Annotated in this window: 52 protein-coding genes (1 of these 52 only partly in view); 29 read left to right on the top strand and 23 right to left on the bottom strand. The window is 72.5% G+C overall.

Annotated features, from left to right (window positions below):
* Both ftsH and folE read left to right on the top strand, forming a co-directional pair.
* On the top strand, window positions 1-1,788 hold the 3' portion of the coding sequence (ftsH, locus tag ACFW22_RS23365) for an ATP-dependent zinc metalloprotease FtsH (protein ID WP_386407917.1). The gene continues 231 nt to the left of window position 1, outside the view; only the last 1,788 of its 2,019 coding nucleotides appear in the window; the start codon falls outside the window, past its left edge; it ends in the stop codon at window positions 1,786-1,788.
* Between the two features lie 97 nt (window positions 1,789-1,885).
* Complete coding sequence (folE, locus tag ACFW22_RS23360) at window positions 1,886-2,491, top strand: GTP cyclohydrolase I FolE (protein WP_366036849.1); 606 nt, start codon at window positions 1,886-1,888, stop codon at window positions 2,489-2,491.
* Window positions 2,492-2,634: 143 nt separating this feature from the next.
* Here folE and ACFW22_RS23355 read toward each other — a convergent pair whose 3' ends face one another.
* From ACFW22_RS23355 to ACFW22_RS23330, 6 genes are all read right to left on the bottom strand, one after another.
* A complete protein-coding gene (locus tag ACFW22_RS23355) occupies window positions 2,635-3,114 on the bottom strand; it encodes a DUF3180 domain-containing protein (protein WP_386407915.1) in 480 nt (159 codons plus the stop codon).
* Window positions 3,115-3,163: 49 nt separating this feature from the next.
* Window positions 3,164-3,763, bottom strand: coding sequence for a 2-amino-4-hydroxy-6-hydroxymethyldihydropteridine diphosphokinase (folK, locus tag ACFW22_RS23350; protein WP_384871635.1), 600 nt, complete (start codon window positions 3,761-3,763; stop codon window positions 3,164-3,166).
* Complete coding sequence (gene folB / locus ACFW22_RS23345) at window positions 3,760-4,119, bottom strand: dihydroneopterin aldolase (RefSeq protein ID WP_351177449.1); 360 nt, start codon at window positions 4,117-4,119, stop codon at window positions 3,760-3,762. The genes folK and folB overlap by 4 nt, the downstream gene beginning before the upstream one ends.
* Before the next feature lie 122 nt (window positions 4,120-4,241).
* The gene (locus ACFW22_RS23340) at window positions 4,242-4,745 is read right to left on the bottom strand and encodes a nuclear transport factor 2 family protein (RefSeq protein ID WP_386407912.1); all 504 of its coding nucleotides are present in this window, start codon (window positions 4,743-4,745) and stop codon (window positions 4,242-4,244) included.
* Window positions 4,742-5,602 (bottom strand): dihydropteroate synthase, encoded by an 861-nt coding sequence (gene folP, locus ACFW22_RS23335; protein WP_386407910.1) that lies wholly within the window; start codon window positions 5,600-5,602, stop codon window positions 4,742-4,744. Before folP ends, ACFW22_RS23340 begins: the two co-directional genes overlap by 4 nt.
* Window positions 5,603-5,697: 95 nt before the next feature.
* Window positions 5,698-7,533 (bottom strand): phosphatidylglycerol lysyltransferase domain-containing protein, encoded by a 1,836-nt coding sequence (locus ACFW22_RS23330; protein ID WP_386407908.1) that lies wholly within the window; start codon window positions 7,531-7,533, stop codon window positions 5,698-5,700.
* A 163-nt stretch (window positions 7,534-7,696) separates the two neighbouring features.
* On the opposite strand from ACFW22_RS23330, the gene ACFW22_RS23325 reads away from it, so the two are divergent.
* A complete protein-coding gene (locus ACFW22_RS23325) occupies window positions 7,697-8,809 on the top strand; it encodes an alpha/beta hydrolase (RefSeq protein WP_386407906.1) in 1,113 nt (370 codons plus the stop codon).
* Between the two features lie 21 nt (window positions 8,810-8,830).
* On the opposite strand, the gene ACFW22_RS23320 is transcribed toward ACFW22_RS23325, so the two are convergent.
* Window positions 8,831-9,793, bottom strand: coding sequence for an ABC transporter ATP-binding protein (locus tag ACFW22_RS23320; RefSeq protein ID WP_386407904.1), 963 nt, complete (start codon window positions 9,791-9,793; stop codon window positions 8,831-8,833).
* Window positions 9,794-9,937: 144 nt separating this feature from the next.
* Between ACFW22_RS23320 and ACFW22_RS23315 the strand changes: the two genes are divergently transcribed.
* From ACFW22_RS23315 to ACFW22_RS23300, 4 genes are all read left to right on the top strand, one after another.
* Entirely contained in the window at window positions 9,938-10,618 is a 681-nt protein-coding gene (locus tag ACFW22_RS23315) for an ABC transporter permease (RefSeq protein ID WP_386407902.1), read from the top strand.
* 1 nt (window position 10,619) lies between these two features.
* Window positions 10,620-11,294, top strand: a complete 675-nt coding sequence (locus ACFW22_RS23310) for an ABC transporter permease (RefSeq protein ID WP_386407900.1) — start codon at window positions 10,620-10,622, stop codon at window positions 11,292-11,294.
* A 6-nt stretch (window positions 11,295-11,300) separates the two neighbouring features.
* Window positions 11,301-12,290 carry an ABC transporter substrate-binding protein gene (locus ACFW22_RS23305; protein ID WP_386407898.1) on the top strand — a complete coding sequence of 330 codons (990 nt, stop codon included), beginning with the start codon at window positions 11,301-11,303 and terminating at the stop codon, window positions 12,288-12,290.
* A 130-nt stretch (window positions 12,291-12,420) separates the two neighbouring features.
* Entirely contained in the window at window positions 12,421-13,506 is a 1,086-nt protein-coding gene (locus ACFW22_RS23300; RefSeq protein WP_386407896.1) for a hypothetical protein, read from the top strand.
* Between the two features lie 286 nt (window positions 13,507-13,792).
* Here the strand turns inward: ACFW22_RS23300 and ACFW22_RS23295 are convergent, their stop codons facing one another.
* Window positions 13,793-14,935: an NADH-quinone oxidoreductase subunit D gene (locus ACFW22_RS23295; RefSeq protein WP_386407894.1), complete on the bottom strand. Its 1,143-nt coding sequence runs from the start codon at window positions 14,933-14,935 to the stop codon at window positions 13,793-13,795.
* 80 nt (window positions 14,936-15,015) lie between these two features.
* The gene (locus ACFW22_RS23290; protein ID WP_386407954.1) at window positions 15,016-16,086 is read right to left on the bottom strand and encodes an SAM-dependent methyltransferase; all 1,071 of its coding nucleotides are present in this window, start codon (window positions 16,084-16,086) and stop codon (window positions 15,016-15,018) included.
* A 100-nt stretch (window positions 16,087-16,186) separates the two neighbouring features.
* Here ACFW22_RS23290 and ACFW22_RS23285 point away from each other — a divergent pair, with 100 nt between their 5' ends.
* Both ACFW22_RS23285 and ACFW22_RS23280 read left to right on the top strand, forming a co-directional pair.
* The gene (locus tag ACFW22_RS23285; RefSeq protein WP_386407892.1) at window positions 16,187-17,389 is read left to right on the top strand and encodes a sensor histidine kinase; all 1,203 of its coding nucleotides are present in this window, start codon (window positions 16,187-16,189) and stop codon (window positions 17,387-17,389) included.
* Window positions 17,390-17,408: 19 nt separating this feature from the next.
* Entirely contained in the window at window positions 17,409-18,089 is a 681-nt protein-coding gene (locus ACFW22_RS23280) for a response regulator (RefSeq protein ID WP_386407890.1), read from the top strand.
* 112 nt (window positions 18,090-18,201) lie between these two features.
* Here ACFW22_RS23280 and ACFW22_RS23275 read toward each other — a convergent pair whose 3' ends face one another.
* Complete coding sequence (locus tag ACFW22_RS23275; RefSeq protein WP_386407888.1) at window positions 18,202-19,290, bottom strand: DUF5937 family protein; 1,089 nt, start codon at window positions 19,288-19,290, stop codon at window positions 18,202-18,204.
* Between the two features lie 99 nt (window positions 19,291-19,389).
* Between ACFW22_RS23275 and ACFW22_RS23270 the strand changes: the two genes are divergently transcribed.
* Window positions 19,390-19,596 carry a hypothetical protein gene (locus ACFW22_RS23270; protein ID WP_386407886.1) on the top strand — a complete coding sequence of 69 codons (207 nt, stop codon included), beginning with the start codon at window positions 19,390-19,392 and terminating at the stop codon, window positions 19,594-19,596.
* A gap of 113 nt (window positions 19,597-19,709) precedes the next feature.
* Here the strand turns inward: ACFW22_RS23270 and ACFW22_RS23265 are convergent, their stop codons facing one another.
* Window positions 19,710-20,894, bottom strand: coding sequence for a threonine aldolase family protein (locus ACFW22_RS23265; protein WP_386407884.1), 1,185 nt, complete (start codon window positions 20,892-20,894; stop codon window positions 19,710-19,712).
* Window positions 20,895-21,020: 126 nt separating this feature from the next.
* Here ACFW22_RS23265 and ACFW22_RS23260 point away from each other — a divergent pair, with 126 nt between their 5' ends.
* From ACFW22_RS23260 to ACFW22_RS23215, 10 genes are all read left to right on the top strand, one after another.
* A complete protein-coding gene (locus ACFW22_RS23260; protein ID WP_384871680.1) occupies window positions 21,021-21,986 on the top strand; it encodes a Rossmann-like and DUF2520 domain-containing protein in 966 nt (321 codons plus the stop codon).
* Window positions 21,983-23,101, top strand: a complete 1,119-nt coding sequence (gene panC / locus ACFW22_RS23255) for a pantoate--beta-alanine ligase (protein WP_386407881.1) — start codon at window positions 21,983-21,985, stop codon at window positions 23,099-23,101. The genes ACFW22_RS23260 and panC overlap by 4 nt, the downstream gene beginning before the upstream one ends.
* Window positions 23,098-24,789 (top strand): L-aspartate oxidase, encoded by a 1,692-nt coding sequence (locus ACFW22_RS23250; protein ID WP_386407879.1) that lies wholly within the window; start codon window positions 23,098-23,100, stop codon window positions 24,787-24,789. The genes panC and ACFW22_RS23250 overlap by 4 nt, the downstream gene beginning before the upstream one ends.
* Window positions 24,790-25,806 (top strand): carboxylating nicotinate-nucleotide diphosphorylase, encoded by a 1,017-nt coding sequence (gene nadC / locus ACFW22_RS23245; protein WP_386407877.1) that lies wholly within the window; start codon window positions 24,790-24,792, stop codon window positions 25,804-25,806. It begins immediately after the preceding gene.
* On the top strand, window positions 25,806-26,612 hold the full coding sequence (locus ACFW22_RS23240; RefSeq protein ID WP_384871691.1) for a type III pantothenate kinase: 807 nt from the start codon (window positions 25,806-25,808) through the stop codon (window positions 26,610-26,612). The genes nadC and ACFW22_RS23240 overlap by 1 nt, the downstream gene beginning before the upstream one ends.
* Window positions 26,613-26,735: 123 nt before the next feature.
* Complete coding sequence (locus ACFW22_RS23235; RefSeq protein WP_386407952.1) at window positions 26,736-27,317, top strand: hypothetical protein; 582 nt, start codon at window positions 26,736-26,738, stop codon at window positions 27,315-27,317.
* A 14-nt stretch (window positions 27,318-27,331) separates the two neighbouring features.
* Entirely contained in the window at window positions 27,332-27,511 is a 180-nt protein-coding gene (locus ACFW22_RS23230; RefSeq protein WP_386407875.1) for a hypothetical protein, read from the top strand.
* Window positions 27,512-27,626: 115 nt separating this feature from the next.
* Window positions 27,627-28,046: a BlaI/MecI/CopY family transcriptional regulator gene (locus tag ACFW22_RS23225; RefSeq protein WP_386407873.1), complete on the top strand. Its 420-nt coding sequence runs from the start codon at window positions 27,627-27,629 to the stop codon at window positions 28,044-28,046.
* A 9-nt stretch (window positions 28,047-28,055) separates the two neighbouring features.
* Window positions 28,056-28,601 (top strand): amino-acid N-acetyltransferase, encoded by a 546-nt coding sequence (locus tag ACFW22_RS23220; protein WP_386407871.1) that lies wholly within the window; start codon window positions 28,056-28,058, stop codon window positions 28,599-28,601.
* 165 nt (window positions 28,602-28,766) lie between these two features.
* Window positions 28,767-29,102 (top strand): Lsr2 family protein, encoded by a 336-nt coding sequence (locus ACFW22_RS23215; protein WP_386407869.1) that lies wholly within the window; start codon window positions 28,767-28,769, stop codon window positions 29,100-29,102.
* Here ACFW22_RS23215 and ACFW22_RS23210 read toward each other — a convergent pair.
* On the bottom strand, window positions 29,081-29,677 hold the full coding sequence (locus tag ACFW22_RS23210; RefSeq protein ID WP_386407867.1) for an SCO3374 family protein: 597 nt from the start codon (window positions 29,675-29,677) through the stop codon (window positions 29,081-29,083). The genes ACFW22_RS23215 and ACFW22_RS23210 overlap by 22 nt on opposite strands.
* Before the next feature lie 485 nt (window positions 29,678-30,162).
* Here ACFW22_RS23210 and ACFW22_RS23205 point away from each other — a divergent pair, with 485 nt between their 5' ends.
* Entirely contained in the window at window positions 30,163-32,685 is a 2,523-nt protein-coding gene (locus tag ACFW22_RS23205) for an ATP-dependent Clp protease ATP-binding subunit (RefSeq protein ID WP_386407865.1), read from the top strand.
* A 76-nt stretch (window positions 32,686-32,761) separates the two neighbouring features.
* On the opposite strand, the gene ACFW22_RS23200 is transcribed toward ACFW22_RS23205, so the two are convergent.
* A complete protein-coding gene (locus ACFW22_RS23200; protein WP_386407863.1) occupies window positions 32,762-35,779 on the bottom strand; it encodes an NACHT domain-containing protein in 3,018 nt (1,005 codons plus the stop codon).
* A gap of 474 nt (window positions 35,780-36,253) precedes the next feature.
* On the opposite strand from ACFW22_RS23200, the gene ACFW22_RS23195 reads away from it, so the two are divergent.
* Window positions 36,254-36,949 carry a M23 family metallopeptidase gene (locus ACFW22_RS23195; protein WP_386407861.1) on the top strand — a complete coding sequence of 232 codons (696 nt, stop codon included), beginning with the start codon at window positions 36,254-36,256 and terminating at the stop codon, window positions 36,947-36,949.
* Window positions 36,950-36,960: 11 nt separating this feature from the next.
* Here the strand turns inward: ACFW22_RS23195 and ACFW22_RS23190 are convergent, their stop codons facing one another.
* Window positions 36,961-37,518 (bottom strand): TetR/AcrR family transcriptional regulator, encoded by a 558-nt coding sequence (locus ACFW22_RS23190; protein WP_386407859.1) that lies wholly within the window; start codon window positions 37,516-37,518, stop codon window positions 36,961-36,963.
* 101 nt (window positions 37,519-37,619) lie between these two features.
* Between ACFW22_RS23190 and ACFW22_RS23185 the strand changes: the two genes are divergently transcribed.
* Window positions 37,620-39,203, top strand: coding sequence for an MDR family MFS transporter (locus tag ACFW22_RS23185; RefSeq protein WP_386407857.1), 1,584 nt, complete (start codon window positions 37,620-37,622; stop codon window positions 39,201-39,203).
* Window positions 39,204-39,279: 76 nt separating this feature from the next.
* Here the strand turns inward: ACFW22_RS23185 and cseC are convergent, their stop codons facing one another.
* From cseC to ACFW22_RS23155, 6 genes are all read right to left on the bottom strand, one after another.
* Entirely contained in the window at window positions 39,280-40,596 is a 1,317-nt protein-coding gene (gene cseC, locus ACFW22_RS23180) for a two-component system sensor histidine kinase CseC (RefSeq protein WP_386407855.1), read from the bottom strand.
* A 44-nt stretch (window positions 40,597-40,640) separates the two neighbouring features.
* The gene (cseB, locus tag ACFW22_RS23175) at window positions 40,641-41,339 is read right to left on the bottom strand and encodes a two-component system response regulator CseB (RefSeq protein WP_386407853.1); all 699 of its coding nucleotides are present in this window, start codon (window positions 41,337-41,339) and stop codon (window positions 40,641-40,643) included.
* A gap of 58 nt (window positions 41,340-41,397) precedes the next feature.
* Window positions 41,398-42,195, bottom strand: a complete 798-nt coding sequence (locus ACFW22_RS23170) for a hypothetical protein (RefSeq protein WP_386407851.1) — start codon at window positions 42,193-42,195, stop codon at window positions 41,398-41,400.
* Window positions 42,183-42,755, bottom strand: coding sequence for a SigE family RNA polymerase sigma factor (locus ACFW22_RS23165; protein ID WP_386407849.1), 573 nt, complete (start codon window positions 42,753-42,755; stop codon window positions 42,183-42,185). The genes ACFW22_RS23170 and ACFW22_RS23165 overlap by 13 nt, the downstream gene beginning before the upstream one ends.
* A 158-nt stretch (window positions 42,756-42,913) precedes the next feature.
* A complete protein-coding gene (locus ACFW22_RS23160; RefSeq protein ID WP_386407847.1) occupies window positions 42,914-43,840 on the bottom strand; it encodes an A/G-specific adenine glycosylase in 927 nt (308 codons plus the stop codon).
* Window positions 43,841-43,873: 33 nt separating this feature from the next.
* A complete protein-coding gene (locus ACFW22_RS23155) occupies window positions 43,874-44,557 on the bottom strand; it encodes a phosphatase PAP2 family protein (protein WP_386407845.1) in 684 nt (227 codons plus the stop codon).
* Between the two features lie 224 nt (window positions 44,558-44,781).
* Between ACFW22_RS23155 and ACFW22_RS23150 the strand changes: the two genes are divergently transcribed.
* Window positions 44,782-45,630, top strand: a complete 849-nt coding sequence (locus ACFW22_RS23150) for a hypothetical protein (RefSeq protein WP_386407843.1) — start codon at window positions 44,782-44,784, stop codon at window positions 45,628-45,630.
* 15 nt (window positions 45,631-45,645) lie between these two features.
* Here the strand turns inward: ACFW22_RS23150 and disA are convergent, their stop codons facing one another.
* Together disA and radA are read right to left on the bottom strand one after the other, a co-directional pair.
* Entirely contained in the window at window positions 45,646-46,797 is a 1,152-nt protein-coding gene (disA, locus tag ACFW22_RS23145; protein ID WP_386407841.1) for a DNA integrity scanning diadenylate cyclase DisA, read from the bottom strand.
* Window positions 46,798-46,980: 183 nt separating this feature from the next.
* Entirely contained in the window at window positions 46,981-48,387 is a 1,407-nt protein-coding gene (radA, locus tag ACFW22_RS23140) for a DNA repair protein RadA (protein ID WP_386407839.1), read from the bottom strand.
* Window positions 48,388-48,561: 174 nt separating this feature from the next.
* Between radA and ACFW22_RS23135 the strand changes: the two genes are divergently transcribed.
* On the top strand, window positions 48,562-50,343 hold the full coding sequence (locus ACFW22_RS23135; RefSeq protein ID WP_386407837.1) for a hypothetical protein: 1,782 nt from the start codon (window positions 48,562-48,564) through the stop codon (window positions 50,341-50,343).
* Window positions 50,344-50,493: 150 nt separating this feature from the next.
* On the opposite strand, the gene ACFW22_RS23130 is transcribed toward ACFW22_RS23135, so the two are convergent.
* Window positions 50,494-51,375: a hypothetical protein gene (locus ACFW22_RS23130; protein ID WP_386407835.1), complete on the bottom strand. Its 882-nt coding sequence runs from the start codon at window positions 51,373-51,375 to the stop codon at window positions 50,494-50,496.
* Window positions 51,376-51,609: 234 nt separating this feature from the next.
* Between ACFW22_RS23130 and ACFW22_RS23125 the strand changes: the two genes are divergently transcribed.
* The 4 genes from ACFW22_RS23125 (at window position 51,610) to ilvD (ending at window position 56,124) form a co-directional block, all read left to right on the top strand.
* Window positions 51,610-52,542, top strand: a complete 933-nt coding sequence (locus tag ACFW22_RS23125) for a Ppx/GppA family phosphatase (RefSeq protein WP_386407833.1) — start codon at window positions 51,610-51,612, stop codon at window positions 52,540-52,542.
* 140 nt (window positions 52,543-52,682) lie between these two features.
* A complete protein-coding gene (locus ACFW22_RS23120) occupies window positions 52,683-53,558 on the top strand; it encodes a sugar phosphate isomerase/epimerase family protein (protein ID WP_386407831.1) in 876 nt (291 codons plus the stop codon).
* Window positions 53,555-54,166 (top strand): TetR family transcriptional regulator, encoded by a 612-nt coding sequence (locus ACFW22_RS23115; RefSeq protein WP_384880420.1) that lies wholly within the window; start codon window positions 53,555-53,557, stop codon window positions 54,164-54,166. The genes ACFW22_RS23120 and ACFW22_RS23115 overlap by 4 nt, the downstream gene beginning before the upstream one ends.
* Window positions 54,167-54,270: 104 nt before the next feature.
* Window positions 54,271-56,124 carry a dihydroxy-acid dehydratase gene (gene ilvD, locus ACFW22_RS23110; protein ID WP_386407828.1) on the top strand — a complete coding sequence of 618 codons (1,854 nt, stop codon included), beginning with the start codon at window positions 54,271-54,273 and terminating at the stop codon, window positions 56,122-56,124.
* The last annotated feature ends 72 nt before the right edge of the window (window positions 56,125-56,196 follow it).

The following is a 56,196-nucleotide window of genomic DNA, read 5'->3' as shown; positions in this document are numbered from 1 at the left end:
AGCAAGGTCCAGGCCAGCTACATCGGCACGCAGGGCGCCGACCTGGCCGACAAGCTGCAGGACAAGTTCGAGGCCGGACAGATCGAGGGCGGTTACACCGTCTCCCCCAAGGAGCAGTCGCCGCTCCTCTCGATCCTGTTCTCCCTCCTGCCCATCGTCCTCATCGTGCTCGTCTTCCTCTTCCTGATGAACCAGATGCAGGGCGGCGGCTCCCGCGTCATGCAGTTCGGCAAGTCCAAGGCGAAGCTCATCACCAAGGACACGCCGAAGACGACCTTCGCCGACGTGGCCGGCTCCGACGAGGCCGTCGAGGAGCTCCACGAGATCAAGGAATTCCTCCAGGAGCCCGCGAAGTTCCAGGCCGTCGGCGCCAAGATCCCCAAGGGCGTCCTGCTCTACGGTCCGCCCGGAACCGGCAAGACGCTCCTCGCGCGTGCCGTGGCCGGCGAAGCCGGCGTGCCGTTCTACTCGATCTCCGGCTCCGACTTCGTCGAGATGTTCGTCGGTGTCGGCGCCTCCCGTGTCCGCGACCTCTTCGAGCAGGCCAAGGCCAATGCTCCGGCGATCGTCTTCGTCGACGAGATCGACGCCGTCGGACGCCACCGCGGCGCCGGCCTCGGCGGCGGCCACGACGAGCGCGAGCAGACGCTCAACCAGCTCCTCGTCGAGATGGACGGCTTCGACGTCAAGGGTGGGGTCATCCTCATCGCGGCCACGAACCGTCCGGACATCCTCGACCCCGCCCTCCTGCGGCCCGGCCGCTTCGACCGGCAGATCGCCGTCGACCGCCCGGACATGCAGGGCCGTCTGGAGATCCTCAAGGTCCACCAGAAGGGCAAGCCGGTCGCCCCGGACGTCGACCTCGGCGCCGTCGCCCGTCGCACCCCCGGCTTCACCGGCGCGGACCTCTCCAACGTCCTCAACGAGGCGGCGCTCCTCACCGCCCGCAGCGACCAGAAGCTGATCGACAACAAGGCGCTGGACGAGGCGATCGACCGCGTGGTCGCGGGCCCGCAGAAGCGGACCCGGATCATGTCGGACAAGGAGAAGAAGATCACCGCGTACCACGAGGGCGGCCACGCCCTGGTCGCGGCGGCCTCGCCGAACTCCGACCCCGTCCACAAGATCACCATCCTGTCCCGCGGTCGTGCGCTGGGCTACACGATGGTCCTGCCGGACGAGGACAAGTACTCCACCACCCGCAACGAGATGCTCGACCAGCTGGCCTACATGCTGGGCGGCCGGGCGGCCGAGGAGCTCGTCTTCCACGACCCGACCACGGGCGCGGCGAACGACATCGAGAAGGCCACGGCCACCGCTCGCGCGATGGTCACCCAGTACGGCATGACCGAGCGTCTCGGTGCCATCAAGTTCGGCGGCGACAACACCGAGCCCTTCCTCGGCCGTGAGATGGCCCACCAGCGCGACTACTCGGAAGAGGTCGCGGCGCTGGTCGACGAAGAGGTCAAGAAGCTCATCGAGACCGCGCACAACGAGGCCTGGGAGATCCTGGTCGAGAACCGCGACCTCCTCGACAACCTGGTCCTCGCCCTGCTGGAGAAGGAGACGCTGGGCAAGGAGGAGATCGCCGAGATCTTCGCCCCCATCGTCAAGCGCCCGGCCCGACCCGCCTGGACCGGTTCGGCGCGTCGCACCCCGTCCACGCGTCCGCCGGTGCTCTCCCCCAAGGAGCTCGCCCTGACGAACAGCGCGAACGGCACGGCGGCCCCGACGGTGGACACCACCAAGGGCATCGACATCGCCCCGGTGGACACCCCGGAGGACTGACCCCCGGCACCCCCGGAATGGAAGCCGCGCCCCCATAGGTTCTAGCCTGTGGGGGCGCGGCTCTTCGCGCACCGAGTGCAGACGGAACGAGGCAGAGATGACCGACCCGGTGACGCTGGACGGCGAGGGCACGATCGGCGACTTCGACGAGAAGCGCGCCGAGAACGCCGTACGGGAGCTCCTCATCGCGGTCGGCGAGGACCCTGACCGTGAGGGCCTGCAGCAGACGCCCGCACGCGTTGCGCGTGCCTACAGGGAGTTGCTGGCGGGCATGCGCCAGGAGCCCGAGGACGTCCTGACCACTACTTTCGATCTTGGTCACGATGAGATGGTCCTCGTGAAGGACATCGAACTCGTCAGCTTCTGCGAGCACCATTTGCTTCCGTTCCACGGGGTGGCCCACGTGGGCTACATCCCTGCGGAAAGCGGCAAGATCACGGGGCTCTCGAAGCTGGCCCGTCTGGTCGACGTCTTCGCCCGGCGCCCGCAGGTCCAGGAGCGCCTGACGACCCAGATCGCCGATTCGCTGATGAAGATCCTGGAGGCCCGTGGTGCGATCGTCGTGATCGAGGCCGAGCACATGTGCATGTCGCTCCGCGGCATCCGCAAGCCGGGCGCGAAGACGACGACCTCGGCGGTGCGCGGCCAGCTTCGGGACGCCACGACGCGCGCCGAGGCCATGTCCCTGATACTGGCCCGCTAGGGCGCGTGGCGAAGGTCCCGTCCGCCCCGCGGGGCGGACGGCGCCGCTTTCGCCCCACGCACCAGGACCCCACGGGAAGCTGCCGCCCCGGGGCCGACAGGACCGGTCCACCGGGGGCGGCCCTGCTCGGGGTCTGACGGGCCTCAGGCGGCCGGGGACCGGTTCCCGTCGTTGTCCTCCGGGAGCTTGCAGACCCGCTCCAGGAAGAGGGCGGCGGCGATGACGGCGATGCCCGCCGCGACCGAGAGGGCCGCATAGACGGCCTGGTCGCGACGGGCCGGAACCTCCAGGGAACCGAGGAGGAAGACGCCGGTGCCGCCGTACATGCCGGCGACGAGGGCGGCGACCAGCGCGCTCGCCTGGCCGAAGACCACCGCACGGGCGGCCATCAGCGGTTCGACGCCCTTGGCGTCGGGGCGGCGCTCCCGCTGGGCCTTGAGACGGGCCCGGATCGACAGGGCGGTTGCGGTCAGGATGACGGCGATCACGGTCAGGACGATGGGCGCCGCGACCGGCACGCCCGGAAGAGTGCCGACCGCGTTCCACAGCTGGGCGCCGCCCCAGGAGAGGACGCCCGCCCCGAGGAACAGTCCGGCGAGCACTTTCAGCCGCAGTTGTTTCACCGGGTGTCCTTCGTGTGGTCGCGGAGGCGGTCTGCCACGAGCGTAACGACTACTCGGGCAGACGGAGTTCCAGGTCGGCACGGGGAGTGACGCCCTCCCGGCCGACGGCGGCCAGCAGGTCGACCACCGGGCCGAGGCCGGGGAGCTGGGCGTCGGGGTCCACGTCGTGCCAGGGGGCGAGGACGAAGGCGCGCTGGTGCGCACGCGGGTGCGGGAGGGTGAGGACCGGGTCCTCGGATACCAGGTCCGCGTACGCGACGATGTCGACGTCGATGGTGCGCGCGCCCCAGCGCTGCTCGCGGACGCGGTGGAAGGCCTCCTCGACGGCGTGGGCCCGCTCCAGCAGGGAGGAGGGGGGCAGCGTCGTCTTCACGAGGGCGACGGCGTTGAAGTACGAGGGCTGGCTGCCGGGCTCGACGCCCCAGGGCTCCGTCTCGTAGACGGGGGAGACGGCCTTCACCCGGAGGCCGGGGGTGTCGCCGAGGGCGTCGATGGCGCCCTGGAGGGTCTCCAGGCGGTTGCCGAGGTTGGCGCCGAGGGCCAGGACGGCCCAGCGCGGGTTGGAGAGCGTCGTGTCCGCCGCGTCGACGGTCGCGACGACGGAGGCGGGTACGGGCTGGACGGTGGGGTCGCTCTGGGTCGGCTTCATCGTCGGCTCCGGGTGATCGTGATGGTCACGTCGTCGAAGGGCACGGTGATGGGCGCGTCCGGCTTGTGGACGACGACCTCCACTTCTTGTACCCCGGCGTGGCTGAGGCACTGCTGGGCGATGCGCTCGGCGAGGGTCTCGATCAGGTCGACGGGCTCGCCCTGGACGACGTCGACGACCTCTTCGGCGACGATGCCGTAGTGCACGGTCTTCGAAAGGTCGTCCTCGGCAGCCGCCGGGCGGGTGTCCAGGCCGAGGACCAGGTCCACGATGAAGGTCTGGCCCTCCTCGCGCTCCTTGGGGAAGACGCCGTGGTGGCCTCGGGCCTTGAGGCCGCGCAGCGCGACACGATCCACGCGAATCACTCCTGCTGTCGTAGTTCGGGGGCACGCAGCCGGGTGCGGACGGCCGGGTGTCCATGCTCGAATCTACCTGCGGGCACCGACAGGGCCTGCCCGCGGGGGGGCCGGGCGACGGGTCAGAGGGGCGGCTCGGTGCCTTCCGCGCCGGTCTCCGGGCCCTCTTCCTCGTTCGAGGCGAGCACGGGGGAGGCGTGGTGGGACCAGATCCGCCAGCCCTCGGGCGTGCGGCGGAACACGTTGGTGGCGACGACGAGCTGACCGACGAGGGGGCCCAGTTCGGCGCCGTCCTCGGCGGGACCGCCGCTGAGGATGTTCTCGGTGCAGGTGACGAGGGCGGTGTCGCCGCCCAGCGAGATCCGCAGGTCGGTGAGGAAGAACTGGATGTACTCGGTGTTCGCCATGATCAGGGCGTACGAGCGGAGCACCTCGCCGCGACCGGTGAGGACGGGCCAGCCGGGATGGACGCAGGTGACGGGGGCGGCCCCGTCGGCCCCCTCGTCGAGCCACAGCCCTGCGAGGCCTTCGAAGTCACCCGTCTCCATGGCCTCGTAGAAGGCGGTGTTGGCGGCTTCGACGGCCGCCCGGTCGGCCGCCCCTTCGGTGCCGCGCGGGTGGCTCACGCGGCTCCCTCGACGGCCCTCGCGACGCGCACGGCGTCGGCGGTGGCCCGTACTTCGTGGACGCGGACGGCCCACGCCCCGGCACGGGCGGCGAGCGCCGAGACCGCGGCGGTGGCGGCGTCGCGCTCGCGGGCGGGGGGCGGGGAGGCGCCCTCACGGGCGAGGACGTGGCCGAGGAACCGCTTGCGGGAGGCGGCGACGAGGAGGGGGCGGCCGAGCGCGCGCAGTTCGGCGAGGTGCGCGACGAGGGCGAGGTCGTGGGGGGCCAGCTTGGCGAAGCCGAGGCCGGGGTCGATGACGATCCGCTCGGGGTCGATCCCGCCGTCGATGACCGCCTCCAGGCGGGTGCGGAGTTCCGCGACGACCTCGCCGACGACGTCGTCGTACACGGCGAGGCGGTTCATGTCCGCGCTGAAGCCGCGCCAGTGCATGACGACGAAGGGGACCTCGGCGGCGGCCACGGCGGGGACCATGGCGGGGTCGGCGAGGCCACCGCTGACGTCGTTGACCAGCACGGCGCCGGCGGCGACGGCCCGGGCGGCGACGGAGGCGCGCATGGTGTCGACGGAGACCGTGACGCCTTCGGCGGCGAGGCCGCGGACGACGGGCACCACCCGGCGGAGCTCTTCCTCCTCGTCCACCCGGGTGGCGCCGGGGCGGGTGGACTCGCCACCGACGTCGACGAGGTCGGCGCCCTGGGCAACCAGGTCGAGGCCGTGCTTGACGGCGGCCGTGGTGTCGAACCACCGGCCGCCGTCGGAGAAGGAATCGGGGGTCACGTTGACCACGCCCATGACCGCACAGCGGTCCCACTCGGGCAGGCCCCGGGCCGTGCCCCGGTCGATCGTCGTACGCATGTGTCCAGCGTAGGGCCCGAGGGCCGGATCAGGCCGTGTGGACCGGCGGCCGGGCGCACCGGGCACCCCGGTCCGGGCCGCCCGGCGCGCCCCGGTCAAGCGGCGTGGGCCTCGTGTTCGGCGGCCCGGGCGGGGACGATGTGGGCACACGGGCGGGGCGCGGTGGCCGGGCGGGTGTGGGCGAAGGGGCGTGGCAGGGAGAGGTGCACGAAGCCCTCGGCCTGCAGGGCGGCGAAGCCGATGCGGGGGAGGTCGCGGCTCTGGCGGTAGACCAGGAAACGGGGTTCCCAGCGCGGCTGGAACTTGGCGTTGAACTTGTAGAGCGACTCGATCTGGAACCAGCGGGAGAGGAAGACCAGGAGCCCGCGCCAGAGGCGCAGGACGGGGCCGGCGCCGATCTTCTCGCCGCGGGCGAGTGCGGCGCGGAACATCGCGAAGTTGAGCGACACCCGTGCGATGCCCAGGGTGGGGGAGGACTGGAGGGCGGCGACGATGAGCAGCTCGTTCATCCCGGGGTCGGCGGAGCGGTCGCGGCGCATCAGTTCGAGGGACATGCCGTCGGTGCCCCAGGGGACGAAGTGGATGATCGCCTTGAGGTCGCCGTACGGGGAGGCGTCGTCCGCCTTGTGCGCGGTCGCTATCACGGCGTCGCCGTCACCGGGGGCGCCGATCCGGCCGAGGGCCATGGAGAAGCCGCGTTCGGTGTCGGTGCCGCGCCAGTCGGCGGCGGCGCGGCGGATCCGGTCGAGTTCGTCCTCGTCGAGGTCACGGACCCGACGGACCCGGGTGGTGTAGCCGTTGCGCTCGATGCGCTTGACCATCTGGCGGACGTTGCGCATGGCCCGGCCGGTGAGGGAGAAATCCGCGACGTCGACCACCGCCTCGTCGCCGAGTTCGAGGGCGTCGAGGCCGGTCTCGCGGGTCCAGACCTGGCCGCCGGTCTCGGAGCAGCCCATGACGGCGGGGGTCCAGGAGTGGGCCTTGGCCTCGTCCATGAAGCGTTCGATGGCGCCGGGCCATGCCTCGACGTCTCCGATGGGGTCGCCGCTGGCGAGCATGACGCCGGAGACGACGCGGTAGCAGACGGCGGCCTTGCCGCTCGGTGAGAAGACGACGCCCTTGTCGTGGCGGAGGGCGAAGTGGCCGAGGGAGTCCCGGCCGCCGTGTCGGTCGAGGAGGGCGCGCAGCCGGGTCTCGTCCTCGGGGGTGAGGCGGGCGGCGGGGTGTTCGGGGCGGAAGGCCAGGTAGATGGTGGTGAGGGCGGTGAGCATGCCGAGGGCGCCGAGGGAGTAGCTCACGGTCCAGCCGACGCCCTTGTCGTAGGCGAGGGGCCCTTCGACGCCGAGGAGCCCGTACAGGACGTGTTCGAGTCGGTCGGCGAGGCTGGGGTTGCCGATGAGGCGGCGCGGGTGGGCGCTGACGACGGCCAGGCCGAGGGCGATGGATCCGGCGCCCACGACGGCGAAGTTGGCGAGCGCCCGCCAGCGGCTGCGCGGGTCGGGGAGCGCGGTGAACTGGTCGCGGTGGCGGATCAGGAGGGCGAGGAGCAGCAGGGAGAGCAGCGCCCCTCCCAGGGAGTGGCGCCAGACGAACTGGGCTGCCGCACCGATCGGGAGGAGGGCGACGGCGGCGCGCCAGGCGCGCCGCTTGTTGCGCTTGAGGCCGTGGGAGAGGAGCAGCAGGAGGACGCCGGTGCTGAGGGAGAGGGCGGCGGAGAGGGAGCCGAGGGTGCCGGGGAGGAACTCGGCGAGGGCGTGCATGCGGCTGATGCGGAAGCGGGGGAAGACGCCGGCGGCGATGTCGATGAGGCCGATGACGGAGCAGGCCGTTCCGACGAGTCCGGGCACCTTTTCGGGGCGGGGGCCGCGGAGGATCCGCCGTGCCCGAACCGGAACCAATCGCGATTTGTCCCCATCTACCGTGACAGACATGGCTCCCCGTACCTCTTGTGGTCCTGCTCAGGGTCTTTGACTCCGGTCGGCCCGAGGTGTGGTCGGCGGGCCGTTCCGGCTGGTGCGCCCTGTAGGACGGAGGCGTGTGGGGCCGGGTTCATTCGCAGACGGGAAAATCTCGGAAAGAAGGCTCGGACGCCTCATGGGTCTCACCAGTAACAAAGTTCTCGTGCTGGCCGTGGTGCTGGCCGTGGTGCTGTTCATGGCCACGGTCTGGCTGTGGCCGAGACTCGCGCGCCGTGGCTGGCGGGCCGTCGTGGGCCGGGTGGGGCTGCTGCTGGCGACCCAGGTGGCGCTGTTCGCGGCGCTGGGCCTGACGGCGAACAAGTCCTTCCTCTTCTACGGCTCGTGGGCCGATCTGTTCGGGCAGGAGCAGGAGATGGGCGTGGTCGTCGACCACGCCGGCGGTTCCCGGGGCGTACGGGTCGTGGGGACGCAGGCGCTCGACGTCCCGGGCGGTGGCCGCCCGTCGATCGGCGGACAGATACAGAAGGTCGTGCTGACGGGGGAGCGGTCGGGGATCGTCTCGCCCGCTTACGTGTACCTGCCGCCGGAGTACTTCCAGGAGCAGTACGCGAAGCGGACGTTCCCGGCGTCGGTGGTGTTGACGGGGTACCCGGGGACGGCGGAGAACCTGATCAAGGGGCTCAAGTACCCGAGGACGGCGTACCTCCAGGCGAAGGAGGGACGGATGCAGCCGATGGTCCTGGTGATGCTGCGCCCCACGGTGGCGCCGCCGCGGGACACCGAGTGCGTGGACGTCCCCGGGGGCCCGCAGACGGAGACCTTCTTCGCGGAGGACCTTCCGAGGGCGGTCTCGGGCGCGTACCGGGTCGGTGCGGAGCCCCGCAACTGGGGCTTCATGGGCAACTCGACGGGCGGTTACTGCGCCTTGAAGATCGCACTGCACCATCCGGACCGGTTCGCGGCGGGCGTGGGCTTCTCCGCGTACTACCGGGCGGCGGAGGACGTGACGACCGGGGACCTGTTCCACGGGGACGACGCGCTGCGCAAGCGGGGCGACCTGCTGTGGAGCCTGGACCACGAGCCGCTGGGGAACACCTCGTTCCTGGTCACGACGTCGAAGCGGGGCGAGGGCAATCTGAAGGGGACGCAGGAGTTCATCCGGAAGGTGAAGGGTCCGGCGCGGGTGTCGTCGATCGTGTTGGAGAGCGGCGGCCACAACTTCAACACCTGGAACCGGGAGATCCCGCCCGGCCTCGTCTGGATGGGCGGGAAGCTCAGTGCGGAATGACCGTCGTCGCGGGGGCGGCGGTCACTCCACGGCGGCGCGGCGCAGGGCGCGGTGGACCCCGGCCGGGGTCAGGACGCCGAGCGGCCGGCCGTCGTCGCCGGTGACGGAGAGGCGACCGGTGTCGTGCTGGAGCAGCACGGCGAGGGCGTCCTTGAGGGAGGTGCCCAGGGGGACGGGGGCCGGGGCGTCGTCCCCGTCCCCCTGGGACGGGGGTTCGAGGTCGGCCTCGGTGACGGGGGTGACGGCCAGTCGCTTGAGCCCCCGGTCGCTGCCCACGAAGTCCGCGACGTACGGGGTGGCCGGGGCGCCGAGCACGGTGGCGGGCGGGGCGAACTGCTCGATGCGGCCCTGCCCGTAGACGGCCATGCGGTCGCCCATGCGGACGGCTTCTTCGATGTCGTGGGTGACGAGGAGGACGGTCTTGCGGACGGTGGCCTGGAGCGCCAGGAACTCGTTCTGGAGGCGCTCGCGGACGACCGGATCGACGGCCCCGAAGGGCTCGTCCATGAGGAGGACGGGCGGGTCGGCGGCGAGTGCGCGGGCGACGCCGACCCGCTGGCGCTGGCCGCCGGAGAGCTGTGCGGGGTAGCGGGGGCCGTGGACGGCGGGGTCGAGGCCGACGAGGTCGAGCAGCTCGGCGGCGCGGGCGCGGGCGGCGGACTTCTTCCAGCCGAGGAGGGCGGGGACGGTCGCGGTGTTGTCGAGCACGGTGCGGTGGGGGAAGAGCCCGACCTGTTGGATGACGTAGCCGATCTTGCGGCGCAGGGCGACCGGGTCGACGCCGGCGATGTCCTCGCCGTCGACGAGGACGCGGCCCGAGGTCGGCTCGACGAGCCGGTTCACCATCATCATCGTGGTGGTCTTGCCGCAGCCGGACGGGCCCACCAGGGTGACGAGCTCGCCCTCGGCGACCTCGAAGGAGAGGTCGTCCACGGCGGTGGTCCCGTCGTCGTAGCGCTTGGTCACGTGTTCGAACCGGATCATGGTTCCCCATTCTGTCCCGAGCCCGCCGCGGTGCGGGAGGGCACGTCCCCATGAGGTGCCGGGGCTCGGGACTTGTCGGTGGCGGGGGTTAGGGTCGTCACGCGAGCGTTCGGGGAAGACGGAGGGCCGGGGGAGGGCGTGGGCATGTCGAGCTGTCTGGTGACGAACGACTGGATCTGCGGCGAGTACCTGCGCACGCGCCGGCCGGAGTTGACGGACGCGCTGCTCCAGCACGTGGGGATCACCGTCGTGTCGGTGCTGATCGCGCTGGTCGTCGCGGTGCCGCTCGCGTTGCTGGTCCGGGCCCGTCCCCGCTTCGCCGGCCCGGTGCTCGGACTGACCACGCTGCTGTACACGGTGCCTTCGCTGGCGATGTTCTCGCTGCTGCTGCCGCTCTTCGGCCTGTCGGCGTCCCTCGTGGTGACCGGCCTCGTGCTCTACGCGCTGACGATCCTGGTGCGGAACGCCCTGGCGGGGCTCGCCGCCGTTCCGGCCGAGACGCGGGAGGCGGCCCGCGGCATGGGGTACGGGCCGCTGCGACTGCTCTGGCAGGTCGAACTGCCGCTGGCGCTGCCGGTGCTGATGGCCGGTGTGCGGATGGCCACGGTCTCCACGGTCGCCCTGACGACGATCGGCTCGGTCGTCGGCCGCGGCGGTCTCGGCAATCTGATCGAGGACGCACTGCCGACCTTCTTCAAGGCGCAGTTGCTCGCCGCCTCGGTGCTGTGCGTGCTGCTCGCGGTCGTCGCCGATCTCTTGCTCCTGGGCCTGCAACGGCTGTTGACGCCGTGGGCCCGGATACGGACCGCGCCGGGAGGTGGGTGAGGTGGGCGTGGTGACGGACGCCTGGGGCTGGCTCACCACCGGCGCGCACTGGGCGGGCGAGGAGGGCATCGGGCAGCGGCTCGCCGAGCACGCGTACGTGAGCGGCACGGCTCTCCTCGTCGCCTCGGTGCTGGCGCTTCCCTTGGGCCTGTGGCTCGGCCACCTCGGCAGGGGCGGCGTGATCGCGGTGAACGTGTCCAACGTGGGGCGGGCGATTCCCGTCTTCGCCGTGTTGGCCCTGTTCATGGTGTCGCCCCTGCGGAACGCCGGCTACGTGCCGACCGTGGTGGCCCTGGTGCTGTTCGCGGTGCCCCCGCTCCTGACCAACGCCTACGTGGGGGTGCGGGAGGTGGACCGAGCGGCCGTGCAGGCCGCACGGGGCATGGGAATGACGGGGGGCCAGCTCTTCTGGCGGGTCGAACTCCCGCTGGCGCGGCCGGTGGTGATGACGGGGGTGCGTTCGGCCGCGGTGCAGGTGGTGGCCACGGCGACCGTCGCCGCGATGGTGGGGCAGGGCGGCTTGGGCCGGGTGATCACGGCCGGCTTCGCCACGTACGACACCGCGCAGGTGGTCGCGGGCGCCGTGTTGGTGGCCCTGCTCGCCCTCCTGGTCGAGGGCGTGCTCGTGGCGGCAGACCGACTTTTCGAACGACGACGTCGATTTGTTGAACGCTGACTTGAGATGGGTGATCTCGTGAACAGGATCTCGCGTGTCGCGGGCGCACTGCTGGGAACGGCGGCGCTGACCGTCGTCCTCGCGGCATGCGGGGGCGACAGCCTGGAGGAGGGCGGGAAGAAGGACTCCGGCACCTCGGGCGGCGGGGAGAAGGGCTCGCTGGTGGTGGGCGCCGCGGCCTTCACGGAGGCCAAGGTCCTCGCCGAGCTGTACGCCCAGTCGCTGCGGGCCGCCGGATACTCGGTCTCCATCACCACGGTGAAGAACCGCGAGCTGTACGAGCCCTCCTTGGAGAAGGGCGAGATCGACGTCGTTCCGGAATATGCGGCGACGATTGCGGAATTCCTCAATGCGAAGGTGAACGGACCGAAGGCGCCCGAGGAGAAGCCGGTCGCCTCCGGCGATGCGGCGGCCACGGTGGAGGCGCTGCGGAAGCTCGCCGAGCCGCGCGGGCTGAAGGTGCTCGCGGTCGGAGAAGCCGTCGATCAGAACGCTTTCGCGGTGACGAGGGAATTCGCCGAGAAGAACGAGCTGACCACCCTTTCCGATCTCGGCCGTGCGAAGCTCAAGGTGAAGATCGCGGCCGGTGACGAATGTGCGGTGCGGCCCTTCTGCGCGCCCGGGCTGAAGAAGGCGTACGGGATCGACGTGGTGGGGATCGACCCCAAGGGCGTCGGTACGCCGCAGGCCAAGCAGGCGGTCAAGGACGGGGTGGACCAGCTGGTCCTGACCACCACCACGGACGCCACGATCGACAGCTACGGCCTCGTCCTGCTCGCCGATGACAAGAAGCTGCAGAACGCCGACAACGTGGTCCCCGTGGTCAACGCGAAGGACGCGGGGGCACCGGAGATCGCCGCCGCGCTCGACCGGCTCACCCGGGTGCTGACCACAGCGGATCTCGCCGAACTCAACCGCACGGTGGATGCCGAGCGGGCGAAGCCGGAGGACGTCGCCAAGGAGTACCTGGAGGCGAAGGGGCTGCTCAAGAAGTAGCCGGCCGAGGAGGGGCGTCGGCCCGAAACGGAACCGGAACCATTGATAACCACTTCTGGTGGCGAGAAGTGGCCAAGAGATTACCGGGCCGACGCCCCACACGACCCCTACGCACGGTAAATTTCAGGCCATGCCACGTGGACGCCACCGCCATTCCCCGCCTCTGCACAAGCTGCTGCCGCCCTCCGCGGTCGCCGGCGCCGCGGTCGTGTGTGCCGCGGCGGCCTGGCTGCCCGGCGACCTGTTGGTCGCGCGACTGTTCGCGGCTGCCGCAGCCGCAGCCGCCGTCATCGGCGCCGTCCTCATGCGCGGTTGGGACCGGAGCGCCGGCCGGCGGGTCGCCGAACTCGACCGGGCGCGCACCGCCGACCAGTGGAAGGCCGAAGAGCGCATCGCCGAGCTGGAGTCCGACCTGGAGGAGGCCCGTGCGCTGCGCGCCCGGCTCGACTCCAAGCTCCGCGCCAAGCGCGTCGAGCTCGCCGGGCTGCGCGGCGAGCACGCCGACCTGCTCCGCCGGTACGCCACCGCGGAGACCGAGCGGGCCAGCGCCCTGGAGGGCCGCCGCGTCCTCGCCCTGGAGACGACCGGCACCACCACCGCCGATGCCAAGGCACTGCCGGCCGCCGGCTCGACGCCCACCCCGGAGGCGTACCGCCGCGCGGCCCGGGCACTGCGGGACCTCCCGCGCAACGCCGCGGCCCAGCAGGCCCGCCGGACGGCGGAGGCGGCCCGCGCCCGCGACCTCGCCGAGCGCGCCCGCGAGACGGAGGAACCGCGGGGGAAGCACGCGGCGGCTGTCGGGACCGAGCAGCACACCCGTACGGCCGCCACCACCCCCGCGCTGCCCCCGGCGAGTCAGGCCCCGCCCGCCTCCGGCGCCGTGCCGACGGTTCCGGTGGCCGCCGCGATCGTCCCGTACGCGGCCCGCAGGTCCGTTCCGCGCCCTGAGGGCGGCTTCGACTTCTTCGGCGCGCAGAAGGCCGCCGCCATCGAGGCCGCGCAGAACTCCGACCTCGCGGACGTCGTGGGCGAGGAGGCCCTCGAAGAGGCCCTGGCCTCCGGGAGCACCCCGGCCGACCCCGCCCCGGTCCCCCCGGCCGTCAGCGGCCCCGTCCCCGCGGGGCCCCGCACGGTCGGTCAGGTCATCGACCTGACCGCGCACGACGAGACCGAACAGCTGGACATGGCCGAGCTGCGCGGCGCCGTCAACTCGTGACCCGCCGGTCGGTCCGGCTCCCGGCCCGCGCGCGAGTCTGAGGGGGCACCGGGTCCCGGCCCGCGCGCGAGTCTGAGGGGACACCGGGTCCCGGCTCCCGCGGCACGAGTCGCCCCGGCGCCCTGCGGGCCGCAAGGAGTTCGTGGACACCCACCGCGGAGGAACGCGCTTCCTCCGCGGTGGTCGTGTTCCCGCCCGAGGAAGCGACCGCGGGTGCCCGGCCGGTCGGACCGGCACCGCCTCGGCCGGCACCGTCCTCGTCGACACCGGCCCGCGGCCCCGCCCGCTACTTGTCGATGTCGCCCACGACGAAGAACAACGAGCCCAGGATCGCCACCATGTCGGCGACCAGGGTTCCCGGCAGCAGTTCCACCAGGGCCTGGATGTTGTTGAACGACGCCGAGCGCAGCTTCAGCCGGTACGGGGTCTTCTCGCCCTTGGAGACCAGGTAGTAGCCGTTGACGCCGAGCGGGTTCTCGGTCCAGGCGTAGGTGTGGCCCTCCGGCGCCTTCAGCACCTTCGGAAGCCGCTGGTTGATCGGCCCGGGAGCCAGCTCGGCCATCCGGTCCAGACACGCGTCCGCCAGGTCCAGGGAGTTGTGCGTCTGGTCGAGCAGGCACTCGAACCTGGCCAGGCAGTCCCCGTCCTGCCGCACGGCGACCCGCAGGACGTCCTGGAGCTCCCCGTAGGCGAGGTACGGCTCGTCGCGGCGCAGGTCGAAGTCGACGCCCGAGGCGCGGGCGATGGGCCCGGACACCCCGTAGGCGTGCACCGCCTCCGGACTCAGCACCCCGACCCCGCGGGTGCGACCGCGGAAGATCTCGTTCCCGAGGACCAGCCGGTCGTACACGTCCATCCGCGACCGCACGTCCGCGACGGCCTGCCGGGCCCGCCCCAGCCAGCCGGCCGGCAGGTCCTCCTTGAGGCCGCCGACCCGGTTGAACATGTAGTGCATCCGGCCGCCGGAGACCTCCTCCATCACCGTCTGGAGCTCCTCGCGCTCGCGGAAGGCGTGGAAGACGGGGGTGATGCCACCGAGCTCCAGCGGGTACGAGCCGAGGAACATCAGGTGGTTGAGGACCCGGTTCAACTCGGCGAGCAGCGTCCGGGTCCACACGGCCCGCTCCGGGACCTCCATGCCGAGCATCCGCTCGACGGCCATGACCACGCCGAGCTCGTTGGAGAAGGCGGAGAGCCAGTCGTGGCGGTTGGCCAGCATGATGATCTGCCGGTAGTCCCGCGCCTCGAAGAGCTTCTCGGCACCGCGGTGCATGTAGCCGATGACCGGCTCGGCCTCGCGCACGACCTCGCCGTCGAGGACGAGCCGCAGCCGGAGCACACCGTGGGTCGAGGGATGCTGCGGTCCGATGTTCAGCACCATGTCGGTGCTCTCCGCCGCGCCGCCGATTCCGACCGTCGTCTCCGTCATGCGGCCAGTATCCCCTGCCGCCCCGCGCCCCTTGCCGGCCGTGCCCGCCGGACGACCGCAGCCGGGTCAGCGCAGCCGGGTCAGCGGTGCCCGGCGGCCGGGACCCGCTGGGTCAGCCAGAGGAAGTCGCCGAGGCCGCCGCGGGCGGTGAGTTCGGCCGCCTCGCCGGCGGAGGCGAGCGCACGCACGTATCCGGCCGGGTCGGTCGAGGCGAGCGCCATCGGGGGCCGCTCCCCGGACACCCCGAGCCGGTGCAGCGCCTCCCGCTGGCTGACCAGCTCGGCCGCGGGAAGCCCGGGCAGGACGTCCACGGCCGAAGCGGACGCCACCGGGCCGCCCGGGGCCGTCCCCCCGGCCCGGCCGGTGCCCGCGCCCCCGATCCCCACCGGGAGGTTCCCGCACGCGTCCAGGGCCACGTGGGAGGTCAGGTCCCGGGTGCCGTCCGGGACCGGAGGGACCTCGCGGCCCGCCCGGAAGCCGGTGAGGGAGCCGAAGGGCGGTCGGGAGGCCCGTACGTGCGCGTAGTCCACGGCCACCGCGCGGCCCGCCGACAGACAGCCGACGGCCGCCGCCCAGGCCTCGTCCCGGGGGCGCCCGATCTCGGCCCGCGCCCCGGGCTCCCGCAGCGGCCACCAGCGGGCCAGCCAGTCGGCGTCCGGGCCGGTGACGGGTGCGCCGAGCCGTTCGGTGCCGTCCGGTGCGACCTCCACGTACCGGGCCGTGCCCGCCGCGTCCGCCTCGGCGACGTCGACCGGCACGTTGTCGAGCCACTCGTTCGCGAAGAGCAGCCCGTGGACGTTCCGCGGCACCCGGTCGGTCCACTCCACCCGGGGGTCGAGGCCGGCGGGCCGGGCGGCCCGTTCGACCGCGCGGGCCCGCACCGAGAGCGAGGGCCCGACGGCGGCGAGCACCGCCGCGAGCAGCTCACCGCGGCCCGCGCCCACGTCCACCAGGTCGACCTCGGTGGTTCCCAGCTCCTCCGCGACCTCACCGAGCAGGCGCGCCACCGCCGCCGCGAAGAGCGGGGAGGCGTGCACCGACGTGCGGAAGTGCCCCGCCGGGCCCTCCGGGCGCAGGTAGAAGCCCCCGGGGCCGTACAGCGCCCGCTCGGTGGCTTCCCGCCACCCCTGCCACTGACACGTCTCGTCCATCACGTGCCCCAGTCTCCACCTCGGGGAGTACGGCGTCCGGGCGAAGGATCGACCCCACGGTTGATCCCCGGGGTTGCACCCCTTCTTTACTCTGGGTGACGTGCAGCGCCTCTACGACTTCCTCCGCAGACACCCGACGGGCGTCGACACCTTCTGGGCCGTCGTCCTCCTCGGGTTCTCCCTGCTGTGGGTGGCGTCGACCGCTCCTGCGGTCGACCGGCCCGTCGCGTTCGTCGGGGTTGCCGTGCTCTTCTCGTTGGTCGTGGCGCTGCGCCGGCGCGCGCCGGAGCGGATGCTGCTGCTCGCGGTCGGCCTCGGCCTGGTCCAGCTCGGTTTCGGTCTGGAGCCGTTCCTGGCCGATTTCGCCATGCTCGTCATCATCTTCACGGTGGCGGCCCACGACGGCCCCCGCTGGGCGTCCCGGCTGGCACTGATCGGCGGGCTCTGCGCGGCGACCCTGGCCCAGCTGAGGTGGCCGACGGAGGACCCGGGATCCCCTGCGGCCAAGGTCTTCTTCACGATCATCATGACCGTCCCGTTCGCGCTCGCCTGGGTCCTCGGCGACTCGCTCCGCACCCGCCGCGCCTACTTCGCGCAGCTGGAGGAGCGGGCTTCCCGGCTGGAACAGGAGCGCGAGGCCCAGGCCAAGGTCGCGGTCGCCGCCGAGCGGGCCCGGATCGCCCGCGAACTGCACGACGTCGTCGCGCACAACGTGTCGGTGATGGTGGTGCAGGCGGACGGCGCCGCCTACGTCATGGACTCCTCCCCGGAGACCGCCAAACAGGCGTTGGAGACCATCTCCACCACGGGCCGCCAGGCGCTCGCCGAGATGCGCAGGCTCCTCGGGATCCTGCGGACCGGTGAGCACCAGGAGGCCGGGGAGTACGTGCCGCAGCCCGATGTGCAGCAGATCGAGGACCTGGTCGAGCAGGTCCGCGGCGCCGGCCTCACCGTCGACTTCGCCATCGAGGGGAGCCCGCGCCCGCTGCCCAGCGGCGTCGAGCTCACCGCGTACCGGATCGTGCAGGAAGCCCTCACCAACACGCGCAAGCACGGCGGACCGGACGTCGGCGCGAGCGTGCGCCTCGTCTACTTCGACGACGGCCTCGGCCTGTTGGTCGAGGACGACGGCCGGGGCGCCCCGCAGGAGATGTACGAGGACGGCGGCGCCGACGGGCGGGGCCACGGCCTGATCGGCATGCGGGAGCGGGTCGGGATGGTCGGCGGCACGCTGGACGCGGGGCCGCGCCCCGGTGGCGGTTTCCGCATCAGCGCCCTGCTCCCGCTCAAATCCGCTCACTGACGACCCCTAAGGAACCCGCATGACCATCCGCGTGATGCTCGTCGACGACCAGGTGCTGCTGCGGACCGGCTTCCGCATGGTGCTCGCCGCCCAGCCGGACATGGACGTCGTGGCGGAGGCGGGCGACGGGGTCGAGGCCCTTGAGGCGCTGCGCTCCACGGCGGTCGACGTCGTCCTGATGGACGTGCGGATGCCGAAGCTGGACGGGGTGGAGACGACCCGGCGGATCTGCTCGCAGCCCGACGCCCCGAAGGTGCTGATCCTGACGACGTTCGACCTCGACGAGTACGCCTTCTCGGGCCTGAAGGCGGGTGCGAGCGGCTTCATGCTGAAGGACGTGCCCCCGGCCGAGCTGCTGGGGGCGATCCGTGCGGTGCACAGCGGTGACGCGGTGGTGGCGCCGTCGACCACGCGCCGGCTCCTGGACCGCTTCTCGCCGATGCTGCCGTCCTCGGGGAAGGAGACGGGGCCCGCCGGCAGGGGGTTGGAGCGGCTGACGGACCGGGAGCGGGAGGTGATGATGCTGGTCGCACAGGGCTTGTCGAACGGCGAGATCGCCGCCCGGCTCGTCCTGTCGGAGGCGACGGTGAAGACGCACGTGGGCCGGATCCTGACCAAGTTGGGCCTGCGCGACCGGGTCCAGGTCGTGGTCCTGGCGTACGAGACGGGCCTGGTCCGTGCGGGCGGCGGCGCACCCTAGCCGTACGGGCCGGGGCGGGAGCCGTACGGGAGCCGGGCGGGAAGCCGGGCCCGGGGCGGCGGTTCGAGCGGTGCGGCCGGGGAGGCGGCCCGAGCCGTGCGGACGGGGCCCGTCAGCGGAGCACCGACTCCAGGAAGTCGCTGCCGAGCCGGGCGACGACGGACACGTCGAGCTGGTGCAGCACGTACCGGCCGCGGCGCTGGGTGGTGAGCAGGCCGGCCTTCTTCATGACCGCGAGGTGGCGGGAGACCTCGGGGGCGGTGATGTTGTACGCGTCGGCCAGTTCGCCCGTGGTGCTCGCCCCGCGGGCGAGGCTGCGGCAGAGCCGCATCCGCAGGGGGTGGGCAACGGCCTCCAGGCGCCGGGCGACCTCGTCCACGGAGGCCGCCCCGGCGAGTTCGCGGCCGGGGATCGGGTACTGGACGACCGGCTGCCAGCCCGGTGTGTAGAGGGCGAAGAGGTGCGGCCAGCCGAAGGCCGTCGGCAGGAACGTCACCGCGGAGACCTCGGTCCTGGTACGGCCCTGGACCAGCTTGTCGACGACGATCCGGGAACCCGCGCCGTCCTCCTCCAAGGCGATCGCGGGGGAGGTGGCGCCGACCGCTTCCGCCAGGCCCTTGCGGCGCATCAGTTCCGTCTTGTGGCGCGCGTCGGCGGCCAGCTCCACCCGCACGCGGCGCCAGGTGTCGGCGAAGAAGGCCTCGTCGCAGTCCTCCAGGAGCCGCCGGATCCACGCACGCGTGCCCGGCGGGTCGGTCAGCATCCGCTCCACGAAGGCGGCCTGCCGCGGTCCGCGCGCAGCGGCCAGGTCGAGGGCGCGCCGGCGCATCCGCTGGTCGACGAGCGGCGAGCGGGCGCCGTGCGTGTACATGCTGTTGCAGGAGATCTCCAGGGCGGAGCCCACGTACTTCTCGTCGTCCATCCGGTCGAGGTCGTCCAGCTCCTCCGCGAGGGTCTCGCGGGGCTGCGCCGGCAGCAGGATGTCCGAGCGGGTGCTGTTCCACATGAAGTCGGCCTCGTGGAGCCGATCCGCGAGCTCCGGCTTGAGCCCGGCCGTGGTGGCCGTGGTCCAGGCGTGGAGCCGGGGATGGTGCGCGGGCGCGGACAGGGCGTGCAGGGCAGCGCCCAGTTCGGCCAGCGGTGAGGGGCAGAAGGCGATCCGCTCGTGCGGCAGTCCGGTGATGTCGATCGTCACGCTCACCCGCCCATGGTGCGGGACGGGAACGGGGGGCGTCGTCCCGTTTGACGGGTGGCGTCAAACGACGGGCGGGACGGCGGTCGCCCGGCGCACGGTGAGGACATGAACGCGCTGCACCAGTACCTCTTCGACTCCTACCGCGCCGCCCGGCTGGGCGAGCCGCTGCCGCCCGAGCCCGGCACCCACGAGGTGGCCGCGCTGCGGGCGGCCCGGGACCGTCGCCGCTTCGAGCGGGTCCTCGCGGGCCGCCCGGCCCGCGGCACCCTCCGTGCGGCCCTGCGCCGCCGGTTCCGCCTCGGGGACGGCTGAAGGCCGGCGGCGCCCCGCCCGCGGGGCCCGGTCCGGTCGCCCGCGCGGTGTGCCCGACCGCGCCGGCCGGCGGCGGAACGGCGCCGGGCCCGAAGGCGCTCCGAGCCCGGTGCTCAGCCCTCGACGCGCGCCAGGAAGTCCCGCACCGCCGTCTTCACGTCCTCCGCCGTCCACTCCAAGCCCGGCGACGACACCGTCAGCTCGGTCACGGCCACGCCGGGCGGGAGACCCGTCCCGGGTGCGGACCAGCGGCGGAAGAGGGTCACGCCGGTGTCCTCGGTCTGGGCGAGCGCAGCCGCCGTCAGGACCTCGGGGGCGTACGGCAACCAGACCTGGAACTGATGGGTGTGCGGGGTCTCCGGGCGGACCTCGAACCAGCCGGTGCCGGCCTCCGCGAGCGCCTCCCGGACCGCGGCGGCCACCACCCGCGCGTGTGCCACGTACGAGGGCAGCCGGGGCAGCTCGACGTCCAGGCCCCGGAGCGCGGAGAGCGCAGCCGGGTACTGCTGGAAGAGCATCCCGCCGTACCGGTGGCGCCAGACGCGGGCCTCCTCCATGACGTCCTCGGGGCCGGCGAGCGCGGCTCCGGAGATGCCGCCGAGGGACTTGTAGAACGAGACGTACACGCTGTCGGCGAGTCCCGCGACCTCCGCGAGCCCCCGGCCGAAGTGCGTCGGGCACTCCCACAGCCGCGCACCGTCGAAGTGGACCACCGCGTCCCGTTCCCGGGCCGCCTCCACCACCGCGGTCAGCCCTTCCCAGGACGGAAGGACGAAACCGGCGTCCCGCAGCGGGAGCTCCAGCATCAGCGTCCCGAAGGGCTCCGGGTGGTCCCGCACCTCTTCGGCGGTCGGAAGTCGCGGCGCGTCGGTCGGGTGGACCGTGCGGAGCCCGGCGACGGCCACGAGCGCCCCGTCCTCGTGGACCTCCGGATGGGCGAGCGGGTGGAGGGCGACGACGGGGCTGCCGGTCCGCCCCGCCCAACAGCGCAGCACCACCTGCTGGGCCATGGTGCCGGTGGGGAAGAAGACGGCGGAGGGGAAGCCGAGCTCCTCGGCGACGCGCTGCTCCAGCTCCTCCACGAGCCCGTTCCCGTAGGTGTCGGGCCGCTCCCCGTCACGGCCGGAGCGCTGCGCCCAGTCGGCCAGTGCGCGCAGCCCGGACCCGACCGTGCCGTCCAGGAAGCCGTCCCACAGCTTGCGGTCGGCGCCGCCCCACACCGTCGTCCGGTGGAGCTGTGCCGCTTCCTCGTCCGCCACGGTCTCGTCGGTGCCCTCGACGGGTGTCACAGGTTTCACCAGGCGATCATCGCACCACCGCCCACACCCTGTGGACAGCCGCGGAGGCAGGACGAAACGCTGGCGTAGCATGACCAGAAATCGTCCGGTACCCGCCGAGGACTGGAACGGAAGGCCGTCCCCACCGTGAACGCACCAGCAGCGCCCGAGCCCCGAGCCGAGGACCGACCCGCCCGGCTCACCGTAGGAGTCGTCGGCGCCGGCCGCGTGGGTCCCGCCCTCGCCGCCTCGCTCCAGCTCGCGGGGCACCGTCCCGTCGCCGTGTCGGCGGTCTCCGACGCCTCCCGGCGCCGTGCCGCGGAGCTCCTCCCCGACGTCCCGGTCGTCGAGCCCGCGCGCGTCCTCGCCCTCGCCGACCTGGTCCTCCTGACCGTGCCGGACGACGCCCTGCCGGGCCTGGTCGAAGGCCTCGCCGACACCGGCGCCGTACGACAGGGCCAGCTGCTCGTGCACACCTCCGGACGGTACGGGGCACGGGTCCTGGACCCCGCCCGGCGGGCGGGCGCCCTGCCGCTCGCCCTGCACCCCGCCATGACCTTCACCGGCACCGCGGTGGACGTCCAGCGGCTCGCCGGCTGCTCCTTCGGGGTCACCGCGCCCGAGGAGCTGAGGCTCGCCGCCGAGGCGCTCGTCATCGAGATGGGCGGCGAGCCCGAATGGATCGCGGAGGGGGCCCGGCCGCTCTACCACGCGGCGCTGGCCCTCGGGGCGAACCACCTCGTCACCCTGGTGGCCCAGTCGATGGAGCTGCTCCACAAGGCCGGGGTCGCCGCCCCCGACCGGATGCTCGGTCCGCTCCTGGGCGCGGCCCTGGACAATGCACTGCGGTCCGGGGACGCGGCCCTCACCGGACCCGTCGCCCGCGGCGACGCGGGCACGGTCGCCGCGCATGTCGCCGAGCTCCGCAAGCACGCGCCCGGGACCGTCACCGGCTACCTCGCGATGGCCCGTACGACCGCCGACCGGGCGCTCGCCCACGGCCTGCTCAAGCCCGAACTGGCCGAGGACCTGCTCGGGGTGCTCGCGGAGACGACGAGCGGAACCGCCCACCCCGCAGACCCCGCCGACGGGCCGCAAGGAGACGACCGATGACCCCGCCGTTCGCCCGGACGAACGCCGTGCCCGCCGAGAACGCCGTGCCCGCCGAGAACGCCGACGGCGCCCGGGCCGGCCGCCCCGCACCCCAGGGGGCCGCCGCGCTGCTCCCCACGGTCGAGGCCCTCCGCGGTGCCGTCGCCCTCCGGGGCACCCCCGGACGCACCGCCGTGGTGATGACCATGGGCGCCCTCCACGAGGGCCACGCCACCCTGATCCGGGCCGCCCGCGCCCGCGTCGGGGCCGGGGGCTTCGTCGTCGTCACCGTCTTCGTCAACCCGCTGCAGTTCGGCGCGGGAGAAGACCTCGACCGCTACCCCCGCACCCTCGACGCCGACCTGGCGCTGGCCCTCGAAGCAGGTGCGAGCGCCGTCTTCGCCCCCTCCGCCGACGAGGTCTACCCGGGTGGGGAGCCCCAGGTCCGGATCACCGCGGGACCCATGGGCGAGCGACTCGAAGGCGCCTTCCGGCCCGGACACTTCGACGGCATGCTGACGGTCGTCGCCAAGCTGCTCCACCTCACCACGCCCGACCTGGCCTTCTTCGGTCAGAAGGACGCCCAGCAGCTGGCCCTGATCCGCCGCATGGTCAAGGACCTGAACGTCCCGGTCGAGATCGTCGGCGTGGAGACCGTCCGCGAGCCCGACGGCCTCGCCCTGTCCAGCCGCAACCGCTACCTGTCGACCGACGAGCGACGGACGGCCCTCTCCCTGTCCCGTGCGCTGTTCGCCGCCCGCGAGCGGCTCGCCGCCCAGCAGGCGCTCCGGGCCAGGGCCGCCGCGCTGCCCGGCGCCCAGGAGCGTGCCGAGAACCGCGCCGAGGCCCTGTCCCGGCTCGGCGAGGCCCGGGCCGCCGCCGATGCCCACGCGGTCGCCCAGGCGGTGGAGGGCGGCTGTGCCGAGGCTGTGCGCGCCGCGGCCCGCACGGTGCTGGAGGAGGCGGCCAAGGCCGAGCCGCCGCTCGTCCTGGACTACCTGGCCCTGGTCGACCCGGCCGACTTCACCGAGGTCGGCGGCGCGTACGACGGGGAGGCGGTCCTCGCCGTCGCCGCGCGGGTGGGGACCACGCGCCTCATCGACAACATCCCCCTGACCTTCGGAGTCACCAAGTGACCGGAATACGGCTGCACGCGCCCGCACCGGGCTGGGACATCGACGCCGACGTCGTCGTGGTCGGCTCGGGGGTCGCCGGCCTCACCGCCGCCCTGCGCTGCACCGCCGCCGGGCTCCGCACGGTGGTCGTCACCAAGGCCCGCCTGGACGACGGCTCCACTCGCTGGGCGCAGGGCGGCATCGCCGCCGCGCTCGGCGAGGGCGACACCCCCGAGCAGCACCTCGACGACACCCTCGTCGCCGGGGCCGGGCTGTGCGACGAGCGGGCCGTGCGGGCCCTGGTCACCGAGGGGCCCGACGCCGTCCGCCGGCTGATGGCGACGGGCGCCGACTTCGACAAGGACTCCGCCGGCGAGATCGCCCTGACCCGGGAGGGCGGCCACCACCGCCGTCGGATCGCGCACGCGGGCGGGGACGCGACCGGTGCCGAGATCTCCCGGGCCCTCGTGGAGGCGATACGCGACCGGGGCGTGCGTTTCATCGAGCACGCCCTCGTCCTGGACCTCCTGACGGACGCCGGGGGACGTGCCGCGGGCGTGACCCTGCACGTGATGGGCGAGGGACAGCACGACGGCGTCGGCGCCGTCCACGCCCCCGCGGTGGTCCTCGCCACCGGCGGCATGGGCCAGGTCTTCTCCGCCACCACGAACCCGGCGGTCTCCACCGGCGACGGCGTGGCGCTCGCGCTGCGCGCCGGGGCTGAGGTCTCCGACCTGGAGTTCGTGCAGTTCCACCCGACGGTGCTCTTCCTCGGAGCCGGCTCCGAGGGCCAGCAGCCGCTGGTCTCCGAGGCGGTGCGCGGCGAAGGCGCCCACCTGGTCGACGCCGACGGGGTCCGCTTCATGCTCGGGCAGCACGAGCTGGCCGAGCTCGCGCCCCGGGACATCGTCGCCAAGGCGATCACCCGTCGGATGCAGGAGCAGGGCACCGCGCACATGTACCTCGACGCCCGTCACTTCGGCGCCGCGATGTGGGCGGAGCGCTTCCCCACGATCCTGGCCGCCTGCCGGGCCCACGGCATCGACCCGGTGACGGAGCCGATCCCGGTCGCCCCCGCCGCCCACTACGCCTCCGGCGGCATCCGCACGGACCTGCACGGCCGGACCACCGTGCCGGGCCTGTACGCGTGCGGGGAAGTCGCCTGCACGGGCGTCCACGGAGCCAACCGGCTCGCCTCGAACTCCCTCCTGGAGGGCCTGGTCTTCGCCGAGCGGATCGCCGCGGACGTCACGGCCTCCGCTCCGCGCGCGCCGGGCGTCCCGGTGCCGCCCCCGGTCCCGGTGACCCTGCCGCTGCCGGTGGCCGGGGCCCGGAGCCGCATCCAGCGGATCATGACCTCCGGCGCGGGGGTGCTCCGCTCGGAGGCCAGTCTGCGGGGGGCCGCCGAAGCCCTCGACGCCCTGCACGGCGACGCCGTGGCGGGCGGCACCGACGACACCAAGGCGGCCGAGCCGGGGGTGGACTCCTGGGAGACCACGAACCTGCTGTGCGTCGCCCGGGTGCTGGTCGCCGCGGCCCTCCGCCGCGAGGAGACCCGCGGCTGCCACTGGCGCGAGGACCGGCCCGAGCGGGACGACGCGTGGCGCCGGCACCTCGTCATCCACCTCACGCCGGAGCGGACGCTCGACGTCCGCACCACTGAAACGCCCGACTTCCCCCCCCACCCTCGACGCCCCAGGGAGCCGTAAGTGAGCACGCCCGAGGAAGCCCGTCCCGAAGCCGTGGACGTCCCCCTCATCCAGATCAACACGGTCTCCTCCGACGAGGCCGACGGCTGTGGCGACGACTGCGGCTGCGGCGGCGAGGAGTTCGAGTGCGGGCTCGACCCCGCCCTCGCGCAGCTCCTCGAGGACGCCGGTCTCGACCCCGTCCAGGTGGAGGACATCGCCCACCTCGCGATCGCCGAGGACCTCGACGGCGGGGTCGACGTGACGACCGTGGCGACCGTTCCCGAGGACGCCGTGGCCACCGCCGACTTCACCGCCCGCGAGGCCGGCGTGGTGGCCGGCCTGCGGGTCGCCGAGGCCGTGCTGTCGATCGTGTGCACGGACGAGTTCGAGGTCGAGCGGCACGTCGAGGACGGCGAGCGCGTCGAGGCCGGGGACGTGCTCCTCAGCGTCACCGCCCGCACCCGCGACCTGTTGACCGGCGAGCGCAGCGCACTGAACATCCTGTGCCGCCTCTCCGGCATCGCCACCGCCACGCGCGCCTGGGCGGACGCCCTGGAGGGCACGAAGGCGAAGGTCCGCGACACCCGCAAGACGACGCCCGGCCTGCGCGCCCTGGAGAAGTACGCGGTCCGCTGCGGCGGTGGCGTCAACCACCGCATGTCGCTTTCCGACGCCGCCCTGGTGAAGGACAACCACGTGGTGGCGGCCGGTGGCGTCGCCGAAGCGTTCAAGGCCGTGCGCGAGCTGTTCCCCGAGGTCCCGATCGAGGTCGAGGTCGACACGATGCACCAGGTCCGCGAGGTCCTGGACGCGGGCGCCGACCTGATCCTGCTCGACAACTTCACCCCGATCGAGACCGAGGAGGCCGTCGCGCTGGTCGCGGGCCGCGCGGTCCTGGAGTCTTCGGGCCGCCTGACCCTGGAGAACGCGGCGGCGTACGCGTCGACCGGCGTCGACTACCTGGCGGTCGGCGGGCTCACCCACTCCTCCCCGATCCTCGACATCGGCCTCGACCTGCGCGAGGTGCGGGCCTGATGCTGCTCACCATCGACGTCGGCAACACGCACACGGTGCTCGGTCTCTTCGACGGCGAGGAGATCGTCGAGCACTGGCGGATCTCCACGGACCCGCGCAGGACCGCCGACGAGATGGCGGTCCTGCTGCAGGGACTCATGGGCATGCACCCGTTGCTCGGCGTCGAGCTGAGCGACGGCATCGAGGGGATCGCCATCTGCGCGACGGTCCCCTCGGTGCTGCACGAACTGCGCGAGGTGACCCGCCGCTACTACGGGGACGTGCCGGCGGTCCTGGTGGAGCCCGGTGTCAAGACGGGCGTGCCGATCATCACGGACCACCCGAAGGAGGTCGGCGCGGACCGCATCGTCAACGCGGTTGCGGCGATGGAGCTGTACGGCGGTCCGGCGATCGTCGTGGACTTCGGCACGGCGACGACGTACGACGCGGTCACCTCGCGCGGCGAGTACACCGGCGGGGCGATCGCGCCGGGCATCGAGATCTCGGTGGAGGCCCTCGGCGTCAAGGGCGCCATGCTCCGCAAGATCGAGCTGGCCCGCCCCCGCAGCGTGATCGGCAGGAACACGGTCGAGGCCATGCAGTCGGGCATCGTCTTCGGTTACGTGGGGCAGGTCGACGGCGTGGTGGCCCGGATGAAGCGGGAGCTGGTCGGGGCGAAGGGCGACCCCTCCGACGTCACGGTGATCGCGACCGGTGGACTGGCGCCGATGGTCCTCGCCGACTCCAAGGAGATCGACGCGCACGAGCCCTGGCTGACCCTGATCGGCCTGCGCCTCGTGTACGAGCGGAACGTCTCCCGGATGTGAGGCACCGGCCGGTTACGGGAGGCGGGTGATCGTTCCGGCGCGCCGGAACGATCACTAGGGGGAAATTGTCCGATTAGCGCGTATCGTCGGCCCATGCCCACGCCCTACGGATCCCGCGGCGGCATGGCGTTCAGTGCGGACGAGCTGCGTGTGCTCCGTCGCGCCCTTGCCATTGCCCTCCACCCTGCCCCCCTCCAGGTCGAGGACGTCCAGGACTGCCTCCGCCTGGCCGAATCCGTGGACGAGGCGGTCCGCGAGGCCGGCCGGCTGCGCGCCTTCCTCCTTGACGACCTGGTCCGCTACCGCGAGGCGCTGCCCGGGTCCCTCGCCGGCTACCTGGAGCTCCTCCGGGACGCACTGGCCGCCGGCTACGACCCCGGGGTCGACGACCTCGCCGCCCTGCGCGCCCTGCGCCGCAATCCGGCCGCCGCCGAGCTCCTCGAACGCTGCCAGGTCCTCGCCGAGCGCTCGGTCCGCACGCGCCTGGCCCGGGTCTCCCAGGCCACCTCCTCGACCGCGGCCGGCACGGCCACCGGCTCCCGGGCCCGACTGCTCGCCCTTCCGGGCGGGCGCGGGGCGGGGGACGAGCCCAAGCCGAACCCGCCCGCCCCGGCCGAGCGCCCGGTGCCCAAGCCCTCCGAAGTGTTTCCGCCGCGCCGCCGCCCCGTTCCGCCGCCCCCGCCCGAGGAACGGGTCGCCGGGTAGCTACCCTGAACACCATGGACTACGTATCCGCGCTCCTGCCCCCCGTCGTGATGGCCGCCTTCTTCATCGGCCTCGTCGTCACGATCGTCAAGAGCCAGGGCGGCCCCAACAAGGCCAAGGAGGACGCGTTGGTGGACGCGACCCTCGCGCGCGCCGAGGCCGCCCGTCAGGCGGACGGTCCTTCCGCTTCCTGAGGCACCCGGCCCCGCACCGCCGAGGACGCGCGACCCTTCGTGGGCGTGCGTCCTTTTCGTTGTTCTTCCTGCGCGGACGACGGCTTATTGCTGCTTTGCGCACTATGGTGACGTTGTGCCCCGTCCATTGGGAGAGCTCGAAGACGCCGTCATGACGCGCGTTTGGCAGTGGAACCGCCCGGTGACCGTCCGGGAAGTCCTGGAGGACCTCCAGCAGGAACGGTCCATCGCCTACACCACCGTCATGACCGTCATGGACAATCTCCATCAGAAGGGCTGGGTCCGGCGGGAAGTCGAAGGTCGTGCCTATCGTTATACGGCGGTCTCCACCCGGGCCGCCTACTCGGCCGCACTGATGAACGAAGCGTGGGCCCGGAGCGACAACCCGGCCGCCGCACTCGTCGCCTTCTTCGGGATGATGTCGCAGGAGCAGCGCGAGGCCCTCAACGACGCCATTCGCATCGTCCAGCGCGACGCCCCGCAGTCCCCCCCTCCGGAGGAGGGCGCCGAGGGAACCGGGGCCCGGGAGCGATAGCGTCCCCCCATGTCGCCGTCTGCTTCCCGGGCCGCCTCCGCGGCCATCGCCAAGGCCGTCACCGTCCGTAGGGCCCGCACCAGTGATGTCGCCGCGATCCGACGCCTCGTCGATCCTTTCGTGCAACGCGGCATCTTGCTCGACAAGGCGACGGTGACCCTTTACGAGTCCATCCAGGAGTTCTGGGTCGCGGAGCGCGACGAAGACGCCACCGTCGTCGGTTGCGGCGCACTCCACGTCATGTGGGAAGACCTTGCCGAAGTCCGCACCCTCGCCGTCGACCCCGACTCGAAGGGGGCCGGCGTCGGGCATCAGGTGTTGAACAAGTTGCTGCACACCGCCCGATGGATCGGGGTTCGGCGGGTATTCTGCCTGACCTTCGAAGTCGACTTCTTCGCGAAGCACGGCTTCGTTGAGATCGGAGAGACCCCGGTCGACGGAGATGTCTACAGCGAGCTTCTGCGTTCCTATGACGAGGGAGTCGCCGAGTTCCTCGGTCTCGAACGAGTGAAGCCGAACACCTTGGGCAACAGTCGGATGCTTCTGCACCTGTGACGGGGAAGCTCCCGGCTTCCTCTCCCGGAAGCCCCCGGAACCCTATGTCCGAATCGCGCACGTTTCCCGCGTTGTCGAGGTTCTGAACCTCTGCCAGGGGTTTGTGTTTTTCCCGGAAAAGCGGTTTCCTTTCCGCGTACTGCATTTTCGATGAAAGGAAATCCGGTGGCACAGAAGGTTCAGGTCCTTCTTGTCGACGACCTCGACGGCGTCGAGGCGGACGAGACCGTGACGTTCGCGCTGGACGGCAAGACCTACGAGATCGACCTCACCACCGCCAACGCGGAAAAGCTCCGTGGCCTGCTCGAGCCGTACACCACGAGTGGCCGTCGCACCGGTGGCCGCAGCGCCGGCGGTCGCGGCAAGGGCCGCGCCGCCGCCACGGGCAGCCAGGACACGGCGAAGATCCGCGCGTGGGCCAAGGAGAACGGCATGAACGTGAACGACCGCGGCCGCGTTCCCGCCGACATCAAGGCGGCCTACGAGGACGCGAACCGCTGAGGCGACAGCTGCTGAGCCGCCGGCCCCGCCCCATGGGCACGGGCACTCAGCAGCCGCGTCCGGTGGCACTCCGCCGCGGCGGCTGCCACGAGACGCACCAAGCACGGGGGGGTCGCGGGGCCCCACGGCGCGGACCGCAGCGCAGGCAGCGAGGACTCGACCTCGCGGCCGGGCGCGGGGGCCCGCAGCCACACCGCGGCGCCCGGCGCGCCGGATCCGCTCCGCCCCGGGGGGAGGGGCGCGGTCATCCGGCCGTCGGTGCCCAGCGCGGCGAGGTCCAGCGAGATCCCGCCCCATTCCAACCAGTCGAGGAGTCCGGGCAGCTCTTCCGCGCTCCCCGCGGCCACGAGCAGCCCCATCCGGCGCCCCACCAGGGCCACCGGCCCCGTCTCCGTGCCCATCCGGTGCAACACGCCCCGGCCGGCCGCAGCGGGCAGCTCCAGGACGTCGAAGCGGAGTCCGGTGACCAGTCGCACCGGAGGGCCCGCCACCGTCGCCCAGCCGAGCTCGTCCTCGTACCACCGTGCGAGCCCGCCGTCGGACGGGGTGCGGGGCGGCGGAACGGTGAAGGCCATGCCCGGGGAACTCCCGAGGGGCCGCGTTGGTTACGCCCCGGGCGCCTCCCGCCGCCCGCCTTTCCGTGACGCGTCGTGCCGGTCCGGATGCGCAAGGTGTCCGGGATGGGGCGTACGAGTGCATTCGGGCGCGCAAGGGTGTTCGCTGGTAGCGGAGGGAACCGGGGTGCGCCGCATGGAGTGTCGGTCCTTACGGGTAAGACATTCCTAGTGGAGAGGGGCGACTCGCGGGCCTCGGCGTCTCACGTTCGCCATCGGCGTACTGAAGGCGCGGGTAACTACTTGGCCTGCGGGAACATCGTCTCGCACCATCGAGTTGGAGCATTTGTCGGCTGTTCGGCAGCAGGCCTCCCCGCTGAAGAGGGGGTGATCCGGACGGATGTCGGCAGTTGGAATGAGCGGTCCCCGCTTGCGGGACTAAGCTGCGGAAGGACAGGGAGGGGATCGACCCCTAACTGACTGACCGCTCTGAGGAGCGATTAACGATGTTCGAGAGGTTCACCGACCGCGCGCGGCGGGTTGTCGTCCTGGCTCAGGAAGAAGCCCGGATGCTCAACCACAACTACATCGGCACCGAGCACATCCTTCTGGGCCTTATCCACGAGGGTGAGGGTGTCGCCGCTAAGGCCCTGGAGAGCCTCGGGATTTCGCTCGAGGCGGTCCGCCAGCAGGTGGAGGAGATCATTGGTCAGGGCCAGCAGGCCCCGTCCGGGCACATCCCCTTCACCCCTCGCGCCAAGAAGGTCCTGGAGCTCTCGCTCCGCGAGGCCCTCCAGCTCGGCCACAACTACATCGGCACCGAGCACATCCTGCTCGGCCTGATCCGCGAGGGCGAGGGCGTCGCCGCCCAGGTCCTCGTGAAGCTGGGTGCCGACCTCAACCGGGTGCGGCAGCAGGTCATCCAGCTGCTCTCCGGCTACCAGGGCAAGGAAGCCGCCACGGCGGGCGGTCCTGCCGAGGGCACTCCCTCGACGTCCCTGGTCCTCGACCAGTTCGGCCGGAACCTCACCCAGGCGGCCCGCGAATCCAAGCTCGACCCGGTCATCGGGCGCGAGAAGGAGATCGAGCGGGTCATGCAGGTGCTGTCCCGCCGCACCAAGAACAACCCGGTCCTGATCGGCGAGCCCGGCGTCGGCAAGACCGCCGTCGTCGAGGGCCTGGCCCAGGCCATCGTCAAGGGCGAGGTGCCCGAGACCCTCAAGGACAAGCACCTCTACACCCTGGACCTCGGCGCGCTGGTCGCCGGCTCCCGCTACCGCGGTGACTTCGAGGAGCGCCTGAAGAAGGTCCTCAAGGAGATCCGCACCCGCGGCGACATCATCCTGTTCATCGACGAGCTCCACACCCTCGTGGGTGCGGGCGCCGCCGAGGGCGCGATCGACGCCGCCAGCATCCTCAAGCCGATGCTGGCCCGCGGTGAGCTCCAGACCATCGGTGCCACCACGCTCGACGAGTACCGCAAGTACCTGGAGAAGGACGCGGCCCTGGAGCGGCGCTTCCAGCCCATCCAGGTCGCCGAACCGTCGCTGCCGCACACGATCGAGATCCTCAAGGGCCTGCGCGACAGGTACGAGGCCCACCACCGGGTCTCCATCACCGACGAGGCCCTCGTCCAGGCCGCGACCCTGGCCGACCGGTACATCTCGGACCGCTTCCTCCCGGACAAGGCGATCGACCTGATCGACGAGGCCGGTTCCCGGATGCGCATCCGTCGGATGACCGCGCCGCCGGACCTCCGCGAGTTCGACGAGAAGATCGCCGGCGTCCGCCGCGACAAGGAGTCCGCGATCGACTCGCAGGACTTCGAGAAGGCCGCTTCCCTGCGCGACAAGGAGAAGCAGCTCCTCGCCGCGAAGGCCAAGCGGGAGAAGGAGTGGAAGGCCGGCGACATGGACGTCGTCGCCGAGGTCGACGGCGAGCTGATCGCCGAGGTCCTCGCGACCGCCACCGGCATCCCGGTCTTCAAGCTGACCGAGGAGGAGTCCTCGCGCCTGCTCCGCATGGAGGACGAGCTCCACAAGCGCGTCATCGGCCAGAAGGACGCCGTCATCGGCCTCTCGCGGGCCATCCGCCGTACCCGTGCGGGTCTGAAGGACCCGAAGCGCCCCGGTGGTTCGTTCATCTTCGCCGGTCCGTCCGGTGTCGGTAAGACCGAGCTTTCGAAGGCGCTCGCCGAATTCCTCTTCGGTGACGAGGACGCGATGATCTCCCTCGACATGTCGGAGTTCAGCGAGAAGCACACGGTTTCCCGTCTCTTCGGTTCGCCGCCCGGATACGTCGGCTACGAAGAGGGCGGCCAGCTCACCGAGAAGGTGCGTCGCAAGCCGTTCTCCGTCGTCCTCTTCGACGAGGTCGAGAAGGCCCACCCCGATATCTTCAATTCCCTTCTCCAGATCCTGGAGGACGGTCGTCTGACCGACTCCCAGGGCCGGGTCGTGGACTTCAAGAACACGGTCATCATCATGACCACCAACCTCGGGACCAGGGACATCTCGAAGGGCTTCAACCTGGGCTTCGCGGCTCAGGGCGACACGAAGTCCAACTACGAGCGGATGAAGGCGAAGGTCAGCGACGAGCTGAAGCAGCACTTCCGCCCGGAGTTCCTCAACCGTGTGGACGACATCATCGTCTTCCCGCAGCTGACGCAGGACGACATCCTCCAGATCGTCGACCTGATGATCAGCCGCGTCGACGAGCGCCTCAAGGACCGGGACATGGGCATCGAGCTCTCCCAGTCGGCGAAGGAACTGCTCGCGAAGAAGGGCTACGACCCGGTGATGGGCGCCCGGCCGCTGCGCCGGACGATCCAGCGCGAGATCGAGGACACCCTGTCGGAGAAGATCCTCTTCGGCGAGGTGCGCCCCGGTCACATCGTGGTCGTCGACACCGAGGGCGAGGGCGAGGAGCGCACCTTCACCTTCCGCGGCGAGGAGAAGGCGGCCCTGCCGGACGCCCCGCCGGTCGAGGCGACGGGCGGCTCGGGCCCGAACCTCTCAAAGGACGCGTGACACCACGCTGAGCCCGATGCGCCGAAGGGGCGGCCCCGGAGACCCGATGGGTCCCGGGGCCGCCCCTTTTCCGCGGTCAGCTCCTGATCACCCGGACGTGAGGGGAGAGGAGCTCGGCGCCCTCCAGGGCCGTGGCCGAGACGTGGACCTCCTGCAGCCCCTCCAGCCGTGCCAGCGCGGTGACGTCCGCACGGCCGCCCGTGGCGAACAGCGCGAACCGCTGGAGCGAGGGGAAGGTCCGGGCCACCGTCTCGCACACGGCCTCCTCCGTGTCCGTGCTGAGCACGAGCACGTCGATGTGGGGAAGCGACAGGTCCCGGGGGAGCGACGGGAGGGCCGTGCCCCGGATCGAGAGCAGCCGCAGCTGGGTGAGGAGGGCCAGCTCCTGCCAGTCGTGGGCCGTGGCCGGGCGGTCCGTCCAGCAGCTGAGTGCGCGGAGGCGAGCGGCGGAGCGCAGGGCGCCGATGCCTTCCTCCGGCCACGTCTTGAGGGCGAGCTTCATCAGGGGCGCTTCGGAGGGAAGGCCGCCCAGTCCCCCGTACGCGCCGGGAGGGCCCTCCAAGGTCAGTGAGGTGAGCCTGGTGAGGCCGGAGAGCACCGAGAGGTCGGAGCCACCGCCACCCCGCGACCAGGAGAGCACGCTCGGGTCACAGACGGCGAGGAGCTCCTCCACCGCCCGCTCCGAGACCTCGCCCCTGATCTCCAGCAGGTCCGGGGTGATCCCGAGGCGGAGCAGTTCCGTCACCTGCTCGTCGTGGACCAGCGTGAAGCGCAGCTCGGACGGGTCGATGGCGGCCACGACCGCCTCGGCGTAGGCATGGTGGTCGAAGCGCTGCCACCCCCAGATCAGTTGGGCGCGTACGGGGACGGAGGGGTGACGGGCGAAGCGGGCCAGGTAGGGGACGGCCGCGTCGGAGCTGACGTGCGTCGCGGTCGTGACCACCAGGCGGGCGTCCTCGTCGTCCAGCCCTTCGGGCCCCGGCAGCAGGTCCAGGACCGCTCGGCCCGCCGCCGCCAGTTCCCTGGCCTCCACCGACGAACGGGGCGGGACCAGGCCCGCGGCCCGGGCCAACACCTCCTCCCGCACTTCCTGCGCCACTTCCGTCGCGTGGTTCAGCGCGGTCGCCGCCAGGACCAGGAGGCGGAGCTGCACCGGGCGGTCCTCGGCGGCGTCCGCCGCCCTGATCAGCTCGCGCAGGATCTCCGCGCACTCGCGCGGGCGGGCGTGGCCCACCGCCATGCGGATGACGTCTTCCCAGCGGTCGTCCGTGGCGTGCTGGACCAGGACGCCGATGTCCCAGCGGTCCACCAGGGCCTTGGCCGCCAGGTAGTCCTGGAAGGTGCGGTGGACGAAGTCGACGGTGTCGGTCGTCGGCTCGCGCAGCAGGCCGCTGCGGTGGAGGAGGTGGGTGAGGACCCGGCCCGGGGGGTGGACGGAGGCCTCGGCCACCGCGGGGAGGGCCTCCGCGACGATCGACTCGGCATGGGCGCGGTCCATCTGGAGCCGGCCGTTCAGCGTCAGCCAGTAGGCGAGCCGCTGGATCAGTTGGATCTGCGGCGCCTCGTCCAGCTCGATCCCGTACGGCTTCCCCATGTCCCGCTCGCGGTCCCGGCGGGACAGCAGCATGGAGAGCGCGGAGTCGTAGAGCGCCTTGCGACCTCGGGGGAGATAGCCGTGCCGGTCGCGGTGGAGGGCGCAGAGGAGGCTGCACATGAGCGGGTTGGTGGCGAGCCGGGCGACGTCTTCGGTCGTCCGCAGGGCGTCGAGGAGCGGCTGCTCGTACGGCTCCGCTCCGGGCCCGGCCGCCCGGTGCCAGCGGCGCACGAAGGTGGCGGCCTCGGTGCGGGACATCGGGGCGAGGGTCAGGTCGGTGAAGCCGTCCCGGGCCAGCCAGCCGCTGCCCACGGCGGTGGGGCGGGCGGTCACCAGCCAACGGTTGCCCTCGTAGGCGCTGAGGAGGTTGCGGAGCCAGTCGTGGACCCGACCGCGCTCGGTTTCGGGGATCTCGTCGATGCCGTCGACGAGGATCAGCCCCCGTCCGGCGGCCAGCACCCGATCGGCCCAGCCGTCGGGCGCGGCGAGGGGACAGCCGGCGGCGGGGAGGAAGCGGTCGGGGGAGGAGGGGAGCCGCTCTCCGTGGCGGGTGAGGGCGCGCAGCGGGAGGACGAACGGGATGTGCCCGTGCAGGTACGCCATGCCCTCCGCGCGGTCTTCCGAGGCGGCCGAGACGGTCAGCCACTGGATGAGGGTGGTCTTGCCCGAGCCGGCCAGGCCCCGCAGCAGCACCCTGCCGTGTCGGGCGAGGGCGAGGTCGGCGCGGATCGGATGCTGATCTTCCGGCTGTGGGCCGGGGCGGACCGTGCCGTCGGGAGGGGAGTCCGTTCCGGTCGCCTCCAGCGACAGGTAGGCCGTGTCCAGGGGCCAGTCGCCCGGTGACCGGTGGAGGTCGATGCCGTGGAGGGCGAGCCGGCCGTGCTTCTTGGCGAGGTGCTCCAGGTAGCGGCGCTCGAAGGCCGCGTCCGGGGAGTCCGCCCGTGGCGTCCGCCGGATGACCTCGTCCACCTTGGCGAGGAGCTCGGCCTGGTTCCTGGTCTGTTCCACCAGGCTGCGGGCGATGAACGTGGAGCGCCGGGTGAAGAAGTCGAGGAGGTGGAGGCAGGCCCACTCGGTCAGGGAGTCCAGATGGAGCACCGCGTCCGTGGAGAGGCCGTCCGGGGGCGGGGCGGCCGTGCGCAGTCGGGCGGCGAGGGCGGTGTGGCCCAGCCGGACGGCCTGGACGTCGTCCATGTCGAGCTCGCCGAGGGCCAGGAGGACCGTGGCGAGGGCCTCGGCGACGGCCGGGGCCTCGGCGGCGGGGAAGGACTGTTCGCCGGGCCCGTTCAGGGAGCGCTCGACCAGCGTTCCGGCGAGCTTGCGGACGTCCTTCTCGGTGAGGGTGCGCTTCTCGCCCCGGAAGGAGAGCAGGGCGGAGAGCCGGACCTTCTCCGAATGGTCGATGAGGCCGGCCCCCGCACCCTCGCTGACCAGTAGTTTCTTCAGCAGCGGACTGATCAGTGCCGAAGCGAGGCGGGTGCCGATGAGCGTCGGTTCCATGCGTGTCCCCCCGTGGATTCCCGAGGCGATCAGCGTAGTGCGGGAGGGGCTTTCGGGCGGCTCGGTTGCGTGACCCAGGTCGCTTTCGGGGTGGGGCGCTGGTGACAAGGCGCACAGGCGTTTCGGGGGGTACGAGGTGGAATAGTAGCGACCTTTGGTGTCGATTCGGGACTTTTAGGTGTAAAGATCCAGGACCTTGATCCCGAGGGGGCGACGCGGGTGCGGGGCCGACTTCCTGGCGCTTGCGGGCCTCCGGTGACGTGCGTGTAAACCGATCCCCTTGTGTGCTTATGTCCGTTTCTCGAACCCCGCCCCGGGGGTGTTGCGGGTCGAACTTCCCGAGAGATCGCTACGACGCAATGTCGTAGATGGGGTGTTTTGGCCTGACTGGGGGGTCGGGTTACCAAGGTGGGGCAAGCCCGGCGCAGCACCGTTCCGCGTCGGGTCCCGTACTGCCCGGAGGTTTTCCCCCGTATGTCGAAGCGCGTCATGAACCCCGCCGTCCGTGTCACCGCCGTCGCTCTCGCCGCCGCCGGCCTGGGGGCGTCGATGGTGGCCGGAGCCGGGTCCGCCTTCGCCGCCGAGGGCAAGGCCGCCGCCCCGGTCGCGCTCACCGCTTCCGCCGCCGTCGCCGCCCAGGCCGATGCCCAGGCCCAGGTGGCCGCCCAGGTGAAGGCCGCCGCCGCGAAGGCCAAGGCCGCGACCGTGAAGGCCACCGCCACCAAGACCGCCGTCACGGCCAAGAAGGCTCCGGCGTGGGTCAAGCCGGTCGTCTCCTACACCCTCACCGCCAGCTTCAACCAGGGCGGCGCCATGTGGGCCCACAAGCACTCCGGTCAGGACTTCGCCGTCCCCGTCGGCACCCCGGTCAAGGCCGCTGCCGCCGGTACCGTCGTGAAGGCCGGCCCGAACGGCGGCGGCGACGGCCCCGCCTACGGCAACGCGATCGTCGTGAAGCACGCCAACGGCACGTACTCGCAGTACGCCCACCTCTCGAAGATCAAGGTCTCCGTCGGTCAGAAGGTCGCGGCCGGCCAGCAGATCGCCCTCTCGGGCAACACCGGCAACTCCTCCGGCCCGCACCTGCACTTCGAGATCCGCACCACCCCGAACTACGGCTCCGCCGTGAACCCGGCCGCCTTCCTGCGGTCCCACGGCGTCACCATCTGAATCTGACGCTGCTACCGGCCCTCGTGGGCCTGGTCGATGAGGTCGAGGGCGACCCCGAGGACGGCTTCCTGCTTGTCCTCGGGGTCGCCCTCGAGGTGCTGCACGAAGAACGTGCCCGCGTGCAGGGTGGAGACCGCGCTGACGCAGCGGACCTTCTGTTCGATGGTGAAGTCCGGCTCCTGGAGGAGCTCGGTCAGCGCGAGCACGCGCTCCTTGAAGGTCAGGCCCACGCTCAGTTCCCGCACGGTGGCCTGGTTCTCCTGCATGAAGCGGAAGAGCGGGGCCGCCGCGAGCAGGGCCACCTGGTAGCGGCGGAGGGTCTCGCGCTTGGTCTCCAGGGTCCGGGGCTGTTCCCGGGCCCACTCGATCAGCTCGTCCATCGGCCGGGTCAGGTCCTCGAAGATCCCGATGAGGATGTCTTCCTTGGTCTTGAAGTGGTAGTAGAGCGCGGCCTTGGTGACGTCGAGGCGTTCCGCGATCTCGCGCAGCGAGGTCTTCTCGTAGCCCTGCTCGGCGAAGAGTTCGAGGGCCACGTCCTGGATGCGCTGGCGGGTGTTGCCTCGGGCCATGGCGGATCTCCACTTTCCAGAAAACTTACTTGACGCCCGGCTAGTTACCGGCCTACCTTCCTCAGTGTAGTAACTAGCCGGGCGGCAAGTAAGGGATCGAGATGGCGACGGAACAGCAGGCACCCATGGCAGAGGGGAAGTCCGGGGCGCAGCCGCGCAGCGTGCGCGTGGTGCTCCTCGCCCTCATGATCGCGATGTTGCTCGCGATGCTCGACAACATGATCATCGGTACGGCGATGCCGACGATCGTCGGTGAGCTCGGCGGCCTGGAGCACCTCTCCTGGGTCGTCACCGCCTACACCCTGGCCACTGCGGCCTCCACCCCCCTCTGGGGCAAGCTCGGCGACATGTTCGGCCGCAAGGGCGTCTTCCTCACCTCGATCGTGATCTTCCTGATCGGCTCGGCGCTCAGCGGCATGGCCCAGGACATGGGGCAGCTGATCGGCTTCCGCACGATCCAGGGCCTCGGCGCCGGCGGCCTCATGGTCGGCGTGATGGCGATCATCGGCGATCTGATCCCGCCCCGTGAGCGCGGCAAGTACCAGGGCATGATCGCCGGCGTGATGGCCCTCGCCATGATCGGCGGTCCCCTCGTCGGCGGCACCATCACCGACCACTGGGGTTGGCGCTGGTCCTTCTACATCAACCTGCCGCTCGGCATCGTCGCCCTCGCCATGGTCACCACCGTCCTGCACCTGCCCAAGAAGCAGCGCAGCACCGGCACCCGCATCGACTTCCTCGGCGCCGCGCTGCTGACCGCCGGCATCACCGCGATCGTCCTCGTCACCACCTGGGGCGGCACGGAGTACGCCTGGGGCTCGGCCACCATCATCGGCCTCGCCCTCGGCGGCCTCGTCGCACTCGTCGCCTTCCTCTTCGTCGAGACCCGGGCGAGCGACCCGATCATGCCGCTGCACATCTTCCGCAGCCGCAACTTCACCCTGATGTCCCTGATCGGCTTCATCACCGGCTTCGTGATGTTCGGCGCGGTCCTCTACCTGCCGATCTTCCAGCAGTCCGTCCAGGGCGCCTCGGCCACCAACTCCGGCCTGCTGCTCCTGCCGATGCTGCTGGCGATGATGGTCGTCTCCCTGCTCGTCGGCCGGTTCACCACCAGCACCGGAAAGTACAAGGTCTTCCCGATCGCGGGCGGTGCGCTCATGATGGTCGGCCTCTTCCTGCTCTCCACCATGGACACCGGCACCTCGCGCCTCGTCTCCGGGATCTGGATGGCGGTCCTCGGCGCCGGCATGGGCTTCCTCATGCAGATCACCATGCTGGTCGCCCAGAACAGCGTGGAGCTGAAGGACATGGGCGTCGCCTCCTCCTCCACCACCCTCTTCCGCACGCTCGGTTCCTCCTTCGGCGTCGCGATCATGGGCGCGCTCTTCACCAGCCGCGTCCAGGACGAGATGACCTCCCGCGGCGGGGCCGGGCTCACCGAGCGCACCGCCCAGCTCGACGCGGCGAGCCTCGCCAAGCTGCCGGACGCCCTCCGCGAGGCGTACCAGCACGCGGTCGCCTCCGGCACCCACGGCGCCTTCCTGGTCGCCTCGGCCGTGGCGGTCCTCGGCTTCGCCCTCGCCTTCTTCGTCAAGGAGGTGGCGCTCCGCGGCGCCGGACCGGCCGCGGCCCCGAAGGCGGAGGCCGGCGACGGGGCCCCCAAGGTCGCCGAGGCGGTCTGACCCCGGCGCGGGGACCCGCACGAGCACGAGGACGGTGGGGCCGCTCCCGAGAGGGGGCGGCCCCACCGTCGTGTGGTCACTGCGGTGGCCGCAGCACGGGGAAGCTGCCCGTGTTCGTCGGCGCGTGGTCCGGTAGCCACAGCACCGCGATGGCGCCGCCCACCCCCTCCGGGGACCCCTCCGAGGCCACGTTCCGGAAGGTCAGCCGGGCGCCGAGGACCCGGGCCTGCCCGGCCGCGATCGTCAGGCCCAGTCCGTGGCCCTGGCCCGCGCGGTCGCTCGTCCCCGTGCGGAACCGGTGCGGGCCCTCCTTCAGGAGCGCCTCGGGGAAGCCCGGACCGTGATCGCGGATCCGCACCACCCGGCCCTCGACGGTGACCTCGACCGGCGGTTCGCCGTGCTTGGCGGCGTTGGCCAGGAGGTTGCCGACGACCCGCTCCAGCCGGCGCGGATCGGTGTTCACCCAGGACTCGTGCACGACCCGGACGACGACGCCCGGGTGCAGGGCCCGCACCCGCCGCTCCACGAACTCGCCGAGCGCGATCTCCTGGAGCTCGGCCCGTTCCGAGGCGCCGTCCAGCCGGGCCACCTCAAGGACGTCCTCGACCAAGGTGCGCAGCACCTGCGCCCGGTTCCGGACCAGCTCGGCAGGGCGCGACGGCGGCAGCAACTCGGCCGCCGTGAGCAGCCCGGTGACGGGGGTGCGCAGCTCGTGCGCGATGTCGGCGGTGACCCGCCGCTCGGCCTCGATCCGCTCGCTCAGGGCGTCGGTCAGGGAGTCCACCGCCCACGCCAGGTCATCGGTCTCGTCCCGCACGACCCCGCCGACGGCCTCCTGTACCCGGACGTCCCCGTTGCCCTGGGCCACCCGGCCGGCCGCGACGGCGGCCTTCCGCAGTCGCCGCGAGAGCCGGCCGCCGATCAACACGCCGAGCGCACACCCGCCGAAGACCACCGACACCGAGCCGATGACCAGGGCCCGGTCCAGGTCCCTCATGACGGTGGCGCTCCGGTCGGCGAAGGGGATGTGCAGCGAGAGCACGTCCCCGTTGGCGAGGGGGACGGCCGCCCACACGTCCGGCGGACCGCCGTGCCGGTGTTCCTGCACGAAGGTCCCGCGCCGCCGGTCCCGCATCAGCTGGTCGAGCTCCGGCGGCAGCGCCGGATCGTTGATCTTCGTGCCGAAACGGGGCTCCTTCGGTTTCGCCGTCTCGTACAGCCGCTGGGCGAAGAGCAGCCGCTCCATCTGCACCTCGCGCGCGTTGTCGAGCATCGAGATGCGGGCGGCGTTGTGCACGATCACGCTCAGGGTGACCGCGATGAGGGCGCCGACCGCTGCGATGGCGACGGCGATCTTCCAGCGGACTCCGGTCCGGAAGGGCGGCGGCCTCACCGACGCGTGCCCGTCGTGCAGGACGTCTCGTGGGTCATGCCGGGTCAGTTCTTGAGCTTGTAGCCGAAGCCGCGCACGGTCTCGATCCGGTCCTGACCGATCTTGGCGCGGAGTCGCTGCACATGGACGTCCACGACCCGGGTGTCGCCGCCCCAGCCGTAGTCCCAGACCCGCTCCAGGAGCTTGTCCCGGGACAGCACCGTGCCCGGCGCCGAGGAGAACTCCAGCAGCAGCCGCATCTCGGTCGGGGTCAGTGCCACCGGCGCACCGCCCTTGTGGACCTCCATGCCCTCGGTGTCGACCTCCAGGTCGCCGAAGACGAGCAGCCCCCCGGCGTCCGCCGGCCCGTTCCCGCGCTCGCCCGCACCTCCGGCGTGCCCGAAGCGGCGCAGCACCGCCCTGATCCGGGCCATCAGGACGGAGCCGTCGAAGGGTTTGGTGACGTAGTCGTCGGCCCCGGCCTCCAGGCCGAGCACGACGTCGATGGAGTCGGCGCGCGCCGACAGCATGATGACGGGAACCGTCGACTCGTCGCGGATGCGACGGCACAGGCTCACCCCGTCCATCCCCGGCAGCATCACGTCGAGCAGGGCGATGTCGGGGCGCTTCGCCCGGAAGGCGTCCAGGCCGGAGAGCCCGTCGGGCATGGCGGTCACCCGGAAGCCGTCGCGCTCCAGGGCGAGTTGGGTGGCCTCACGGATGACGTCGTCGTCCTCGACGAACAGGACATGGGTTTCGGCCATCGTGCGTGCCCTTCGGGGTCGGTGCGTTCTTTCTGCGCGGGGGGTGCGGGGGTGCGGATCAGGGGGCCGCGGGCCCGCTCGGCGCGGGCTCCGGGCCGTCGCCGACGGCCCGGCTGTAGTCGTTGTGCACCCAGTCGTGCTGGGTGAACGCGTTCCCCGACCAGCGGTAGGTGATCACGTCTTCGCCCGAGGGGTACGCGACGGGGTCGCCCTTCGCATAGACCTGTCGGGTGACGACGAGGTCACCTCGGTCGATCGTGGCGTAGACCGCCGCCTCCTCGGCCGTGAACACGTTCTCGTACCGGTCGCTCTGCTTCCGGTAGACGTACGTCCCGATGCCGACCGCATCGCCGCAGGTCATCACGTTGACGACGACATCGGGGTCGGAGGCCCCGGTGAGGTTGCCGTAGGAGGCGTCCACCGGGTAGGCGTCCGCGACGCACGGCTTCAGATCGTCCTTGAGCCCTGCGTCGATCTTCGGGTCGGCCTTCAGCAGCGCGATCGGATCCACCCGCTCGGCCGCCTGCGGACCCGAGGGGTCGGAGGCGGAAGGGACGGGCGCCGCGGCGACGACCTCGTCGGTGCGGGCCGCGCCCTCGTCACGGGAGCCGGTGCCACCGCTGGAGCAGGCGGCCAGCGACAGGCCGACGGCGACGAGGCCGGCCGTCGCCGCGCCCGCCGCCCTGGCCGTACGGGGCGGGCGGGGGCCGGTGGCGTCCCGGCCGGCACCGGAGCCGCCGTCGAGGTCCTCGCCGCAGACTTCGGCGACGGGGCCGCCCGGGGCGTTCCCCTCGCCGTCGGAACCGCCCCGGTGCCGGTCTCCTCTTCCGTCCGGTTCGCCGTCTAGGCCGCGCACCGCTCCCTGCCCCCTTCGCCGGTCCGTACCGTCGTCCGCCCCTCCGCCCGGCCCGGGGCACGGGCGTCGAGGCCGCGTCCCTCCAGCTCCTGGCGGAGCCGGGCGAGCGCACGGTGGAGCGTGGACTTCACGGTACCCGTCGACATGCCGAGCGCCGCCGCCGTCTCCTCGGTGCTCATCTGCTCCCAGTGCCGCAGGACCACGACGCTGCGCTGCTTCGGCGCGAGCACCGTCAGGACGTCCATGAGCAGGGCCCGGTCGGCGTGCTGCTCCGTCAGGTCGTCGATGCTCGCATCGGGCAGCTGTTCGGTGGGGACCTCTTCGAGCTTGCGGGAGCGCCACCACTCGGTCCGGGTGTTGATCATGACCCGGCGCAGGTAGGCGTCGGCGAGGGACTTGTCGGCGATGCGGTCCCAGCGGCCGTACGTACGGGCCAGCGCGGTCTGCAGGAGGTCCTGGGCCTCGACGGGGTCGGCGACGAGGCGACGGGCGCTCCGCAGCAGCGCGTCCTGCCGCGTGCGTACGTACTCCTCGAAGTCGAGCACCTCGCCGTGCCTCATCCGAACCGCCTCCGATCCCCGTGACCTGCTTGTTCCTCGTGTCGTGGACGACGCTACGGAGCGGTTGTCACGGGGCTGTGCGGGGCAGCCGTCGGTGGACGCACGGCTACCCATCGGTTGTGTAACAGCGGGGGCGGGAAGGTTTCGGGCGGTCGGCCTCAGGACGTCGGCAGCCGGTACCTGCCTCCGTCCAGCGGCTCGACCAGTCCGTCCGAGACCAGCCCGTCCAGGGCCCTGGCCCGCTGCACCGGCTCGTCCCAGACGAGGTCCAGGTCGGCCTGGGGCACCGGGTCCGGCGACTCCCGCAGCACCGCGAGGAGCCGGCCGCGCACCTGCCGGTCGGTCCCGGCGTACGTCTGGCCGCGGCGCGGCGGCCCGTCGTGCGCCGGCTTCCCCGCGAGCCGCCAGGCGCACTTCCCGGCGATCGGGCAGCGTCCGCAGTCCTCGTTCTTCGCCGTGCACACCAGGGCGCCCAGCTCCATGGAGGCGGCCGCCCAGCGGGACGCCGTGGCCTCGTCCGCCGGAAGCAGGGCCCGGGCGAGCCGTCGCTCGGCGGCCGTGGTCGCGTTCGGCGGGTACTGGACCCCGGTCGCCGCCCGGGCGAAGACCCGGCGCACGTTGGTGTCCAGGACGGCGTGCCGCTGCCCGTACGCGAAGGAGGCGACCGCCGCCGCCGTGTACTCGCCGATGCCGGGCAGTGCGAGCAGCTGTGCGTGGTCGGCGGGCACGTCGCCGCGGTGCCGTTCCGTTATGGCCACGGCCGCCGCGTGCAACCGGAGCGCGCGCCGTGGATAGCCGAGCCGCCCCCAGGCGCGGACCGCCTCGCCCGGTGCTTCCGCGGCCAGGTCGGCAGGCCGGGGCCAGCGCGCCAGCCACTGCTCGTACACCGGGAGGACGCGGACGACCGGGGTCTGTTGGAGCATGAACTCGCTGACCATCACGCCCCAGGCGCCGGCCTCGGGGCGGCGCCAGGGCAGGTCACGGGCGTGCTGGTCGAACCAGGCGAGGACGGGCCCGTGCAGCTCGGCAGCGGGCACCGGGGCCTCGGGGACGGGGGGCGTGGGGGAAGCGTCGATGGAAGTCATGGCACCTCCGATCCTGGCACGTCTCCGGCGCGATCAGTACGCGCCGTGACGTGCCCGAGAGGGCCGCTCGGAGGGCGCGGGAGCGTGCACGGAGGCGCGCGTGCGCGGTCCGCGCCCCGCACACCAGACCACGGCCGAGCTCCGGCTCGACCGGGCCGTCTCCACCAGGGACCGCACGGGCCGTTCCCCCACCCGCATCACGAGGAAGGCGACCAGTCCGCCGAGGAGCAGGCCGACGGTCACGTCGTGCGGGTAGTGGACCCCGACGAAGACCCGGGAGAAGGCCATGAGCAGCGCCATCGGCACGGTCAGCCAGACGATGCCCCGCCAGGACAGCGCGAGCGCGATCGCAGCGGCGCCCGCGATCGCCGAGTGGTTGCTGGGGAAGGACCAGTCGCCGTGCGGCGGGCAGGTGATCAGGGAGGCGGGTGCACCGGTGACCGCGCGGCACGGGCGTTCCTCGTCGAACAACGACTTCAAGGCCTCGCTCACCACATAACCGAAGGCGGTGGCGACCGGGGCGAGCAGTGCGAGCGCCATCGCCCGGCTCGACCCCTCCCGGGAGCGCCACCAGCCGGCCAGGAACAGCGCGCCGAAGAGCAGCAGTCCCAGCTCCGTCCACACCTCGGCGACCCACTGGAACCAGTGGGGGGTGGCGTGGGCGAAGTCGGCGACGTCGAGGTACAGACGATCGGAGAGGTCGAGGAGGGTGTTCATGGGGAATGACGCTAACCGGAATCTGGAGTCCGTCTTCCCCGGCCAACGGTCACCACGGCTCCCCGGCGAAAGCGGGGCTTGCGATTCGCGTCGTTTCCCTACGGTTTCGGGGTCGCCCCCGGGAAAAGTTCCCCGAACCGACGGATGTGATCATCGGCAAAACTTGGCCCTTCGGGCGGCGGGTGGGGCGGGAGTTGGGCCGGATCTCTCGTAAGGTTCGGGGCGTGGGATCTTTGCGCAATCCGGTCGGGCCGCTTCCCTCCACCATCTATTGGCGACGGAGGGCGGTGGCGCTGTGCCTGGTGGCGCTCCTCGCGCTGCTCGCCGCATGGGCCTTCACCTCCGGTGACGGCGACGGGAAGAAGGCGAACGACGCCGCCAACGGCGCCACGCCGACTCCTCCCTCGATCACCCCGGGACCCTCCGGCACCGGGACGGCGATCAGCCAACAGCCCGGTGGGCGCGACGAGTCGGACGATTCCGACGACGGTGATGCCGGCGACGGCAGTGGCAGCGGCGGATCGACCGGCTCCGGCGGCTCGGACGCCGGCGCCGATGCGGGGACGGACGCCGGGACCGGGAGCACCGGAAAGAACGGCGACACCGACGGAGCGGGCGGTGACGGCGGCGCGGGCACCGGTGCGGGCCAACAGGTGCCGGCCGACTCTCCGCTCCCCAACTGCCCCGCAGGGACCCTGCAGTTGACGCTCCGCTCCACCAAGGTCACTTACGAGCCGGGGGAGAAGCCCCGCTTCCAGCTCGTCGTCAAGAACCCCTCGAACACCACCTGCAAGGCCGACTTCGGCCCCCGCAGCGCGGTTCTGACGGTCAGCGACGACCAGGACGAGGAGGTCTGGTCCTCCGCCGACTGCCCGCGCCCGGGCACCCCGGTCCTGTTGCGCGTCCCCGCCCGCGGCACCATCACCCACACCGTGGAGTGGGACCGCCGCCCCAGCGCCCCGCAGTGCGCCACCGCCCCGGCGGGCCAGGCCGACCCCGGCACCTACCTGGTGGAGGCGACGGTGCCGGGCGCGAAGGTGCTCCCGGCGTCGTTCAGGCTCGCGAAGGACTGAGGGCCCCTCCGGGACTCAGACGTACCGCTCCAGGATCGAGGACTCCGCGAGCCGGGAAAGCCCCTCGCGGACGCTGCGGGCCCGCGCCTCGCCGACCCCGTCGACGGTCTGCAGGTCGTCCACGCTGGCCGCGAGCAGCTTCTGCAGCCCGCCGAAGTGCTCCACCAGCCGCTCGATGATCGCGCCGGGCAGCCGCGGCACCTTCGCCAGGAGGCGGTAGCCGCGCGGCGACACCGCGGAGTCGAGCGTCTCCGGGGAGCCGCTGTAGCCGAGGGCCCGCGCCACGACCGGGAGTTCGAGCAGTTCGGTGTGGGTGAGCGCATCCAGTTCGGTGAGCGCCTCGGTGACCGTCCGGGAACGCTGGGGCCCCTTCCCGGAGGCGGCCCGCGGGGACGCCGGCTCCGGCGCGTAGTCCCGGACCACCAACTCCCGCTCCGGCTCCACCCCCGCGATCAACTCGTCGAGCTGGAGCGAGAGGAGACGGCCGTCGGTGCCGAGCTCGACCACGTACTCGGCGATTTCGGTGGCGATCCGGCGGACCATCTCCAGGCGCTGCGCCACCGCCGTGACGTCCCGGACCGTCACCAGGTCCTCGATCTCCAGGGCGGAGAGCGTGCCGGCGACCTCGTCGAGCCGGAGCTTGTACCGCTCCAGGGTCGCGAGCGCCTGGTTGGCGCGCGACAGGATCGCGGCCGACTCCTCCAGGACCCGGCGCTCGCCGTTCACGTACAGCGCGATCAACCGCATCGACTGGGAGACGGAGACCACCGGGAAGTTGCACTGCCTGGAGACCCGGTCCGCGGTGCGGTGCCGGGTGCCCGTCTCCTCGGTGGGGATGGAGGCGTCGGGTACCAGCTGCACGCCCGCGCGGTGGATCTTGGTGATGTCCTTGTCGAGGACGAGGGCGCCGTCGAGCTTGCACAGCTCGCGCAGGCGGGTGGCGGCGAACTCCACGTCCAGCACGAAGCCGCCCGTGCACATCGAGTCGACCGTCTTGTCCAGGCCGAGCACGATGAGACCGCCCGTGTTGCCCCGGAGGATCCGCTCCAGGCCGTCGCGCAGGGCGGTGCCCGGTGCGACCGCACTCAGGGCGGCGCGCATCAGTGCTTCGTTGCCGGAGCCCGCGCCGGACTTTCCAGGAGCTGCTGCCCCGTCCTTGGCTGCCACTGCACTCCTCCGGCTCGTACGGATGGGCGAGACCAGGGCAAAGTCTAGCGACACCACCTCGGCAGGGGGTCCGCCACCGGAACGAGGACCTCCCCTTCGTGCGGATCCGCACGGCAGAACGGGAGCGGGCGGGCCCCGCAGGCCCGCTCCCGCACGGGGCGGAGTCCCGGGAACCGGACCCGATCAGCCGCCCGGCGCGTCCTCCGCCGCCTTCGTCCTGCGCCCGCGGGGCAGCACCCGCAGGGCATCGCCCACGTCCGCGACCTCCGTCACCTTCATGCCCGCCGGGACCTTCCCCGGATCCCCCGGGACCAGCGCGTGCGTGAAGCCCAACCGGTGCGCCTCGGCGAGCCGGCGCTGCACGCCCGTCACCCGGCGCACCTCGCCCGCGAGCCCGACCTCGCCGATCGCGACCAGGTTCTTCGGCAGCGGGGTGTCGCTCGCCGCGGACGCCAGGGCCAGCGCGATCGCCAGGTCGGCGGCGGGCTCGGTGAGCTTCACCCCGCCCACGGTCGCGCTGTAGATGTCGCGCTTGCCCAGTGCGCTGATCCGGCCGCGCTGCTCCAGGACCGCCAGCATCATCGAGACCCGGGAGGTCTCCAGGCCGGAGGTGGTGCGGCGCGGGGAGGGGATCTGGGAGTCCACGGTCAGCGCCTGCACTTCGGCCACGAGCGGCCGGCGGCCCTCCAGGGTGACCGTCAGGCAGGTGCCCGGCACGGCCACGTCACGCCGGGTCAGGAAGAGCCCGGAGGGGTCGGCGAGACCGGTGATGCCCTCGTCGTGCAGCTCGAAGCAGCCGACCTCGTCGGTCGCCCCGTACCGGTTCTTCACGCCCCGGACCAGGCGCAGGCGCGCGTGCCGGTCGCCCTCGAAGCTGAGGACGACGTCCACCAGGTGCTCCAGGAGCCGGGGCCCCGCGATCGCCCCGTCCTTGGTGACGTGGCCGACGAGCAGCGTCGACATGCCGCGCTCCTTGGAGGCCCGGATGAGGGCGCCGGCGACCTCGCGGACCTGGGCCATGCCGCCGGGCGCCCCGTCGATCTCGGGGGAGGCGACGGTCTGCACCGAGTCCAGGACCAGCAGCGAGGGCTTCACGGCGTCGAGGTGTCCGAGGACGGCCGACAGGTCGGTCTCCGCGGCCAGGTACAGGTGGTCGCTGATCGCGTCGATCCGGTCGGCGCGCAGCCGGACCTGACTCGCCGACTCCTCGCCCGTGACGTAGAGGGTGCGGTGCTCGTCGCTCGCCGCCTTCGCCGCCACGTCGAGCAACAGCGTGGACTTGCCGACGCCCGGCTCGCCCGCGAGCAACACGACGGCGCCCGGCACCAGGCCTCCGCCGAGCACCCGGTCCAGCTCGTCGACACCGGTCGAGCGGGCGGTCGCCTGCCGGCCGTCGACCTGGCCGATGGGCAGCGCGGCGTTGGAGACGCGCCCCGGCGCGGTCGTCCGGACGGCGGGCGCGCCGTACTCCTCGACCGTCCCCCAGGCCTGGCACTCGGGGCAGCGACCGAGCCATTTGGCGGTCTGCCAGCCACACTCGGTGCAGCGGTAGGACGGCCGGTCCTTGGCGGTTTTCGTACGGGCAGCCATGAGCGACACCGTACCGGCCGCCACCGACAGCGGGGCGCGGTCCTTCCCACGGGGGAGGGCCACGGCGCCGGAGCACCGGCTTCCTGTCCCCCTTCGAGGGATACCTTCACCCGTAAGAATGAGAATCGGGCAACCAATATGAAGAGTGCCCCCGGTCCTGCCTACGGTCGCCCCGTGACGAGCAGCAGGCTGGAATCCTCCGCACGCACCACCGGCGCACACCGGGCGCACCGCGCCACGGACCAGGGCCGGCGGGCGCTCGGCCGGCGACCCCCCGCCCGCTACGAAGCCGCCCTCGACGGCCTCTTCACGTACTGCCTCTCCGTGCTCTGCGACCACGACACGGCAACCGCCGTCCTCGGCGACGTCCTCGCCGTCGCCGAACGCCACCAAGGCCGTTGCCCCTCCGACGTGGACGGACGCACCGCCTGGCTGTACGCCCTCGCCCGCTGGGCCTGTCTCCGCAGCCTCGGCGAACAGCGCCGCAAGCGCCAGGGCGCCCACACCGGCCGCCCGGCCGTCACCGCACCCGAACCGCCCCCGGTTCCCCGGGAGACCGCCGAACGGCGCCGCGCCGAGCTCGCCCGGCTCGCCTGGCCCGAGGCCGCCGGCACCACGCCCGAACAGCGGGAGGCCCTGGAGCTCTCCGTGCGGCACGGACTCAGCCACCGCCAGGTCGCTGCCGTGCTGTCCCTGGACCCGCTCGCCACCCGCGAACTCCTCGCCACCGCCGGCTGCGAAGTGGAACGCACCCGTGCCGCCCTCGCCGTCGTCGAGACCGGCGACTGCCCCACCGTCGCCCGGCTCACCGGAGACCAGCGGGTGCTCCTCTCCGCCGCCCTGCGCGCCGAACTCGTCCGGCACGTCGACGACTGCCCCCACTGCCGCCGCACGGCCGAGCGGGTGGGGGCCGGGGGGCCCTGGCCCGGCGGTCCCTCCCTGCCGACGGACCGGCTGCCCCTCGTCGAGGCGCCCCGGACCGCCGCGTACATGGCGATGCTGCACGTCCCGCGCGCGCGTGCCGGCGCCCCGCGCTTCGCGCCGACCGGGTTCCCCCTGGACCCGAAGGACCACACGGCCCGCCGCGACCGGATGCGGGCCCGCGCGGTGACCACCACCGTCGTCGCCGCCGTGGTCGCCGCCCCCGTCCTCGCCCTGTGGACGTCCTACCGGGGAACCCCGGACACCGACACCGCCGGCCACGACGGTCCCGGGATCAGCACGCCCGAGGCGGACGAACCGGCGACCCCGGACGGCGCCCCCTACGACCGGTACGAGAACGCGGGCAACACCAGCACCGCTCCCGAGCCCCGCTTCACCCAGGGCAGCCGCGCCCCCGACGTCTCCGTCGAGGTGGTCAGCCCCGGCAGCACCGCAGCGCCGTCCCGCCCCGGAGAGCCGGCACCCGGATGGATCGAGGTCGCCGCCACCGGCCGCGGCGACCTCACGCTGCTCACGCTCACCGCCTCCGGCGGTTCACCCGTCGACTGGTCGCTGTGGACGGACGCGCCGTGGCTGTACGTCAGCCGGGCCTCCGGCACCCTCCGCCCCGGCGAGAAGACCACGATCGTCGTCCGCGTCGACCGGGCGCGCGAACCCGTCGGCTCCTGGAGCGCGCGGATCGGGGTCAACCCGACGGGCGCGGTCGTGCGGATCGACGGCCACCGGCAGCCCCCGCCGCCCGAGGACCGGGTGATCACGCCCCCGCCGAGGACGACGGAGCCGACGCCCCCGCCGACCGCCCCGCCGCCGACGGACCCGGGCGAGCCGCCCACGGACCCGCCGCCGACCGACCCGAGCGAGCCGCCTCCCACCGGGCCCACGGACCCGCCGCCGACGACCGGGCCCACGGACCCGCCGCCGACCACGGAGCCGACGACCGGGGAACCTCCGTCCACCCCCTCGGACCCGGACCCGTCGACGACGGAGGAGCCACCCCCACCCCCGTCCTCCTAGGAACCCCGGAACCCTCCGGTCGACCTGCGCCGCGGGACACGGCCCCCCGCAGTCCCGCGGGACCGCCGACGCGCCCCGTACGAGGGCGCCCCGCCGCCCCGCGGCGGGCCCGTTCCGGTCCGCCGGGGGGCCGGACGGCACCCCCTCGGATCAGGCGGGGTCGGCCGGGTGCGGCGCCACGAGCGGCAGGTGCGAGGCGAGCCGGGCCTCGCACAGCCCGGCGAGCACCCGGTACGCCTCCTCGCCCATCATCTCGACGAGCTCCGGCCGGTACGAGACGTAGACGGGCTCACCGCCGACGTGTGCCGAGGAGGCCGTCGTGCAGTACCAGTGCAGGTCATGGCCGCCGGGCCCCCAGCCGCGCCGGTCGTACTCGCCGATCGACACCTGCAGCACCCGGCTGTCGTCGGGGCGCTCGATCCAGTCGTACGTCCGCCGCACCGGCAGCTGCCAACAGACGTCGGGCTTCGTCTCCAGCGGCTCGCGGCCCTCCTTCATCGCCAGGATGTGCAGCGAGCAGCCCGCACCGCCCGCGAAGCCGGGCCGGTTCTGGAAGATGCAGGACCCCTCCCAGCGGCGGGTCTGCCGGTCGCCGTCCTCGTCGCGCTGCACCCAACCCGACTCGGTCCCGACCCCGTGGAACTGCCACAGCTCGGGCGTCAGCCGGGCCACGTGCTCCGCGACCCGCTTCTCGTCGTCCTCGTCGGAGAAGTGCGCCCCCAGCGTGCAGCAGCCGTCGTCGGCGCGCCCCTCCTGGATGCCCTGGCAACCGTTGCCGAAGATGCAGGTCCAACGGGACGTGAGCCAGGTCAGGTCACAGCGGAAGACCTGTTCCTCGTCGGCCGGATCGGGAAACTCGACCCAGGCGCGGGCGAAGTCGAGGCCCTTCTCGTCCGGCTCCTCGGCCTTGCCCCGCTTCTGCTTCCCGACCTTCACGGCCTTCACCGACTTCGCCGCGTGCGCGGTCCTGGCCGCCTTCACGCCGTCGTCGGCACTGTCCTTGTCCGGCTTCGCCTTCTTCGTCTTTGGCACAGGACCAAGCGTATGCGGGCGGGCGCACGGACCTCTGCTTCCACCCGGCCCGGCGGAGCGGGTGCCGAAGCCCCCCGTCCGCGACCCGCGCCACCGCGGCAGCGCTCCGGGGCCGGCCGCCCGGCGCCGTGACGCGTCCCACGGGGTCCCGGCCGGCCGGCGCCCCGGGCGGCAGTCGAAGCCAATGGTTCATCCGGCAACGGAACCGGCCGGGTCATCGGTACCGTTCCGCCCATGAGACTCGGAGTCCTCGACGTCGGTTCGAACACGGTGCACCTGCTGGTGGTGGACGCCCACCCCGGCGCCCGACCGCTGCCCGCCCACTCCCACAAGGCGGAGCTGCGGCTCGCCGAGCTGCTCGACGAGCGGGGGGCGATCGCGCCCGCCGGCGTCGAACGGCTCATCGCGACCGTGCGGGACGCGCTCGCCGCCGCCGAGGACAAGGGCTGCGAGGAAGTGCTGCCGTTCGCCACCTCCGCGGTGCGGGAGGCCAGCAACGCCGATGCGGTGCTCGCCCGCGTGAAGGACGAGACCGGGGTCGACCTCCAGGTCCTCACCGGCGAGGAGGAGGCCCGGCTGACCTTCCTCGCGGCCCGCCGCTGGTTCGGCTGGTCCGCGGGCAAGCTGCTGCTCCTCGACATCGGCGGCGGTTCCCTGGAAGTCGCGTACGGCATCGACGAGGACCCGGACACCGCGGTCTCCCTGCCGCTCGGCGCGGGCCGGCTGACGGCCGGCTGGCTGCCCGGCGACCCGGCCGACACCTCCGACGTGAAGGCGCTGCGCCGCCACGTGCGCGCGCAGATCGCCCGCACGGTCGGCGAGTTCAGCCGCTTCGGCCGCCCCGATCACGTCGTGGCCACCTCCAAGACCTTCAAGCAGCTCGCCAGGATCGCGGGCGCACCCGGTTCGGGAGAGGGCCTCTACGTGCAGCGGATCCTCACCCGCAGGTCCCTGGAGGAATGGGTGCCGCGGCTCGCCGCCATGACCGTTCCCGAGCGCGCCGCCCTCCCCGGCGTCTCCGAGGGCCGTGCCGGACAGCTCCTGGCCGGCGCCCTGGTCGCCGAGGGCGCGATGGACCTGCTCGGCGTCGCGGAGCTGGAGATCTGCCCCTGGGCCCTGCGCGAGGGCGTCATCCTGCGCCGTCTGGACCACCTGCCGGAGCACTGAGGGGCCGGGCGCCGCACCGGGGGAAGGCCGCGACCCGCGGCCACCCGGGCCCGGACGGGCCGTGCCGGGCCGTGACGTGCGCGGCCGGGCGTGACCGGAACCACCCCCCGGCCCCCCGGCCCTCCCCGTACCCTGTCTCCGTGGCAGAACCAGCGGTGCGCATCCCGGATGCGAAGGTCGCCCTGTCGACGGCCTCGGTCTATCCGGAGTCGACGGCGACGGCCTTCGAGATCGCCGCGCGCCTCGGGTACGACGGCGTCGAGGTCATGGTGTGGACCGATCCGGTCAGCCAGGACGTCGAGGCGCTGCGCAGGCTCTCCGACTACCACGGGGTCCCGGTGCTGGCCGTGCACGCCCCCTGCCTCCTCATCACCCAGCGCGTCTGGTCCACCGACCCGTGGGTCAAGCTCCAGCGCGCCCGTACGGCCGCCGAGCGGCTCGGTGCGTCGACGGTCGTGGTGCACCCGCCGTTCCGCTGGCAGCGCCAGTACGCCAAGGACTTCGTGACCGGCATCTGGCGGATGGCGGACGAGACGGACGTGCGGTTCGCCGTCGAGAACATGTACCCGTGGCGGTACAAGGACCGCGAGATGCTCGCGTACGCCCCCGAATGGGACGTCACGAAGGACGACTACCGGCACTTCACCGTCGACCTCTCGCACACCGCGACCGCCCGCACCGACGCCCTCGCCATGATCGACCGGATGGGCGACCGCCTCGGCCACGTCCACCTCGCCGACGGCAAGGGGTCCGCCAAGGACGAGCACCTGGTGCCGGGGCGCGGCACGCAGCCCTGCGCCGAGCTCCTGGAACGGCTGGCGCTCACCGGCTTCGACGGGCACGTGGTCATCGAGGTCAACACCCGCCGCGCGATGTCAGCCGCCGAACGCGAGGCCGACCTCGCGGAAGCCCTCGCCTTCACCCGGCTCCACCTCGCCTCGGCCGCCGGCCGGCCCGCCCCGGGCCCCGGAACCGCCCCGGGCCCCCGCACGACGGAACGGGCCCCCCGCACATGACCGAGCCGGCCCCGCGACGGCGTGGCCGCCCGTCCCGCACCGAGGAGGAGAGCGGCCCGGGCGCGCGCGAGCGCATCCTGGAGGCGGCCCGCACGCAGTTCGCCGAGCGCGGCTACGACAAGGCGTCCGTGCGCGGCATCGCCAGGGCGGCCGGGGTGGACCCGGCGCTCGTGCACCACTACTTCGGCTCCAAGGACGAGGTCTTCGCCGCGGCCGTGGAGGTCTCCTTCGAGCCCACGACCGTCGTCCCGGCGATCCTCGGCGGCCCGCGCGAGGCCATCGGGGAACGCCTCGCGCGCTTCTTCATCGGCGTCTGGGAGAACCCGGCCTCCCGTGCACCGCTCCTCGCGATCGTCCGCTCCGCCCTCACCCACGAGGCGGCGGCCAAGGTGCTGCGGACCTTCGTGCTGCGCCGACTGCTGGAGCGGATCGCGGCCGAACTGGACGTGCCGGACCCGAGCTTCCGCGCCGAGCTCGCGGCCTCCCACATGATCGGGATCGCGATCCTGCGGTACGTGATCCAGGTCGAGCCGATGGCCTCGGCGGACCCGGAGCAGATCATCGAGCAGGTGGCCCCGACGCTCCAGCGCTACCTGACCCGGGCTTGACCGAAGCGTGAACATCCGTCCCGCATTTCGGACGGCCTGTCCAGATCTTGGAGCAGCGGCGTACGCTCGGTAGCAAGCACACCCGTCACGAGGAGCGAGCGACGATGCCCGAGCTGAGGTCCCGCACTGTCACCCACGGCCGCAACATGGCGGGCGCACGCGCCCTTATGCGCGCCTCCGGTGTACCCGGCGCGGACATCGGCCGGAAGCCCATCATCGCGGTCGCCAACTCCTTCACCGAGTTCGTCCCCGGCCACACCCACCTCCAGCCGGTCGGCCGGATCGTCTCGGAGGCCATCACGGCCGCCGGCGCCATCCCGCGCGAGTTCAACACGATCGCCGTCGACGACGGCATCGCGATGGGCCACGGCGGCATGCTCTACTCCCTGCCCTCCCGCGACCTGATCGCCGACAGCGTGGAGTACATGGTCGAGGCGCACTGCGCCGACGCCCTGATCTGCATCTCCAACTGCGACAAGATCACTCCCGGCATGCTGATGGCCGCCCTGCGCCTCAACATCCCGACGGTCTTCGTCTCCGGCGGTCCGATGGAGTCCGGCCGGGCCACCCTCGTCGACGGCTCGGTCCGCACGCTCGACCTGGTCGACGCGATCTCCGACGCCGTCAACCCGAACATCTCGGACGAGGACATCTCCCGCATCGAGGAGAACGCCTGTCCGACCTGCGGCTCCTGTTCCGGCATGTTCACCGCCAACTCGATGAACTGCCTGACCGAGGCCATCGGCCTCTCCCTCCCCGGCAACGGCTCGGTCCTCGCCACCCACACCGCCCGCCGGGCGCTCTACGAGAACGCCGCCCGCACGGTCGTCGACATCACCCGCCGCCACTACGAGCAGGACGACCACTCCGTCCTGCCGCGCTCCATCGCGACCCGTGCGGCCTTCGAGAACGCCATGGCCCTCGACATCGCCATGGGCGGCTCGACCAACACGATCCTCCACCTGCTCGCCGCCGCCCAGGAGGCCGAGCTCGACTACGGCCTGACCGACATGGACGCCGTCTCCCGCCGCGTCCCCTGCCTGGCCAAGGTCGCGCCGAACGTCGCCAAGGACCGCACGTACTACATGGAGGACGTGCACCGGGCCGGCGGCATCCCCGCCATCCTCGGCGAGCTCTACCGGGCCGGGCTGCTCAACGAGGACGTGCACGCCGTCCACGCGCCCTCCATCAAGGAGTGGCTGAACACCTGGGACGTGCGCGGCGGCTCGCCCTCCGAGGAAGCCGTCGAGCTGTGGCACGCCGCCCCGGGCTGCGTCCGCTCGGCGACCGCCTTCTCCCAGTCGGAGCGCTGGGACACCCTCGACACGGACGCGGCCAACGGCTGCATCCGCGACGCGGCCCACGCGTACTCCAAGGACGGCGGCCTCGCCGTCCTGCACGGCAACCTCGCCGTCGACGGCTGCGTGGTGAAGACGGCCGGCGTCGACGAGTCGATCTGGACCTTCGAGGGCCCGGCCGTCGTCTGCGAGTCGCAGGAAGAAGCCGTCGAGAAGATCCTCAACAAGCAGGTCACCGACGGAGACGTGGTCGTCATCCGCTACGAGGGACCCAAGGGCGGCCCCGGCATGCAGGAGATGCTCTACCCGACGTCCTTCCTCAAGGGCCGCGGCCTGGGCAAGACCTGCGCGCTGGTGACCGACGGCCGGTTCTCCGGCGGCACCTCGGGCCTCTCCATCGGCCACGCCTCCCCGGAGGCCGCGTCGGGCGGCACGATCGCGCTGGTCGAGGACGGCGACCGGGTCCGCATCGACATCCCGAACCGCTCCATCGAGCTCCTCGTCGACGAGGACGTCCTCGCCGCCCGCCGCGAGGCCCTCGGCGGCGTGTACGCGCCGAAGGACCGCCAGCGCAAGGTGTCGGCGGCGCTGCGGGCGTACGCGGCGATGGCGACCAGTGCCGACAAGGGCGCTGTCCGGGACGTGACCAAGCTGGGCTGAGCCCGGCGGTGACCGGGCCGGGCCGAGCCCGGCGGACGCACGGCGGAGGGGAGCGGGCCCGCAGCCCGCTCC

The organism is Streptomyces sp. NPDC058872 (genome assembly GCF_042743065.1).
Taxonomy (GTDB): domain Bacteria; phylum Actinomycetota; class Actinomycetes; order Streptomycetales; family Streptomycetaceae; genus Streptomyces.
The sequence above is the reverse complement of the archived record's forward strand: the minus strand, read 5'-3'. Positions and strand labels throughout refer to the sequence as shown.

What these genes read in the sequence shown, in the direction of transcription:
- ACFW22_RS23305 (WP_386407898.1), top strand. Translation starts at nt 11,301, where the DNA reads ATGGGTGATCTCGTGAACAGGATCTCGCGTGTCGCGGGCGCACTGCTG.
- ACFW22_RS23230 (WP_386407875.1), top strand. Translation starts at nt 27,332, where the DNA reads ATGGACTACGTATCCGCGCTCCTGCCCCCCGTCGTGATGGCCGCCTTC.
- ACFW22_RS23270 (WP_386407886.1), top strand. Translation starts at nt 19,390, where the DNA reads ATGAACGCGCTGCACCAGTACCTCTTCGACTCCTACCGCGCCGCCCGG.
- panC (WP_386407881.1), top strand. Translation starts at nt 21,983, where the DNA reads ATGACCCCGCCGTTCGCCCGGACGAACGCCGTGCCCGCCGAGAACGCC.
- ACFW22_RS23195 (WP_386407861.1), top strand. Translation starts at nt 36,254, where the DNA reads ATGTCGAAGCGCGTCATGAACCCCGCCGTCCGTGTCACCGCCGTCGCT.
- ACFW22_RS23160 (WP_386407847.1), bottom strand. Translation starts at nt 43,840, where the DNA reads ATGACTTCCATCGACGCTTCCCCCACGCCCCCCGTCCCCGAGGCCCCG.
- ACFW22_RS23235 (WP_386407952.1), top strand. Translation starts at nt 26,736, where the DNA reads ATGGCGTTCAGTGCGGACGAGCTGCGTGTGCTCCGTCGCGCCCTTGCC.
- ACFW22_RS23210 (WP_386407867.1), bottom strand. Translation starts at nt 29,677, where the DNA reads ATGGCCTTCACCGTTCCGCCGCCCCGCACCCCGTCCGACGGCGGGCTC.
- ACFW22_RS23155 (WP_386407845.1), bottom strand. Translation starts at nt 44,557, where the DNA reads ATGAACACCCTCCTCGACCTCTCCGATCGTCTGTACCTCGACGTCGCC.
- ACFW22_RS23330 (WP_386407908.1), bottom strand. Translation starts at nt 7,533, where the DNA reads ATGTCTGTCACGGTAGATGGGGACAAATCGCGATTGGTTCCGGTTCGG.
- ACFW22_RS23205 (WP_386407865.1), top strand. Translation starts at nt 30,163, where the DNA reads ATGTTCGAGAGGTTCACCGACCGCGCGCGGCGGGTTGTCGTCCTGGCT.
- ACFW22_RS23295 (WP_386407894.1), bottom strand. Translation starts at nt 14,935, where the DNA reads ATGACGGAGACGACGGTCGGAATCGGCGGCGCGGCGGAGAGCACCGAC.
- ACFW22_RS23290 (WP_386407954.1), bottom strand. Translation starts at nt 16,086, where the DNA reads ATGGACGAGACGTGTCAGTGGCAGGGGTGGCGGGAAGCCACCGAGCGG.
- ACFW22_RS23325 (WP_386407906.1), top strand. Translation starts at nt 7,697, where the DNA reads ATGGGTCTCACCAGTAACAAAGTTCTCGTGCTGGCCGTGGTGCTGGCC.
- cseB (WP_386407853.1), bottom strand. Translation starts at nt 41,339, where the DNA reads ATGGCCGAAACCCATGTCCTGTTCGTCGAGGACGACGACGTCATCCGT.
- ACFW22_RS23280 (WP_386407890.1), top strand. Translation starts at nt 17,409, where the DNA reads ATGACCATCCGCGTGATGCTCGTCGACGACCAGGTGCTGCTGCGGACC.
- ACFW22_RS23115 (WP_384880420.1), top strand. Translation starts at nt 53,555, where the DNA reads ATGACCGAGCCGGCCCCGCGACGGCGTGGCCGCCCGTCCCGCACCGAG.
- ACFW22_RS23200 (WP_386407863.1), bottom strand. Translation starts at nt 35,779, where the DNA reads ATGGAACCGACGCTCATCGGCACCCGCCTCGCTTCGGCACTGATCAGT.
- ACFW22_RS23240 (WP_384871691.1), top strand. Translation starts at nt 25,806, where the DNA reads ATGCTGCTCACCATCGACGTCGGCAACACGCACACGGTGCTCGGTCTC.
- ACFW22_RS23125 (WP_386407833.1), top strand. Translation starts at nt 51,610, where the DNA reads ATGAGACTCGGAGTCCTCGACGTCGGTTCGAACACGGTGCACCTGCTG.
- folP (WP_386407910.1), bottom strand. Translation starts at nt 5,602, where the DNA reads ATGCGTACGACGATCGACCGGGGCACGGCCCGGGGCCTGCCCGAGTGG.
- ACFW22_RS23165 (WP_386407849.1), bottom strand. Translation starts at nt 42,755, where the DNA reads ATGAGGCACGGCGAGGTGCTCGACTTCGAGGAGTACGTACGCACGCGG.
- folK (WP_384871635.1), bottom strand. Translation starts at nt 3,763, where the DNA reads ATGAAGCCGACCCAGAGCGACCCCACCGTCCAGCCCGTACCCGCCTCC.
- ilvD (WP_386407828.1), top strand. Translation starts at nt 54,271, where the DNA reads ATGCCCGAGCTGAGGTCCCGCACTGTCACCCACGGCCGCAACATGGCG.
- ACFW22_RS23315 (WP_386407902.1), top strand. Translation starts at nt 9,938, where the DNA reads ATGTCGAGCTGTCTGGTGACGAACGACTGGATCTGCGGCGAGTACCTG.
- ACFW22_RS23300 (WP_386407896.1), top strand. Translation starts at nt 12,421, where the DNA reads ATGCCACGTGGACGCCACCGCCATTCCCCGCCTCTGCACAAGCTGCTG.
- ACFW22_RS23320 (WP_386407904.1), bottom strand. Translation starts at nt 9,793, where the DNA reads ATGATCCGGTTCGAACACGTGACCAAGCGCTACGACGACGGGACCACC.
- ACFW22_RS23220 (WP_386407871.1), top strand. Translation starts at nt 28,056, where the DNA reads ATGTCGCCGTCTGCTTCCCGGGCCGCCTCCGCGGCCATCGCCAAGGCC.
- folE (WP_366036849.1), top strand. Translation starts at nt 1,886, where the DNA reads ATGACCGACCCGGTGACGCTGGACGGCGAGGGCACGATCGGCGACTTC.
- ACFW22_RS23185 (WP_386407857.1), top strand. Translation starts at nt 37,620, where the DNA reads ATGGCGACGGAACAGCAGGCACCCATGGCAGAGGGGAAGTCCGGGGCG.
- ACFW22_RS23190 (WP_386407859.1), bottom strand. Translation starts at nt 37,518, where the DNA reads ATGGCCCGAGGCAACACCCGCCAGCGCATCCAGGACGTGGCCCTCGAA.
- radA (WP_386407839.1), bottom strand. Translation starts at nt 48,387, where the DNA reads ATGGCTGCCCGTACGAAAACCGCCAAGGACCGGCCGTCCTACCGCTGC.